Origin of the sequence: Flavobacterium sp. DG1-102-2, assembly GCF_033042555.1 — a bacterium.
In the GTDB taxonomy this organism is placed as follows: domain Bacteria; phylum Bacteroidota; class Bacteroidia; order Flavobacteriales; family Flavobacteriaceae; genus Flavobacterium.
Map to the genome: position 1 here is coordinate 1 of NZ_JAWLIK010000015.1, position 57,671 is coordinate 57,671.

At 39.0% G+C, this 57,671-nt stretch carries 51 protein-coding genes and 4 tRNA genes (1 of these 55 running past the window's edge); 40 read left to right on the forward strand and 15 right to left on the reverse strand.

All coding sequences use genetic code 11. The features are described 5' to 3' along the window. Positions 1-90: 90 nt before the first annotated feature. Complete coding sequence (locus R1T16_RS17040; RefSeq protein ID WP_317502342.1) at positions 91-459, reverse strand: hypothetical protein; 369 nt, start codon at positions 457-459, stop codon at positions 91-93. A 212-nt stretch (positions 460-671) separates the two neighbouring features. Between R1T16_RS17040 and R1T16_RS17045 the strand changes: the two genes are divergently transcribed. The 5 genes from R1T16_RS17045 to R1T16_RS17065 all read left to right on the forward strand — a co-directional run bounded on the left by R1T16_RS17045 (position 672) and on the right by R1T16_RS17065 (position 4,857). Then, positions 672-1,043, forward strand: a complete 372-nt coding sequence (locus R1T16_RS17045) for a hypothetical protein (protein WP_317502343.1) — start codon at positions 672-674, stop codon at positions 1,041-1,043. A 111-nt stretch (positions 1,044-1,154) separates the two neighbouring features. Further along, a complete protein-coding gene (locus R1T16_RS17050; RefSeq protein WP_317502344.1) occupies positions 1,155-1,982 on the forward strand; it encodes an MbnP family protein in 828 nt (275 codons plus the stop codon). A gap of 34 nt (positions 1,983-2,016) precedes the next feature. Beyond that, complete coding sequence (locus R1T16_RS17055; RefSeq protein WP_317502345.1) at positions 2,017-3,042, forward strand: cytochrome-c peroxidase; 1,026 nt, start codon at positions 2,017-2,019, stop codon at positions 3,040-3,042. Positions 3,043-3,057: 15 nt separating this feature from the next. Then, a complete protein-coding gene (locus R1T16_RS17060) occupies positions 3,058-3,972 on the forward strand; it encodes a transporter (protein ID WP_317502346.1) in 915 nt (304 codons plus the stop codon). A 114-nt stretch (positions 3,973-4,086) separates the two neighbouring features. Beyond that, entirely contained in the window at positions 4,087-4,857 is a 771-nt protein-coding gene (locus R1T16_RS17065; protein WP_317502347.1) for a hypothetical protein, read from the forward strand. A gap of 69 nt (positions 4,858-4,926) precedes the next feature. Here R1T16_RS17065 and lysS read toward each other — a convergent pair whose 3' ends face one another. Then, a complete protein-coding gene (lysS, locus tag R1T16_RS17070) occupies positions 4,927-6,621 on the reverse strand; it encodes a lysine--tRNA ligase (RefSeq protein ID WP_317502348.1) in 1,695 nt (564 codons plus the stop codon). A 158-nt stretch (positions 6,622-6,779) separates the two neighbouring features. Between lysS and lipB the strand changes: the two genes are divergently transcribed. Beyond that, positions 6,780-7,505, forward strand: a complete 726-nt coding sequence (lipB, locus tag R1T16_RS17075) for a lipoyl(octanoyl) transferase LipB (protein ID WP_317502447.1) — start codon at positions 6,780-6,782, stop codon at positions 7,503-7,505. 6 nt (positions 7,506-7,511) lie between these two features. Here lipB and R1T16_RS17080 read toward each other — a convergent pair whose 3' ends face one another. Further along, positions 7,512-8,129 carry a ribonuclease HII gene (locus tag R1T16_RS17080; protein ID WP_317502349.1) on the reverse strand — a complete coding sequence of 206 codons (618 nt, stop codon included), beginning with the start codon at positions 8,127-8,129 and terminating at the stop codon, positions 7,512-7,514. Between the two features lie 223 nt (positions 8,130-8,352). Here R1T16_RS17080 and R1T16_RS17085 point away from each other — a divergent pair, with 223 nt between their 5' ends. The 29 genes from R1T16_RS17085 to R1T16_RS17225 all read left to right on the forward strand — a co-directional run bounded on the left by R1T16_RS17085 (position 8,353) and on the right by R1T16_RS17225 (position 40,366). Continuing rightward, positions 8,353-10,275, forward strand: coding sequence for a S8/S53 family peptidase (locus tag R1T16_RS17085; protein WP_317502350.1), 1,923 nt, complete (start codon positions 8,353-8,355; stop codon positions 10,273-10,275). Between the two features lie 261 nt (positions 10,276-10,536). Beyond that, positions 10,537-13,632, forward strand: a complete 3,096-nt coding sequence (locus R1T16_RS17090) for a SusC/RagA family TonB-linked outer membrane protein (protein ID WP_317502351.1) — start codon at positions 10,537-10,539, stop codon at positions 13,630-13,632. A 14-nt stretch (positions 13,633-13,646) separates the two neighbouring features. Beyond that, positions 13,647-15,164, forward strand: a complete 1,518-nt coding sequence (locus R1T16_RS17095; protein WP_317502352.1) for a RagB/SusD family nutrient uptake outer membrane protein — start codon at positions 13,647-13,649, stop codon at positions 15,162-15,164. Positions 15,165-15,177: 13 nt separating this feature from the next. Next, positions 15,178-16,062, forward strand: coding sequence for a Calx-beta domain-containing protein (locus R1T16_RS17100; RefSeq protein ID WP_317502353.1), 885 nt, complete (start codon positions 15,178-15,180; stop codon positions 16,060-16,062). 115 nt (positions 16,063-16,177) lie between these two features. Then, entirely contained in the window at positions 16,178-18,184 is a 2,007-nt protein-coding gene (locus tag R1T16_RS17105; protein ID WP_317502354.1) for a putative porin, read from the forward strand. 77 nt (positions 18,185-18,261) lie between these two features. Further along, on the forward strand, positions 18,262-19,623 hold the full coding sequence (locus tag R1T16_RS17110; protein WP_317502355.1) for a pyridoxal-phosphate dependent enzyme: 1,362 nt from the start codon (positions 18,262-18,264) through the stop codon (positions 19,621-19,623). A gap of 47 nt (positions 19,624-19,670) precedes the next feature. After that, positions 19,671-20,183 carry a 3'-5' exonuclease gene (locus R1T16_RS17115; protein WP_317502356.1) on the forward strand — a complete coding sequence of 171 codons (513 nt, stop codon included), beginning with the start codon at positions 19,671-19,673 and terminating at the stop codon, positions 20,181-20,183. A gap of 28 nt (positions 20,184-20,211) precedes the next feature. Further along, positions 20,212-21,480, forward strand: a complete 1,269-nt coding sequence (locus R1T16_RS17120) for a DUF2851 family protein (protein ID WP_317502357.1) — start codon at positions 20,212-20,214, stop codon at positions 21,478-21,480. Positions 21,481-21,539: 59 nt separating this feature from the next. Next, positions 21,540-21,767, forward strand: a complete 228-nt coding sequence (locus R1T16_RS17125; protein WP_317502358.1) for a PspC domain-containing protein — start codon at positions 21,540-21,542, stop codon at positions 21,765-21,767. Between the two features lie 15 nt (positions 21,768-21,782). Beyond that, on the forward strand, positions 21,783-22,676 hold the full coding sequence (locus R1T16_RS17130) for a ComEA family DNA-binding protein (RefSeq protein ID WP_317502359.1): 894 nt from the start codon (positions 21,783-21,785) through the stop codon (positions 22,674-22,676). Positions 22,677-22,690: 14 nt separating this feature from the next. Continuing rightward, positions 22,691-23,833 carry an acyl-CoA dehydrogenase family protein gene (locus R1T16_RS17135; RefSeq protein ID WP_317502360.1) on the forward strand — a complete coding sequence of 381 codons (1,143 nt, stop codon included), beginning with the start codon at positions 22,691-22,693 and terminating at the stop codon, positions 23,831-23,833. Between the two features lie 160 nt (positions 23,834-23,993). Next, complete coding sequence (locus R1T16_RS17140; protein ID WP_317502361.1) at positions 23,994-25,349, forward strand: alpha-amylase; 1,356 nt, start codon at positions 23,994-23,996, stop codon at positions 25,347-25,349. A 75-nt stretch (positions 25,350-25,424) separates the two neighbouring features. Beyond that, positions 25,425-25,619 carry a 30S ribosomal protein S21 gene (rpsU, locus tag R1T16_RS17145; RefSeq protein WP_317502362.1) on the forward strand — a complete coding sequence of 65 codons (195 nt, stop codon included), beginning with the start codon at positions 25,425-25,427 and terminating at the stop codon, positions 25,617-25,619. A 72-nt stretch (positions 25,620-25,691) separates the two neighbouring features. Beyond that, the gene (locus tag R1T16_RS17150) at positions 25,692-26,594 is read left to right on the forward strand and encodes a tyrosine-type recombinase/integrase (protein WP_317502363.1); all 903 of its coding nucleotides are present in this window, start codon (positions 25,692-25,694) and stop codon (positions 26,592-26,594) included. A 30-nt stretch (positions 26,595-26,624) separates the two neighbouring features. After that, positions 26,625-26,927 carry a ribosome hibernation-promoting factor, HPF/YfiA family gene (gene hpf, locus R1T16_RS17155; RefSeq protein WP_317502364.1) on the forward strand — a complete coding sequence of 101 codons (303 nt, stop codon included), beginning with the start codon at positions 26,625-26,627 and terminating at the stop codon, positions 26,925-26,927. A 92-nt stretch (positions 26,928-27,019) separates the two neighbouring features. Beyond that, positions 27,020-27,093 (forward strand) — tRNA-Thr (locus tag R1T16_RS17160). A 128-nt stretch (positions 27,094-27,221) separates the two neighbouring features. Continuing rightward, positions 27,222-27,302: transfer RNA gene (locus tag R1T16_RS17165), tRNA-Tyr, on the forward strand. 26 nt (positions 27,303-27,328) lie between these two features. Further along, positions 27,329-27,400, forward strand: a tRNA-Thr gene (locus R1T16_RS17170). 55 nt (positions 27,401-27,455) lie between these two features. Continuing rightward, positions 27,456-28,640 carry an elongation factor Tu gene (gene tuf, locus R1T16_RS17175; protein WP_057669967.1) on the forward strand — a complete coding sequence of 395 codons (1,185 nt, stop codon included), beginning with the start codon at positions 27,456-27,458 and terminating at the stop codon, positions 28,638-28,640. 58 nt (positions 28,641-28,698) lie between these two features. Next, positions 28,699-28,769: transfer RNA gene (locus tag R1T16_RS17180), tRNA-Trp, on the forward strand. A gap of 16 nt (positions 28,770-28,785) precedes the next feature. Beyond that, positions 28,786-28,983, forward strand: a complete 198-nt coding sequence (gene secE, locus R1T16_RS17185) for a preprotein translocase subunit SecE (RefSeq protein WP_317502365.1) — start codon at positions 28,786-28,788, stop codon at positions 28,981-28,983. Between the two features lie 10 nt (positions 28,984-28,993). Next, positions 28,994-29,545, forward strand: coding sequence for a transcription termination/antitermination protein NusG (gene nusG / locus R1T16_RS17190; RefSeq protein ID WP_317502366.1), 552 nt, complete (start codon positions 28,994-28,996; stop codon positions 29,543-29,545). Positions 29,546-29,614: 69 nt separating this feature from the next. Further along, positions 29,615-30,052 (forward strand): 50S ribosomal protein L11, encoded by a 438-nt coding sequence (gene rplK, locus R1T16_RS17195; RefSeq protein ID WP_317502367.1) that lies wholly within the window; start codon positions 29,615-29,617, stop codon positions 30,050-30,052. An 18-nt stretch (positions 30,053-30,070) separates the two neighbouring features. After that, complete coding sequence (gene rplA / locus R1T16_RS17200; protein ID WP_317502368.1) at positions 30,071-30,760, forward strand: 50S ribosomal protein L1; 690 nt, start codon at positions 30,071-30,073, stop codon at positions 30,758-30,760. 22 nt (positions 30,761-30,782) lie between these two features. Beyond that, complete coding sequence (rplJ, locus tag R1T16_RS17205; protein ID WP_317502369.1) at positions 30,783-31,298, forward strand: 50S ribosomal protein L10; 516 nt, start codon at positions 30,783-30,785, stop codon at positions 31,296-31,298. Positions 31,299-31,365: 67 nt separating this feature from the next. Continuing rightward, positions 31,366-31,740: a 50S ribosomal protein L7/L12 gene (gene rplL, locus R1T16_RS17210; protein WP_317502370.1), complete on the forward strand. Its 375-nt coding sequence runs from the start codon at positions 31,366-31,368 to the stop codon at positions 31,738-31,740. 128 nt (positions 31,741-31,868) lie between these two features. Continuing rightward, a complete protein-coding gene (gene rpoB, locus R1T16_RS17215; RefSeq protein WP_317502371.1) occupies positions 31,869-35,681 on the forward strand; it encodes a DNA-directed RNA polymerase subunit beta in 3,813 nt (1,270 codons plus the stop codon). A 70-nt stretch (positions 35,682-35,751) separates the two neighbouring features. After that, positions 35,752-40,050, forward strand: coding sequence for a DNA-directed RNA polymerase subunit beta' (gene rpoC, locus R1T16_RS17220; protein ID WP_317502372.1), 4,299 nt, complete (start codon positions 35,752-35,754; stop codon positions 40,048-40,050). 4 nt (positions 40,051-40,054) lie between these two features. Continuing rightward, positions 40,055-40,366, forward strand: coding sequence for a DUF3467 domain-containing protein (locus R1T16_RS17225; RefSeq protein ID WP_317502373.1), 312 nt, complete (start codon positions 40,055-40,057; stop codon positions 40,364-40,366). Positions 40,367-40,546: 180 nt separating this feature from the next. Here R1T16_RS17225 and R1T16_RS17230 read toward each other — a convergent pair whose 3' ends face one another. Next, positions 40,547-41,092 carry a DUF4276 family protein gene (locus R1T16_RS17230; RefSeq protein WP_317502374.1) on the reverse strand — a complete coding sequence of 182 codons (546 nt, stop codon included), beginning with the start codon at positions 41,090-41,092 and terminating at the stop codon, positions 40,547-40,549. Then, entirely contained in the window at positions 41,085-42,437 is a 1,353-nt protein-coding gene (locus R1T16_RS17235; RefSeq protein WP_317502375.1) for an ATP-binding protein, read from the reverse strand. Before R1T16_RS17235 ends, R1T16_RS17230 begins: the two co-directional genes overlap by 8 nt. 194 nt (positions 42,438-42,631) lie before the next feature. On the opposite strand from R1T16_RS17235, the gene mutL reads away from it, so the two are divergent. Genes mutL through R1T16_RS17255 form a run of 4 tightly spaced genes read left to right on the forward strand, consistent with a single transcriptional unit; the run spans position 42,632 to position 47,335 of the window. Then, positions 42,632-44,548 (forward strand): DNA mismatch repair endonuclease MutL, encoded by a 1,917-nt coding sequence (gene mutL / locus R1T16_RS17240; protein ID WP_317502376.1) that lies wholly within the window; start codon positions 42,632-42,634, stop codon positions 44,546-44,548. Then, a complete protein-coding gene (locus R1T16_RS17245; RefSeq protein ID WP_317502377.1) occupies positions 44,545-45,366 on the forward strand; it encodes a rhomboid family intramembrane serine protease in 822 nt (273 codons plus the stop codon). The genes mutL and R1T16_RS17245 overlap by 4 nt, the downstream gene beginning before the upstream one ends. Positions 45,367-45,370: 4 nt before the next feature. Then, positions 45,371-46,270, forward strand: a complete 900-nt coding sequence (locus R1T16_RS17250) for a rhomboid family intramembrane serine protease (RefSeq protein ID WP_317502378.1) — start codon at positions 45,371-45,373, stop codon at positions 46,268-46,270. Between the two features lie 30 nt (positions 46,271-46,300). Beyond that, positions 46,301-47,335, forward strand: coding sequence for an endonuclease/exonuclease/phosphatase family protein (locus R1T16_RS17255; protein WP_317502379.1), 1,035 nt, complete (start codon positions 46,301-46,303; stop codon positions 47,333-47,335). Here the strand turns inward: R1T16_RS17255 and R1T16_RS17260 are convergent, their stop codons facing one another. The 9 genes from R1T16_RS17260 to R1T16_RS17300 form a co-directional block, all read right to left on the reverse strand. Continuing rightward, positions 47,336-47,950, reverse strand: coding sequence for a WbqC family protein (locus R1T16_RS17260; protein ID WP_317502380.1), 615 nt, complete (start codon positions 47,948-47,950; stop codon positions 47,336-47,338). It lies immediately after the preceding gene. A 13-nt stretch (positions 47,951-47,963) separates the two neighbouring features. Continuing rightward, positions 47,964-48,335, reverse strand: a complete 372-nt coding sequence (locus R1T16_RS17265; RefSeq protein ID WP_317502381.1) for a four helix bundle protein — start codon at positions 48,333-48,335, stop codon at positions 47,964-47,966. Between the two features lie 38 nt (positions 48,336-48,373). Further along, positions 48,374-50,065: a signal peptidase I gene (gene lepB / locus R1T16_RS17270; protein ID WP_317502382.1), complete on the reverse strand. Its 1,692-nt coding sequence runs from the start codon at positions 50,063-50,065 to the stop codon at positions 48,374-48,376. 46 nt (positions 50,066-50,111) lie between these two features. Further along, positions 50,112-50,810: a 4-hydroxy-tetrahydrodipicolinate reductase gene (gene dapB, locus R1T16_RS17275; RefSeq protein ID WP_317502383.1), complete on the reverse strand. Its 699-nt coding sequence runs from the start codon at positions 50,808-50,810 to the stop codon at positions 50,112-50,114. Between the two features lie 3 nt (positions 50,811-50,813). Next, positions 50,814-51,386, reverse strand: coding sequence for a DUF5683 domain-containing protein (locus R1T16_RS17280; protein WP_317502384.1), 573 nt, complete (start codon positions 51,384-51,386; stop codon positions 50,814-50,816). Beyond that, positions 51,386-52,285, reverse strand: coding sequence for a ParB/RepB/Spo0J family partition protein (locus tag R1T16_RS17285; protein WP_317502385.1), 900 nt, complete (start codon positions 52,283-52,285; stop codon positions 51,386-51,388). The genes R1T16_RS17280 and R1T16_RS17285 overlap by 1 nt, the downstream gene beginning before the upstream one ends. A 4-nt stretch (positions 52,286-52,289) precedes the next feature. Beyond that, a complete protein-coding gene (locus R1T16_RS17290; RefSeq protein ID WP_317502386.1) occupies positions 52,290-53,066 on the reverse strand; it encodes an AAA family ATPase in 777 nt (258 codons plus the stop codon). Between the two features lie 135 nt (positions 53,067-53,201). Continuing rightward, positions 53,202-54,989: a T9SS type A sorting domain-containing protein gene (locus tag R1T16_RS17295; RefSeq protein ID WP_317502387.1), complete on the reverse strand. Its 1,788-nt coding sequence runs from the start codon at positions 54,987-54,989 to the stop codon at positions 53,202-53,204. Positions 54,990-55,258: 269 nt separating this feature from the next. Beyond that, complete coding sequence (locus R1T16_RS17300) at positions 55,259-56,140, reverse strand: SDR family oxidoreductase (RefSeq protein WP_317502388.1); 882 nt, start codon at positions 56,138-56,140, stop codon at positions 55,259-55,261. A gap of 416 nt (positions 56,141-56,556) precedes the next feature. Between R1T16_RS17300 and R1T16_RS17305 the strand changes: the two genes are divergently transcribed. Next, entirely contained in the window at positions 56,557-57,165 is a 609-nt protein-coding gene (locus tag R1T16_RS17305) for a response regulator transcription factor (RefSeq protein ID WP_317502389.1), read from the forward strand. Positions 57,166-57,167: 2 nt separating this feature from the next. Here R1T16_RS17305 and R1T16_RS17310 read toward each other — a convergent pair whose 3' ends face one another. Continuing rightward, positions 57,168-57,671, reverse strand: the 3' portion of a protein-coding gene (locus R1T16_RS17310) for a HAMP domain-containing sensor histidine kinase (RefSeq protein ID WP_317502390.1). It continues 2,166 nt past the right edge of the window; 504 of the gene's 2,670 nt are visible here — the last part of the coding sequence; its start codon lies off the right edge, out of view; its stop codon occupies positions 57,168-57,170.

A 57,671-nucleotide genomic window follows, 5' to 3' on the forward strand; every position in this document is an offset into this window, starting at 1 on the left:
AGACATCTTGAAAATGCCTGAACTTTTACCAAATTTGTATAATCAAAAATAGTCAACCTATTTTAGGACTAGTCATTTGTTCTAATTAAATTAGATCGTTAGAAGTGTCTGCATTAATTGCGTATTGCCTTCCACTTTAGATAATTGATCTGGTGTAAGTGTAGATTTGAAAGAAGCTTCAATGCTTTGTTTAGCGATAGACTTACGCTGGTCGCTTAGGTTTTGAGCGTGAAGATTGTGTTTTTCAGCAAAGATTGACTGAAGTTTTACTTTCTGTTCTGATGTAAGTTTTACAAATTCAGATAAAGTAGCGACGTCTTTAGTCGCAGCTTCGTTAAAACCAGTTTTGGCTTTAGCGTATTCTGCCTGTTTAGCTGTTTTTTCAGCCGATTTTTGTTGTGCATTTGCCGTCGCACCAAACGCAAGCAACATTACAAAAAGAGTAATTATTTTCTTCATGATTTAAAATTTGTAAGTTTAGTGTTTATGTTTAATTTTCTCAAATCTAATTAATTTGAGTATTAACTCAAAACTTTACACAAAAAAAATATCTTCTGTTATGATTTTTGTCTTTTCATCTCATTTTTTTCAATAGCCTGATTTGTTTCCCGTTGCATAAAAATGTTTAAGGGTTATTTTTTTTAACGGGAATCGGTACTTACATTTGCCTCGTGAAAAAAGGTATATTCATAATCGTAATATTCATGTTGGTAAAGCCGGTGCTCCCGGTTTTAGATTACATTGTTAATTATGATTATATCGTTAATGAATTATGCGTTAACAAAGCAAAACCTCAAATGCACTGCAATGGTAAGTGTCACCTTATGAAGGAACTTGCAAAAGCGGCAGAACAGCAAAAGCAGGATTCTGAGAGGAAATCACTTCAGCATGATGCAGAAGTTTTAATTTGCGAGGCATTTTATTCATTCAGTTTTTCACGACCGGCTACATTTCCAGTAGTGAAAAACGAAACCATTTACAACAACCTGTATACGCACAGCGATACGGTTTCAATTTTTCATCCTCCTCTCTATATTTCTTAAAGTTAGTACTATGTTATGCATTAAAACTGCATGATAGGGCATTTTGTGTCCAAAATTATCCGGAAACCCTTGTCTCCGGCAATATAAACGTATACTTTAAAAAATAAATCAATGAAATTTCAATCTAAATATTTTGCAGCTGTACTTTCAGCGGCCACACTTTTTGTATCATGTAGTAATGACGATGAAAGCACTAGGCCTGTAGATGGTACAACCGGAAACGCCGAGTTGTATTTTGACAATGGTGTTGCAGGCGATGCCTTGGTATTGGGCACATCTTATACTAATTCTAATGGAGAGACACTTACTATAAACAAACTTAATTACATTGTGAGTAATATCGTTTTTATAAAAGAAGACGGTTCGGAATTTACATATCCTAAAAACGAAAGTTATTTTGTAATTAGTGAGGCAGACGGCCGAAAAACGGTAGATCTTCATAACATTCCGGCTGGAGATTATAAAAAAGTGAGGTTTGGTATTGGCGTAGACCAGGAACGATACCTTCAGGGAGAGACAGCCCAGCAAAGCTTTTGGGATCTTGCTTCACAGTACGAAATGGTATGGACATGGAGTACCGGGTATAAGTTCATCCTTTTTGAAGGAACATTTACAGCTCCAGGAGTAGATGGCTCAAAAGAATTTCAGGTACATCAGGGAAGCAACACCGCTACAGATAATTACAGAGAGGTTACCCTTAACCTGCCGACGACGGCACGTATAAGGCAGGGCGATAAGCCAAGTATACACCTTAAAACTAACGTGAATGTGCTGCTGGATGGCGATACAAAAATAAGGCTAAAGGATAACCTGAACCCGGCAGGAACATCGAGCGCTATAATGGGAGGGCAGAATCTTATAGATATTGCCAATAACTCTCTTAAGATGTTTGAGGTAGACCATGTTCATAACGGAGCTGGCGGAGAACATGATGAATAAATTTATGTGTCTTTTTGGAAAAAGTGTTCTGTTTATGATGCTATCGCTCGGCCTTTTATCATGCAGCGATGATAATAATGATTATACCTATGTAGATAAGCGAATGAACTTTACAGTTCCTTCAAACTTTCCCGCAGCGGTGCAGAATATTGAACTCAACTATCCTACAGAAAGAGGCTTTGAGCTTGGCCGTAAATTATTTTATGACGGAAGGCTCTCTTCCGATGGCACCATATCCTGCTCATTTTGCCATGAGCAGGGGTATGCATTTACACATCACGGACACGACTTAAGCCACGGTATCAATGACCGGATAGGTATAAGGAATGCTCCCGCGATACAAAATCTGGCTTTTTTAAACGAGTATTTCTACGACGGGGCATCAAACAATATGGAGATGCTCTCCATTGTGCCTATACACAACCCTGTTGAAATGGCAGAAACAATGGAAGGAATCACGGCAAAACTTAGTAAAGATGCTGTTTATGTAAAGCTATTTAAAGAAGCGTTTGAAGATGGAAAGGTTTCGACCGGAAATACACTGAAAGCGCTTGGGCAATTCATGACCATGATGGTATCGGCAAATTCAAGATACGATAAGTATGTGCGTAATGAACAGGGAGGTGCAATGACCGCTCAGGAGTTGCAGGGAATGCAGGTCTTTTCGCAAAAATGTGCGTCATGCCATAAAACGGATTTGTTTACAGACAGTGCCTTCAGGAATAATGGGCTGCCGCCAAATCCTAACCTTGATGATAAGGGCAGGGAAGTGGTTACCGGTTTTCCTGCAGACCGTTATAAGTTTAAAGTACCAAGCCTGCGTAATGCTGCGTTAACCGCTCCTTATATGCATGATGGCCGTTTTGGCAGTTTGGAATCAGTGCTGAATTTTTACTCTTCAGGCGTTAAAGATTCGGCTACGCTCGATCCAATACTGAATCAAAACGGGGTATTAGGGTTGTCGCTTTCAGAAGATGAAAAGTCAGCTGTGATTGCTTTTATCAAGACGCTTACCGATGACGATTTTATTAAAAATCCATTATTCTATTACAAGACTTAAAAAATGAAAAAATATATGATAGTGCTATTAATGGCCTGCAAGTTTAGTTTTGCAGGTACGCCACCACCTAACTTTAAAAAGATGCTTTACGACTGCGATGCCTGCGGATGTTCTGCAAGTGGAGGGGGTATGGGTTTTAGTTCCATGCTTAATAAGAATTTCGTTGGGTTAAGGTATGTTAACCAGAGTTATACCAGCCGTGACGGTATTTTTAATAACTCACCGTGGATCGACGAAAATTTTAATACTGTACAGGTGTGGGCAAGAATTCCAGTGTTTAAGAATTTCCAGGTTTCTGCGCAGCTGCCTTATCATTTTCATAACAGGCAATTGTCTACAGGTGAACAGACCATTGATGGGCTCGGCGATATAACAGTGCTGGGCATGTATACCGTATACCAGACAATGACTGACAGTACACTGTTTGTACATACACTTCAACTTGGTGGTGGTGTAAAAGCGCCTACCGGTAAATATGATGCCGACAATAAAGGAACGGTTAATCCGAGCTTTCAAGTGGGTACAGGAAGCTGGGATTACCTGCTGGCAGCAGAATATGTTATCAGGCATAAAGATCTTGGACTGAATGCAACGGTAAATTATATCTATAAAACCGAAAACGAGGATCATTACAGGTTTGGTAACCAGTTCAATTATTCAGGTACATTATTCTATGTTTTTGAAGGTTCAAAATTCACTTTTGTACCCCAGGCGGGGTTAGCAGGAGAAGTATATGCAACCAATAAACAGTTTGATGAAGATGTCCCTGACACCAAAGGTGATGTCCTTTTTGGAAAGGTAGGTCTTGAGGCCGGTACAGGTAGATTTTCGGTAGGGGTAAATGGGATGTTGCCAATAGCTCAAAACCTTACAGGAGGCAGGGTTGAAGCCAACTACAGATGGTCTGTAAACCTGAATTACAGCCTGTAAGGCGATGAATATTAGTTTTTTTGTAGTTCAGATAATTTATGTTTGAATGAAATTTTGCGTATTTTTGCACACTCCTAAAACGACACAGATTAGAGCGCGCGGATAGGTGAAATTATGAGGGTAATTACAAAAATATCTGTTGGAAAACATAAGACTACAATTGTTAAAGAAATAGTAGGTACCAACAGGACAGAAGAAGAGAAGCGTTTTATTTATACGGATCGTGAAGTGAATGTGAAAAAAAGCATACTTCACAACGCCGAGAAAATATTTCTTTATACTCTTCTTCTGCTTCTTGTTGTGCATCTTATACGTCAGGATGCGTTACAGGCTTTTGGTGTTGGTACTTTAAGCAGCTATTCAATAATAGATGAAACGCAGACTGTATTACTTATTGTAAGCAGTATTATATCGCTTAAATACAGTTTATCGGGAAGGTCAGATGGCTTTCAGAGTATTTTCAATATCCTTTTCGGAATTTCCTGTTATCTGCTATTGTTAGAACAGGGAGTTTGGTTCAGGGAAAAGACCGATTATCTTTTGTATTACTGTATCGGTATTGGTATTGTTTCTTTTACCGCAATAAGATGTTATAAGCATAGGAAATCGCTATGGAGGGATTTTAAGATATACTATAAAACGCAAAGTTATGCGTTGGTATGTTTTGCCCTTATACTGATACTGCTTTTGCCGGGACTGTTTAGCGACGATGTATTTATGCAGGTTCAGGTAAATGATGTGTGTATAAGCCTTAGCGAAAAAATAACATTATACATGCAGCTGTTGGGTAACGTTTTTTTATTGTTTGCTATAGTAGAAATGGCATTGAAGGTGAAAAAACGAAGTATGGCAGACGAAATCTTCAATAGCCACATATCAGAATAGCCAGAATAGCGGATATATGAAAAAAGGCTGCCACTGGCAGCCTTTTGTGTTTTTATGTAAGCGGATGAATTATCCTTTAAATTCTACGGTTTTAGTTTCGCCTTCAAGCGTAACTTTTACAAGTCCGTGTTTTGCAAGTCCTTTCATTGCAGCATCCCACTTTTTACCGCTTAGACCTGCTTGGGTTTTAAGTGCATCAAGGGCAAGAAGGCCGCTTGCCTTAACTATTTCAGCAATTGCTTTTTCGTCTTCGGTAAGTTCAACCTGTTTCTTCTCAGGTCTCATTTGCGGGAAGAATAATACTTCCTGTATAGACGGGTTGTTTGTCAGGAACATAATTAGCCTGTCCATACCTATACCTAATCCTGATGTAGGTGGCATACCATATTCAAGCGCTCTAAGGAAATCATTGTCAATAAACTGGGCGGCTTCTACATCTCCTCTTTCAGAAAGTTTAAGCTGTGCTTCAAAACGCTCTCTCTGGTCAATAGGGTCGTTAAGTTCAGAATATGCATTAGCAATTTCTTTACCGCAAACCATAAGTTCAAAACGCTCTGTAAGTTCAGGGTTATCGCGGTGCTCTTTACAAAGCGGACTCATCTCTTTTGGATAATCGGTAATAAATGTAGGCTGTATAAAGTTACCTTCACATTTTTCACCAAAGATTTCATCAATAAGCTTGCCTTTACCCATAGTATCGTCAACTGCGATGCCCATGCCTTTAGCAGCCTCATATATTTCTTCTTCCGTTTTACCGGTAATGTCAAAACCTGTAAATTGTTTAATAGCATCAGTCATGGTTACACGTGCATAAGGCGCTTTAAAGTCAACTTTATGCTCGCCAAAAGTAGCCTCTGTAGTACCATTAACCTCTGTAGCACAATGCTCAAGCAGGTTTTCTGTAAATTCCATCATCCAGTTGTAGTCTTTATAAGCTACATATATTTCCATTGCGGTAAACTCAGGATTGTGCGTCCTGTCCATGCCTTCATTGCGGAAGTTTTTAGAAAATTCATAGACACCGTCAAAACCGCCTACAATAAGCCTTTTAAGGTAAAGCTCGTTAGCGATCCTCATATAAAGCGGAATATCAAGACTGTTATGGTGTGTAATGAATGGCCTTGCTGCTGCACCACCCGGAATAGGCTGTAGTACAGGAGTTTCAACTTCAAAATAACCTTTGTCATTAAAGAAGTTACGCATTGCATTAAATAGTTTTGTCCTTTTAACGAATACTTCCTTTACCTGCGGATTAACAACAAGATCAACATAACGCTGGCGGTAACGAAGCTCAGGGTCACTAAAGCTGTCAAATACTTTTCCGTCAGCATCTGTTTTAGGCATTGGCAGCGGGCGAAGTGTTTTGCTTAGCAGTGTAAGTTCCTGAACGCGGATAGATTTTTCGCCTACCTGTGTAGTAAAAAGTTCTCCTTTTGCACCTACAAAATCACCAAGGTCAATAAGTTTTTTGAATACTTCATTATAAAGTGTTTTGTCTTCACCCGGACATATTTCATCGCGGTTAATATACACCTGTACACGTCCTTCGCTGTCCTGGATTTCGGCAAAAGCTGCTTTACCCTGAACGCGGATTGACATTAAACGCCCTGCAACGACAACCTTCTTGCCTTCAGAGAAATCGTTCTTTACCTGTTTAGACGTAGTGTCTACAGGGTAAAGGTTTGCGGGATAAGGATTGATGCCGAGATTTCTCAGCGCATCCAGTTTTTCTCTACGAATAATTTCTTGTTCTGAAAGCTGCATGATTTATAATGTTTTTAAGCCCGCAAAGATAATCATTATTAACAAATAATCAATCGGCGTTTCGTAACGCTTTCTGTTATAATTGTTATGTATCGTTAAGTGTAAACCCTATCGATAAGTTTTGTAAATTTGTGTAACGATTTTTAGCGTTAATGAAGATGAATAAAAAAGTGCAGTTTACAGACCTTGGGATTAAAGACTATAAAGAAACCTGGGAATTTCAGGAAACACTGTTTCAGGAAATTGTTGATATAAAAATAAGGAACAGAAGAGAAGAGCTTTCATTAGAAACGCCTAACCATTTACTGTTTGTTGAGCATCCTCACGTATATACATTAGGCAAAAGCGGCGATATAGAGAACCTTCTTATTAATGAAAAACAGCTTGAAGCCAAAGGGGCAACTTTTTATAAGATAAACAGGGGAGGGGATATAACTTATCACGGCCCGGGCCAGTTAGTAGGATATCCGGTAATTGACCTTGAAAACTTTTTTACAGATATACATAAGTACCTCCGTTTTCTTGAAGAAGTAATTATTCTTACCATGGCCGATTATGGCCTTCGTGGTACAAGGAGCGAAGGAGAAACCGGTGTATGGCTGGATGCGGGAACGCCCTTTGCGCGTAAAATATGTGCAATGGGTGTGCGTGCCTCACGATGGGTAACAATGCACGGTTTTGCATTTAATGTAAATGCAAACCTTGGATACTTTGATAATATAATTCCCTGCGGCATAAAAGGTAAGGCAGTGGCGACACTAAATGCCGAGCTTGGTGTTGAAAAGGTTGACGAAGAAGAAGTAAAGCAAAAAGTACTTAAATATTTTGCGCAGCTTTTTGGGGCCGAAATTGTGCAGCAGAAAAAAGAAGCGTTACACCTATAATATATGCTACCCAATATAATCTAAACCAAAATCCATTTCAAGCTGTTCCGGCAGTAACCTAAATGTTTTGCGGTGGTATTTGGTAATGCCGTATTTTCGTATTGCTTCACGGTGCTCCATCGTAGGGTAGCCTTTATTTTTCTTCCAGTTGTACATTGGGTATTCTTCATGTATCATGTTCATGTAATCATCCCGGTGCGTTTTGGCAAGAATAGATGCGGCGGCTATGCTAAGATATTTGCTGTCGCCTTTAACGATGCAGCTATGCGGGATATCGTTTACCGGCTTAAAGCGGTTACCATCTACTATGATATATTCAGGAACGGGGTTTAAATTTAAAATGCATTGCTGCATGGCTTTTATAGATGCATTTAAAATATTTATCTCGTCGATAACTTCAGGCTCGATATTTGTAACGTGATAACAAATTGCTTTTTCCTGAATTATGGGGCGTAGCTTCTCCCTTGTTTTTTCGGAGAGTTGTTTTGAATCGTTTAAGAGATCATGGGTAAAATCATGAGGCAAGATAACTGCAGCTGCAGTTACCGGTCCCGCAAGGCAGCCTCTTCCGGCTTCGTCTGTTCCGGTTTCGACAAGTAATCCTGAATAATTGATTAAAAGCATAAAACTAAAGAAAGATTATAATCGTAAATATATAGAATCTCAAAAGTATAATGTATGTGCTTAATTATAAAGCTTTTTTAAGAATTTGTAAATTTAACACAATTGAGAGAGGTGTTGATATAGAATAATTTATATTTTTGCTTTTCTTTTTTTTAACAAAAAATTAGAATACCAAAAAAATTTGCTTTGTTAACTACTATTAAATTAAATTAAAAAAACAGTTATGAAAAAAAATACTGTGAAGCTTTTTATCCTTGCAGCAATGTTAGGAGGGAGCTTGTGTGCCAGCGCACAGTCAAAATTTGCTAAAGCTCCTGTAACCGAAAATCAGGCTAGAAGCCTTAAAGAACTATCGGCGGAGTTTACTGCTAAATATGAGGCTGACTATGCTGAAGCCGTTAAGTTTGCTGAGGCAAATAACTTGCCGTTGATTATAAAAGGAGAAAATGGAAGTATTTCCCGTCTTACTAAAATTAAAGACGGTATACCTTTTTATACAGGTACGTATAATGTTGGTTCTGCACTTACATCAAGAACTAACGCTCTTCAGGTAGGAGGATCATTAGGATTGAACTTAACAGGTGAATATGAGAACGGCGACGTTATGCTTGTAGGTATTTGGGATGGCGGATATCCCTTGCCAACGCATGCCGACCTTATCGGTAGAACAAGTAATGGTGATACAAGTGGTAATGTAGCTTATCACCCTACTCATGTTACCGGTACCGTGATAGGTAATGGTAATAGCGCATCGACTTCGAAAGGTATGGCGACAAATGCAAATACCTTAAATTTTAATTTTGATTCTGATGCCGGAGAAATGGCTGGTTTTGCTGCCGGTGGTTATATACTGTCAAATCATTCTTACGGAACAAATCAGGCTTTGTTTCCTGAATCTTACCTACAGCTTTACAGGGGAACTTATGATGATACAGCAAGGCAGGTGGACCGCTTAATGTTTGATGCTCCTTATTATCAACCTGTTTTTGCTGCAGGTAATGATGGGGATGGTACTTACGACAGGCTAACAGATAGCTCTCTGTCTAAAAACGGAATCGCTGTAGCTGCTATAGCTCAGGTTGATAGTTATGTTGATGCATCTAGTGTTCATGCCGCTGATTTTACAAGTTACGGTCCTTCTAATGATAATAGGATAAAACCGGATATATCTTCAAAGGGCCTTGCGGTATATTCGTGTTCAAACACGGGAAATACAGCCCACGCATTTGAGCAGGGTACATCTATGGCTGCTCCTGGTATCACAGGAAGTTTAACACTGCTTCAGCAATATTATTCACTTCTTCATGAAACGGAGGATGGAATTAAACATTTTATGAGATCTGCTACTGTCAGGGCGCTTGTAGCCCATTGCGCAGACGAGGCTGGTGATGCTCCGGGCCCGGATCCAAAATTTGGATGGGGTCTTATGAACGCTAAACGCTTTGCAGAAATTCTTGCAGCAGATAAACAAAATACTAGTGCAAAAATACAAGAGCTTGTTTTAATGCCTGGAACTACCTATACTTATCAGGTAAATGCATCAGGTACTGAGCCGCTTATCGCTACCCTTTCGTGGACTGATCCTGCAGCTGTTGCCGGAGCTAACGGTTCTGCGGCTGTTGTTCAGATTAATAACCTTGATATTACTGTGACTAATGCTTCAGGTACACATTACCCTTGGAGGTTGTCTAACGATGGGTCTTACATCGCTGTAAATGATGGGCCAAATAATGTAGATAATATTGAAAAAGTAGAAGTGCCAAACGCTTCGGGTATTTACACTATAACTATTTCTCATAAAAAAACAACATTGGTTAACCCTGGATTAGGTGCGGTTCCATCTCAGGAGTACTCACTGGTTGTGTCGGGTATCACAAGCGCGCCTGCCGGACTTGAAGATGTTAAAAATAAAATGTTTAGTGTTTGGCCAAATCCTGCAAGTAACATAGTTAATATCTCTTTTGCAGATAATTTAGAAAAAGGGGCGTCAGCTGCTTTTTATGATGTTCAGGGAAGACTTGTAAAGTCTGCTCAATTAACAGGTGTGGAAAATACGGTAGATGTTCAGGACTTAGCTAAAGGCCTTTACATGGTTTCTATAACAAACGGTGGTAAGACAGAAGTGGAAAAAATTATAATTAAATAATTTTTCTCTAAATTTTATACATAAACGACGCAACCTTTTAAATGTTGCTGCATCTAATTAAGAAACGTTAACAATTTTGTTGACGTTTCTTTTTAATTTAAAAAAAGATGCGCTATGTTGTCAATTATTATCAATATGTTGTGGATTTTGCATTTACGTTAAAAAAAAATGAAAATTTAGCGTTGCTGTGCAATGTTAAAAGTTTGTTATATTAAAATAAATTAATAGATTTGCAACTTAACTAACTCAAATTAATTAAATATGAAATCAAAGTTTACTTGGATTTTTACGCTACTATTGGCGTTTTTTATTCAGTTTTCCTTTGCGCAGGAGAGAACCATTTCTGGTATCGTTACAGATAGCCAGGGTCTTCCGATACCAGGTGTAAACGTGGTAGTGGAGGGTTCTACGCAAAGTGCACAAACTGATCTTGATGGTAAGTATTCCATCCTTGCTACAAAAGGGCAAAAATTAGTATTCACATCTGTGGGTATGGCTCCGCAAACAATTACTGTGGGTGCTTCTAATGTTATCTCTGTTAAGCTTGGCGACGATCCAAGGATCTTAGAAGATGTGGTTGTTCAGGGTTATAGAAATGCAACCAGAGCTACATCAAACATTGCCAGTACTACGATTTCTTCAAAAACAATTGAAGGAAGACCGAATGCTAACTTTATTCAGACGCTTCAGGGACAGGTTCCTGGTTTGAATATCTCTACGGGTTCTGGTCAGCCAGGTGCATCAAGTACTGTAATCTTAAGGGGTCTTGGTTCTATCAATGGTAATATCGAGCCTCTATATGTTATAGACGGTGTGCCATTGAATGCTGATAACTTTAAATCGCTTAACCCAAATGATATCGAGTCGTTATCTGTGCTTAAAGATGCAGGTGCTACTTCTATCTATGGTAACAGGGGTGCTAATGGTGTTATCATCGTAAAAACAAAAAGAGGTAGTTATAATGCTCCTTTAAATGTTAAGTATATTGGGACAACAAGTTTTACCCAAATGCAAAACAACAAGTATAACGTGATGAATTCTCAGCAATTACTTACTCTTGAAAGAGGTGTAGGTAGAGGTTATGGTTCTAACGGGGGTGTTAATGGCGCTCCAATGACAGATGAGCAAATCGCTGCTTATGATATCAATACAAACTGGAGAGATCAATTCTTTAGAACTGGTGTTGGTCAAAATCACGTTTTAAGTTTAACAAGCGGTAGCGAGAATCTTTCTTCGTTTACTTCGTTTGGTTACTACGATCAGGAAGGTATCGTTAGAGGTACAGATCTTAAGAGATTTAACTTTAGGAACAACTTAACAGGTAAATCTAGCAACAACAAATTCAACTATAGTACTTCGTTAACTTTCAACTATTCTCAAAACCACCAGGCTGCGAGTGTAGGTACAGGTTCTGTTAACTACAACCCTATTGCTCTTGCTAACTCTGGTGCTCCTTATATCAGCCCGTCTTGGTATAACGGAAGCGGTCAGGATCTTGTTGACTGGTATGTAAGAGGTACAAGGCCAGATGGTGTAGGTTATACTAATGGTCAGGGTACTCTTGGACTTGCTCCACTTATCCTTTTAAATAGACTTGATACAGGTGCTATACAAACAGATGAGCTTAAAGCTATTGCTAACGTTCAGGGTAGTTATAAGCTTACTGATGATCTTACTTTAGGTACTTCTGCTGGTGTAGATTATACAGATAATGTAGGTCTTGATTATGAGGGTCCTAACTCTTGGACAAGATTATTGTTTGAAAAAGAAAACAGAGGCTGGCAGTATGTTGGTTCTCAAAGCGAAAGCTATGTAAGACAGTTTAACTTCAATTTAAATACAAGTCTTAATTATAGAAAAGTTTTTGCAGAAAAACACACTCTTGACGCTTCTGTGTTTACAGAATATTACAAAGCTCACCAAAAAACTTTCAGCAATACTCAAAACGGTTTAGATCCTAAAGTTTGGGAACCAGGTAATGGTGCAGGATATGTTCCTTTTGACCCGGCTACTCCTACACAGTATGTTCCTGAAGTTGCTTCTGGAAAAGCTACAGCAGGTCTATTCTCTTACTTCGGTTCTGCAGATTATGACTATGATCAAAGATTTGGTTTATCTGGAAGTATCCGTAGGGATGCGTCATACAGGTTTGCTGATTCTAACAAATGGGGTACTTTCTGGTCTGTTTCTGGAAGATGGAACATTGATAAAGAAAAATTCATGCAAGGTGCCGGATTTGATATGCTTAAATTAAGAGCGTCTTATGGTACTACAGGTAACCAGAACATCTTAGGCCAGAGTATCTTCTCTGCACCAAACTTTACAAGAACATTATTTGCTTCTGTTAGGGGTTACCAAAATCAGCTTACTTATATAGTAGGTCAAATTGCAAATCCTGATCTTAAATGGGAAACTATTGAGCAGGCTAACATTGGTCTTGACTTTGAAATGTTAGACCACAGATTTAGAGGTACTTTTGATGTTTATCGTAAAACAACTAAAGATCTTTATCTATCTGCTCCTATTTCAGCTATCAACGGTCAGTACACTCTTGATGGAAATTACGGAGACTTAAGAAACAGTGGTGTTGAAGCCCTTTTATCTTATGATCTTGTAAGAAGTAATGACTTTAACCTTACTGTTACATTTAACGGTTCTTACAACAAAAATGAACTTACCTCTATTCCTGGTGAAGAGTTTGATAACGGTCTGACAGTTGATAGAGTAGGTGGTCAGCTTAATCAGTACTACCTTATAAAATATGCGGGTGTTAACCCTACAAACGGTAACCTTTTATTTTATACAAAAGATGGTCAGTTAACTGAAAATCCAAACACTGAGACTGACAGAAGGCTTACAGGTAAAACAGGTTTAACGCCTAAATATCAGGGTGGTTTTGGTTTCGAAGCTAACTATAAAGGTTTCTTCGTTACAACACAATTTAACTATGTTGCTGATATCTGGAGATTCGACTACGATTTAGAAGGACTTCAGGATCCAAGTGATATTGGTATTACTAATAAATCAACAGATTTATTAAATGCATGGACACCGGATAACAGAAATACAGATATTCCTTCTCTTGCTTTAACAAATAAAGGTATTGATGCAAGTTCTGACAGGTATCTTAAAGATGCTTCTTATGTAAGGCTAAGGTTTGCAAGTGTAGGTTACCAGGTTCCTCAGAAATTCTTAGAGAAAAGTCCGTTTACAGCTATTAGAGCTTTCGTTCAGGGTGAAAACTTGGTTACATGGTCTAAATGGAGAGGATGGGATGCAGAAAGTAGCAGGCTAGCTGACCAGTATCAGTATCCAACACCAAGAATTTATTCTGTTGGTCTTGAATTACAATTTTAATTAAACGAATCGTTATGAAAAAAATTAAGTTATTCTTATATATTGCTGCGGCTGCTATAATGACATCAGCGTGTGATGACGCGATTGATATCACTCAGCCAAGCGAACTTTTGCCGGAAGATACATTTGAAAATGTAGCAGACCTGCAAACAGGTATACTTGGAGTTTATGCTTCGGTTCCGGGTGAAGACATTATTGTATTTACATCTTTATTTACCGACGAGGTTAAATTAGGTGTTTCAAACGGTGGACAGGGTACAGATGGTGAGCTTGCTTTCCTTTTGAACAATAACTCTGGTGATGCCGCTTCAATCTGGTTGTCAAATTATACTTTGATAAACCGTGCTAACCGTTTGTTAGCTGGTGCTGCAGCAATTACTCCTGTAGTTGATGTAGAAGCTGGTGTTGATGAGACTTCGTCGTACAATCAGGTTATCGCTGAAGCAAAAACGTTTAGAGCTTATGCTCATTTCCAATTGCTTACTTTCTTTTCTCCTGATTTGAAAAATGATAGTGCTCTTGGAGTTATTGCTGTAGACTTTATACCTACAACAAATCAGAAATTGCCTAGAAATACAAATGGAGAGGTTTTTGCTCTTATCGAAAAAGATCTAAGCGAATCTGAAGCAGCTCTTCCAACAGGAAAGATTGGCGCTACAGGTTACCTTTGTAGGGACTTTATAACTGCATTAAGAGCTCGTATGGCAGTGTACAGAGGCAAACATGATGTTGCTGAGCCTTTAATCGATAACCTTGTTACAAGAAACTATACTTTAGCAGCTAAAGGTACTAACCTTAACCTGGGCTCAACTGCATCACTTACAGGTGCAGCGGGTAGTGCTTATGTTAAAATGTTTAGAGATGTTACAGGTGGTACTTCTGAGGTTATCTTCAAAGTAATACGTACTGTAGCTCCTACAGATGCAACGGGTAACTTCTATCAGGCTTGGTCTTCTGTTAATAGTACTACTACAGGTAGTGCATTCTTTGAAGTAGGTACAGCTTTATACGAAAAATTATCTCCTGAAGATATCAGACGTGCAGCGATTATCGATCCTACTGCTTTCCCTTCATTTAATGTTCGCCCTGTTGGAAAATATGGTGAGTCTAAAAGTGTACCATTATTAGGAGATATCAAAATTTTCAGAATGTCTGAAATGAGACTTCTTAAAGCAGAATGTCGTGCAAATGCGGGTGATTTTACTGGTGTGGCTACTCAAATCAATTTGGTGCGTGCTGCCCGTTTTGGCAATGCTAACAACAACATTAGTGTTCCTGCGTCTGCTCAGGAAGCTTGGGCTGCTATTCTTGATGAAAGAAGGCTTGAACTTGCTTTTGAAGGTTTCCGTTACATTGATATCAAACGTTTAGGACAGCTTGCTGGTAAAGGTATTGACAGAAATGCCAATGACTATGCTTTCAACAACGCGCTTATTCTTGAGTCAACTGACTACAGGTTTACTTTGCCAATTCCAAGAACTGAGCAGACTGCTAATCCAAACATTCAGCAGAATCCAGGTTATTCTAACTAATTAAAAAAATAATATGAAAAGATATATTCTAAAATTAGCATTACTTGCTTTGGGTACTAGCGCCCTTGTAAGCTGCGATGAGGATACTGTAACTTATGGTGGTCAGAATTTCGTAAGTTTTGACAGGGTTTCTACTTTAAGATACAATGCTTTCGAAAATATTGGAGTTTCTGAAATCCCTGTTAACCTGGCTTTTCCAAAGTCTAACGACGTTGTGGTAAACTTCGAAATTACAAATCCAACAGGTGTTGAAGGCGTTGATTTCATTGTTCTTACTCCTGGATCTATTACAATTCCTGCCGGTGAGACTACTGGTTACATTAGAATTCAGATCGTTGATAACGATATTCTAAATGATTCTAAATCAATGGATATCACCCTGACAGGTATAAACGATGCAAATGTAGCTTTAGGTTTATTAGATGCTAATTCTAAATACAAGAGATTCCTTATTGTAAACGATGACTGTACTACGAACTTCCTTCCATTTATTGCTCAGTACAATGTGCTTGATCAGGATGATATAGTTATTGGTACTGCGGAAGCTGATGTTAACGACAATGGTGACTGTAATGTTCTTCGTCTTACAGGTGTTCTTGAATCTACGTTTGCAAACGGCACTGACGAAGGTGTTTTTGTAGATGTGACTTTAGCACCGCAAGGAACTAACAAGAATAGCGGTACTATTTCAAGTGTACAGCAATTATATTGTGTAGAGTGTTATAATGATGGTGATACTAACAATACTTTAATTGTTGGTGTAGCAGGAACTTTCTCTAATGGTACTGTTACTAACCCTAATGGTGTTAAACAATTGAGTCTTAACACTACTATTTATACTGCTAGTTCTACTAGTGCTCTAACCTCTTCAAGTGTTAGGTTAAGAGCTATTAACTAATAATAATTAGTTTTTACATACATTAAGGGCTTTCTTCGGAAAGCCTTTTTTTTGCTTATTTTTTACGTTTCCCGATATATAAATTTAAGTACCTTTGCCCAAATCCTAAATCTAAATGCTTAGAAAGTATTTTCTTCTTTTTTTATGTGTATTTCCGCTGATGGTTTTTTCACAGGTAAATTCTAAGGCGAGGCCTAAGGGCAGACCCACGGCTAGTAACGCAGCGGGAAAATCTTCATCTGACGACGGTGGTAAAGAAGCTAAAACAGCGGCTGACACTATCGCTACAATAGACATGTATAAGATAATAACCTTCGACAGGGATACGACTTATGTGGATACAGCGTTGACATTGAAAAAAGAGTATGAGGTAAACTATCTTAGAAAAGATAATTTCGGGTTGTTGGCGCTTTCTAATGACGGGCAGGCTTATAACAAGTTAGATTTTGGACTGACTAAGTTTAATCCTTTTCCGGAGATGGGTTTCACGGCAAAACATTCTGCTTATATGGAGGTTGAGGATATCAACTACTATAATGTCGCTACTCCTTATACAGACTTAATGTACAGATCTGTAACAGAACAGGGGCAGATGCTTGACGCTTTTATAACTTTTAACACATCTGAAAATTTAAACTTTGCCGTTGGATATAAAGGGCTTCGGTCTTTAGGACGTTATATTAACCAGCTTTCCAGTAACGGGAATTTTAGGTTTATAACAAGCTACAACACTACTGATAGGCGTTATATGTTACGGGCGCATTTTACAGGACAGGATTTTACCAATCAGGAAAACGGTGGTATTACCAGGACAAATATTCCATTTTTTGAAAGTGGTCAGGCGCCATATACGCAACGTGAACGACTTGATGTTTATTTGAAAGATGCACAGTCGGTACTTAAAGGGAACCGTTATTTTATAGATCACACTTTCAGGCTTAATAAAGATAATCCTAATAGCCTGGTTTTTCATCATCAGTTTAATTTCGAAAATAAATTTTTTGAATATACATCTACTACACCCAATATTAGATACGGCGAAGCATATACGGCTTCAGTGAATAATAAAACACGTTATAACAGGATGTATAACAAAGTAGGTGCTGCTTACTTTAATGAGACTATTGGAACCGTAGAGTTTTATCTTGAAGATTTTAAATACAACTACTTTTACAGGACTATAATTTTAAATTCCAGCGGTGAGATAGGTACCCCAAATTCAATTAGCGACAGGATTGATACGTATGGCGCAAAATATAGTTATCAAAAAAATAAATGGAAAGGGAGCGTTTTGTTTTCAAATTCAATAACGAGTCAGTCTCTAGCAAACATAGATGCTTCCGCAAGATATGCTTTCGATGAGAAAAATGTTGTTTCAGGGCGTTATCAGAATATGAACAAACTTCCCAATCACAATTTTAACTTATATCAAAGTGACTATAAAGAGTATAACTGGCCTACGGGAACAGGGACTGCTGACTTTAAAACGGGCTTCAATAACGAAAAGATAAATAATTTTGAGTTTGAAGCGAAGACACAATGGCTTACCGCCTCGCTTCAGTACACCGTGTTAAATGATTACCTTTATTTTTACAGAACGAATACAGATACCGCTGTAAGGGATACAGAAATAAATTCAGTTTATGTAAAGCCAGCCCAGGATGGTAATACAATTAATTATCTGTCTCTTAAAGTGAGCAGGGAATTTAAATTTGGAAAATTTGCATTAGACAATACTTTCCTGTATCAAAACGTTCAGCAAACCGGGCATATCCTGAACGTGCCAAATTTTGTAACAAGAAATACTATTTACTATAGTGACCGTGTCTTTAAAAAGGCGTTGATGTTTCAAACGGGTATTACATTCCAGTACTTTACAAAGTATTATGCTAATGAATACAACCCGGTTATAGGCGAATTTTATATCCAGCAGGATAAGAAGATTGGAAATTATCCTGTTATAGATTTTTTCCTTAATGCTAAAATACAGGAATTCAGGCTGTTCTTGAAAGCAGAACATTTTAATTCTAGTTTTACGGGTTACAACTATTATACAACACCTACACAGCCTTATAAAGATTTTATAATCCGTTTCGGAATAATCTGGGATTTCTTCTCTTAACTTTTTTAATTATAGAATTGCAACAACAATATTTACCTTTGCAGCAATCTGCTATTTAAGGAGTAAAAAATATAAAAATGAAATACGCAAAAAATATACTTGAAACCATAGGCAATACGCCGATGGTAAAACTTAATAAACTTACAAAGGATATTGATGCTCTTGTTTTGGCAAAAGTGGAAACATTCAATCCCGGTAACTCTGTAAAAGACAGGATGGCCGTAAAGATGATTGAAGATGCAGAAGCCGACGGAAGATTAAAGCCGGGAGGAACTATCATTGAAGGAACCTCTGGTAATACAGGTATGGGACTTGCTCTTGGTGCAATAGTTAAAGGGTACAAATTGATTTGTGTTATTTCAGATAAGCAGTCTAAAGAAAAAATGGATATCCTTCGTGCCGTAGGCGCTAAGGTTGTAGTTTGCCCCACCGATGTGGAACCTACTGATCCGCGTTCCTATTATTCTGTTTCTAAGCGTCTGGCTGAAGAAACACCAAATTCCTGGTATGTCAACCAATATGATAATATGTCTAACACAGCTGCGCATTACGAGCAGACAGGCCCTGAAATCTGGGAACAGACAGAAGGGAAGATTACTCACTTTGTTGTGGGCGTAGGAACAGGTGGAACAATTTCCGGGGTTGCAAAATTCCTTAAGGAGAAAAATCCAAATATTAAGATTTGGGGAATAGATACGTATGGATCTGTATTTAAAAAATACCACGAAACAGGCGTGTTTGATGAGAACGAAATATACTCTTACATTACTGAAGGTATCGGAGAAGATATATTACCTAAGAATGTTGATTTCTCTCTTATAAACGGTTTCACAAAAGTAACTGATAAAGATGCTGCTGTATACACAAGAAGGCTTGCTCTTGAAGAAGGTATTTTTGTGGGTAACTCTGCAGGAGCTGCAATTAAAGGTTTATTACAGCTTAAAGACGAGTTTAAACCGGATGATGTAGTTGTGGTTCTTTTCCATGATAGCGGAAGCCGTTATGTAGGTAAGATGTTTAATGACGACTGGATGCGTGAGCGTGGTTTCCTTGATGAGGAGATAACCAAGGCAGAAGACCTTATTAAAGATCATGCATATAAGCCCCTTGTAGTAGTACGTACCGAAGAACTTGTTTCTCATGCTATTGAGCGCCTTCGTAAATATAAGATATCCCAAATCCCTGTGATTGATACAAACGGATTTGTAGGTTCTATTGACGAGACAGATCTTTTCAGGAGTTATGTTGAAGATAAAGATATTGCGGACAAGCCTATCCGTGAGATTATGGGCGCGGCTTATCCTGTGGTTAAAGCAAATACCTCTATTGAAGAGATTTCAAAGCTTATAAATAAAGATAATCAGGCTGTGCTTGTTGACCTCGGTGACGGAAGGCACCACATTATAACCAAACACGATATTATCAGCTCAATAAAATAACATGTAAGCCCTCTGTAACAAAGAGGGCTTTTTTATATCTTTCGATTATGAATTTTACCGCCATAGATTTTGAGACAGCAACCGGTTATGCGCATAGTGCCTGTGCTATTGGCCTTGTTACGGTTGAAAATGGCATAATCACAGATGAATACCACACGCTTATCCGTCCCCCGGAAAATGAATACTGGTTCAGAAACATTATGGTGCACGGCATTAAGCCGGTTGAAACTATGAACCTGCCTGCTTTTGATGATCTGTTTCCTGAAATAAGGAAAAGGATTTTAGGTAGGAAACTCGTGGCCCATAATGAAGCTTTTGACCGAAGTGTGCTGACCAAGACAATGAAATACTATGGCATGTACTATGATGAACTTGAGCTGGCAGACCAATGGGAGTGCACGTTAAAAATATACCGAAAAAAAGGTTATAAGCCCGCCAACCTTAAAGCTTGCAGCGAACGGCATGGCATCCAGCTGAACCACCACGAGGCATTGTCGGATGCACGTGCCTGCGCAAAATTATACCTTCTTCATGACGGGCAGGTAAAATTGAGTATGTAAAATATTTTTTTTATGTATTTTCGTATCAATGAAAGAAGATTTTCTCCACTATGTATGGCAGTTTAAAAAGTTTGATGTACTGAATGTGAAGACAGTGCAGGGGCAGGATATGTTTATACTCAATACAGGGCAGTATTTGCAGGTGGCCGGCCCCGATTTTTTTAATGCTCAAATTACTATAGGCGGGCAGAAATGGGCTGGAAATGTAGAGATCCATCTAAAATCATCTGACTGGTATATTCATAATCATGAGAGAGATGCGGCTTACGACAGTGTGATACTTCATGTGGTGTGGGAGCACGATACGGAAGTATTCCGTCAGGATAATACCGAGATTCCTGTTTTAGAATTAAAGCACTACGTTTCTAAAGATATCCTTGGGAGTTATAATGCCCTGGTAGCTGCCAAATCCTGGATTTTCTGTGAGAAGGAAATAAGCGGTATAGATCGCTTTGTTTTTGAAAACTGGAAAGAGCGTTTGTTTTTTGAACGTCTTGAGCGTAAGTCGCAGCCAATACTCAATCTGGCGAAAGCGGCCGGCTACGATTGGGAAGCTGTACTGTTCGACTTCATTGCAAAGAATTTTGGCCTCAATACTAATGGAGAAATATTCTACGCGATTGCACAGTCGCTGCCGTTTTCGGTAGTGCGTCGTGAGAGCTTTGAATATGAAAATCTAGAAGCTCTATTTTTTGGCAGGGCCGGATTGTTAGAGGCTGATCATGAAGATTTATATTTTAAGGACTTAAAGCGACGATACGATTATATATGCCATAAATACCGCATTGAACTGGTTTATATTGATCCGCTACAGTTCTTTAAGCACAGGCCCGATAATTTCCCTACAATACGGCTTGCCCAGTTAGCACAATTATACCATAAGCATCAAAACCTGTTTTCGAAGATAACAGAGGCGGCTTCTATCGAAGATATTTATACTTTATTCGATGCCGCAGTACCTGAATATTGGCAGATGCATTATACCTTTGATAAAGAAAGTGCTAAAAAGCGTAAATCGCTTACGCATTCATTTATAGATCTTATTGTAATGAATACGATTGTTCCTTTCAAGTTTGCTTACGGCAGGCACATCGGAAAAGAAAATACTGAGTCGCTGGTTGAGATGCTTAAGAATATTACCCCGGAGAAAAACGCGATAATGGACAAGTTTAAATTCTTTAAAGCGGAAATAAATTCGGCATATGATACCCAATCGCTGCTGCAGCTAAAAAATGAATACTGTGCTCATAAACGCTGCCTGCAATGTGCAGTGGGGCTGGAATTGCTAAAAAAATAGCATCAGCAATACAATCTGTTTAAGAAACCACTACATTTGAAAACTGAATACTACAAATTATGTCTTTTGTAACCAACATACGCCACTTTTTTGAAAAACACGGATTTGAGGTTTCCCAGCGCCTGGCAGACAGGATTGGGATGCGCGCTACAAATGTTAGGCTGTTTTTTATTTACATATCTTTTGTAACGGTTGGGTTGTGGTTTGGCGTCTATCTTACCCTTGCTTTCTGGCTGCGACTTAAAGACATGGTCTATACCAAAAGGAGTTCTGTTTTTGATCTGTAAAGGTTTTGTATCAATATGAAGCCGTTAAAGTTTTTCTATCGTTTTTCAAAAGGCCAGCAAAAAGGCATTATAGCTCTGTTTCTCTTTATTGTTTTATTTCAGGCAGCATATTTTATTGCCGCGAGTATAGATTTTAGGTCGGAAAAAACTAGATCTGAAGAAGATAAGCAATGGCTTTCGCTCCAATCGCAGATTGATGCGCTTAAGGCGAAAAAGCACTCAAGCCGCGATACTATTTATCCGTTTAATCCAAATTACTTATCTGATTATAAAGGATACCTACTTGGTATGTCATTGAAGGAACTTGACAGATTAAGTGCTTACCGTAAGGAAGGCAAGTATATTAACTCTGCGGATGATTTTAAAAAGGTGACGGGTGTGCATGATACGCTGCTTTTAAAACTCACTCCCTATTTTAAATTTTCAGGAAAATCATATTCAAAATCTTATAAAGATACTGATGAAAAGCCGGTGTTCAAAAAGTTTAGAGCTGAGGCCGACCATAATATAAGATTGACAGATATTAATCAGGCATTAGAAGAAGACCTCGTTAAAGTGTACGGTGTCGGCCCCTACTATGCAAAAACTATTTTGCGTAGGCGCTCTGCACTTGGCGCTTTTGTAAGTATGGCACAGATGGACGACTTTACAGATATTTCTGCCGAAGCCAGAGATGAGCTTAAAAAGAGATTTACTATTGGCAATAGTGATGATATCCAGAAAATCAATATTAATACTGCATCTTTACTGCAACTGTCTCGTTTTCCATATTTTACTAAAGATATAGCCCGAAGCATAATTACCGAACGAAGTATGAATGGAAAATTGCTGAAAATTAACGATTTGTTAAAAATATCTGGTTTTCCTGTTGATAAAGAAAAAATAATTGCCTTATATTTGGAATTCTAAAAAAAATAAGCAAAATGAATTTCGATTATAATGAAACGCAGGACATGATCGCCCAATCGATCAGGGATTTCGCAGAACAGCACATCCGTCCGAATATTATGGAATGGGACGAGACACAACACTTTCCGGTAGATCTTTTCAAGAAATTAGGAGAAATGGGTTATATGGGTGTATTGGTTCCTGAAGAATTAGGTGGATCGGGACTTGGTTACCACGAATACATTACAGTAGTTGAAGAGATATCTAAAGTAGATCCGTCTATCGGGCTTTCTGTTGCGGCTCACAATTCACTTTGTACAAATCACATACTTACTTTTGGTAACGAAGAACAAAAGAAAAAATGGATACCTAAACTGGCTACAGCAGAACATATTGGTGCCTGGGGACTTACAGAACACAATACAGGTTCTGATGCAGGAGGTATGAATACTACTGCAGTCAAAGACGGCGACCATTGGGTTGTTAATGGTGCTAAAAACTTCATTACCCATGCTAAATCTGGTGACGTAGCTGTTGTTATTGTAAGGACCGGAGAAAAAGGTGATTCTAAAGGAATGACTGCTTTTGTTTTTGAAAAAGGAATGCAGGGCTTTACCAGCGGCAAAAAAGAAAATAAACTGGGTATGCGTGCCAGCGAAACTGCAGAACTTATTTTTGACAATTGCCGTATTCCTGATGCTAACCGCCTTGGTGAAGTAGGGGATGGTTTTATGCAGGCAATGAAAATACTTGACGGAGGCCGTATTTCTATTGGGGCATTGTCTTTAGGTATTGCTAAAGGCGCTTATGAAGCCGCCCTTAAATATTCTAAAGAGCGCCACCAGTTTGGCCAGCCTATAAGTAACTTCCAAAGTATAGCTTTTAAGCTAGCTGATATGGCAACTGAGATTGAGGCTTCAGAGCTATTACTTCATAAAGCAGCTTACCTTAAAAACAATGGCAAGAAAATGACTGTTGCCGGCGCTATGGGTAAAATGTATTCTTCTGAGGTGTGTGTAAGGGTTTCTAACGAAGCTGTACAGATTCACGGAGGTTATGGTTATACTAAAGATTATCCGGTAGAGAAATTCTACAGGGATTCTAAACTGTGTACTATTGGAGAGGGAACTACTGAAATCCAAAAACTTGTTATTTCACGTAATTTGTTGAAAGACTAATAGTTGAAAAATAAATATTGCTAAAAGGGTTTCTGTTTTCAGAGACCCTTTTTTCGTCTTATTTATCAACACTATAACGTTGTAGTTTTGTTTTTGATGTCGGGTTAGTAAAATATTATGTTCATTTTTATAAATTAGGTAGTAACCAAACCTTTTAATTATGAAATACATATTTACAATTGCGGCTTCTGCAATACTTCTGTGGGGCTGCTCAAATGATGCTGATGTGTCAAAAGAAGATACAAATTTTACTGCTGTGCCTGGCAGGGCTGTACAAAGCAAAGCAGCAGGTTCTAAAGTTATGATGCAGGCATTTTATTGGGATGTGCCTTCGGGCGGAACATGGTGGAATACCGTAGAGGCAAAAGTGCCTTCGTGGTCGGCTGCGGGTATAGATGCTATTTGGCTGCCACCGGCTACAAAAGCACAAAACGGGGGATTCTCCATGGGGTACGATCCTTTTGACTATTATGATTTTGGCAGCTATAACCAGATGGGAAGTGTGGAGACGCGCTTTGGGTCTCTTGCAGAAATACAATCCCTTATTACCACAGCCCACAGTAATAATCTCGACGTCATTGCAGATATTGTAGTTAATCATAACAGTGGTGGTGCTTCTCAGGCTAATCCTTATACAGGCGGCAATACATGGACGGCTTTTAATCCTGCTTCAGGATTATTTTTACGTTCCTACAACGACTTTCATCCTAATAACCTTCATGCATCAGATGCAGGTTCTTTTGGAGGATTTCCAGATCTGTGCCATGATAAAGCTTATGTTCAGGACTGGCTTTATAATAATTCCAATTCCATTGCAAAATATTATAAGAACGTAATGCATTTTGACGGCTGGCGTTTTGATTTTGTAAAAGGGTTTGAGCCGTGGGTCGTAAAGAATTTTAAAAATGCCGTAGGCGGATTTACAGTAGGGGAGTACTGGGATGGCAACGCAGCTACGCTTGAAGGCTGGTCTAATGCTGCTGAGGCCAGCGCTTTTGATTTTGCCTGCTATTATAAAATGCGCGATGCATTTGGAAATAATGACCTGACGCAGCTAAACGGCGATATGCTCTTAAAGCGGAATGCCTACAGGGCGGTTACTTTTGTAGCCAACCATGATACAGATGAAATTTACAATAATAAGCTTTTGGCGTATGTCTATATTTTGACACATGAAGGATATCCGTGCATTTTCTACAGGGATTACGAAGAATGGTTAGATAAGAATAAGTTAAACAATCTTATCTGGATACATAATAATAAGGCCTCAGGCAATACGACATATCTTTATGCCGACAACGATGAATATGTTGCCCGAAGAAATGGAAATCCCGGGCTGATCGTGTATATAAACAACAGCGATTTGTGGCAGGAGCGATGGGTAGATACAAACTGGACAAGCACAACGATTAAGGACTACACGGGCAATTCGTCATGGGAGCCTGTTACGCAGGCGGATACATGGGTTAAGGTACAAGCACCGCCTCATGGGTATACTGTTTGGTCTGTGAAATAAAAAAGGCACAATTCGTTTGGCAGGTATAAAAAAAAGATATAAGTTTGCACCCTTAACGAGAGGAGGTGTTATATTATGTTGATTATACCAATTAAAGACGGAGAAAATATTGATAGAGCGCTTAAGCGTTACAAACGTAAATTTGATAAGACTGGTGTTGTACGTCAGCTAAGAAGTCGTCAGGCTTTCATCAAACCTTCTGTTGTAAAAAGAGCTCAAGTACAAAAAGCAGCTTATGTTCAGGGATTAAGAGAATCTATGGAGAATTAATTAGTCTTACGAACTAAAATATATTACCGTTAGCAGAAAAGTTTCAATAACTTTGCTGTTAACGGTTTTTTTATGGTTGATTCTAAACTTGCATACGCTGATTACCTTATAAAGGAAAAGAACTATTCCCTGCTTACGCTTCGCGCCTATACCGATGATGTTGCTGCTTTTGAGCAGTTTCTAAAAGAAAGGGATGAGGGAGCTGTGCTGGAAGAGGTTAACTACAGTCAGATACGAAGCTGGATTGTAGCTATGGTTGAGGCCGGTATCTCAAACAAATCAGTTAACAGGAAAATTTCATCTTTAAAATCATTCTACAAATTTTTGCTTCGTTCAAAGCAGATCATAACCAATCCGCTGCTAAAGCACAAATCTTTAAAAACCGAAAAAAAGGTCCAGGTGCCTTTTTCTGAACAGGAGCTCAATGATGTTATTGCAGATCTTGATCACCCTGAAGATTTTGAGGGTATACGCAACAGGTTAATCATTGAGCTTTTTTATACCACAGGTATACGTCGCGCAGAACTTATTAGTTTAAGGGTTACTAGTTTTGATCAGGGAAATAATACTTTAAAGGTAGTGGGTAAGCGTAATAAGGAGCGAATACTGCCGCTTCTTGAGTGTACTGCCGGTCTACTTGGTAAATATCTTTTAGAAAGAGGAAAACTGCAGCTTATTGCAAGTCCTGAAGTGTTAATGTTGAATATTCGTGGCAATAAAGTAAGTGAATCGTTTGTTTATAGATTAATAAATAGTTACTTTAGTGTTGTCTCCGGTAAGGTAAAAAAGAGTCCGCACGTGCTTCGGCATACATTTGCGACACATTTGCTTAACAATGGGGCTGATTTAAATTCAGTAAAGGAGTTACTGGGTCATGCGAGTTTATCTTCCACACAGATTTATACCCACAGCAGTCTTGCTGAGCTTAAGAAAGTGTATGGTGATTCTCATCCGCGCAGCCGTGGTAATTCCTAAAAATGTTTAACGAATAAAAAGTTTGAGATTATGAAGGTAAATGTTCATGCAGTCAACTTTAATGTTGACAGGAAACTGGTAGGCTATGTTCAGGACAGGTTGAATAGGCTTGAAAAGTATTATGACAAAGTTGTAAATTCTGATGTTTATTTTAAACTGGATAATACGAGTGAGAAGCAAAATAAGGTTGCGGAGATAAAAGTTATAGTTCCTGGAGACGAATTTATAGTCAAAAAGCAGTGTAAAACATTTGAGGAGGCGGTTGAGTTGGCGGCTGATTCTATGGAGCGTTTACTTATGAAGAGAAAACAAAAAGTCAGAGCACGATCATAAAGAGAAAAAAAAGTTGAAAAATGTTTTGATTAAAAAATAAATTCTATACATTTGCAGTCCGTTAGAAATAGCGGACTTTTTTATTGTAAGTTGCCGGTGTAGCTCAGCTGGCTAGAGCAGCTGATTTGTAATCAGCAGGTCGTGGGTTCGAGTCCCTCTATCGGCTCAAAATAAAGGGTTTTTATTGTTTTTGATTAAGTAAGATCTGATTCGGTTGAAGATGAGGGTGTTGTCTTGAAAAAGAGTGGTAGTTGTCCTTGTGTTTTTTGAAAAAGCAACTGAAAATTAAGGTTAGGGGAGATACTCAAGCGGCCAACGAGGACGGACTGTAAATCCGTTGGGAAACCTTCGAAGGTTCGAATCCTTCTCTCCCCACAAAAAAAAGCGCGAGCTTAATGTCTGCCGGTGTAGCTCAGGGGTAGAGTGCTTCCTTGGTAAGGAAGAGGTCACGGGTTCAATTCCCGTCATTGGCTCTAGTTTAGAAGAATTTGAACACTAATTATATAACTAAGATTAAATTATTAAATCATGGCAAAGGAAACTTTTGATAGGTCAAAGCCGCACCTTAACATAGGTACAATCGGACACGTTGACCACGGTAAAACAACTTTGACTGCTGCTATTACTAAAGTATTATCAGATGCAGGTTTTTCTGAAGCGAAATCATTTGATCAAATTGATAACGCTCCTGAAGAAAAAGAAAGAGGTATTACAATTAATACTTCTCACGTAGAGTATGCTACAGCTAACCGTCACTACGCTCACGTTGACTGTCCAGGTCACGCGGATTACGTGAAAAACATGGTTACTGGTGCTGCTCAGATGGATGGTGCTATCCTTGTAGTTGCTGCAACAGATGGTCCAATGCCACAAACTCGTGAGCACATCCTTCTAGGTCGCCAGGTAGGTGTTCCAAGAATGGTTGTATTCATGAACAAAGTAGATATGGTTGATGATGCTGAGCTTCTTGAGCTAGTTGAAATGGAAATCAGAGATCTATTGTCTTTCTATCAGTATGATGGTGATAATGGACCAGTTATCCAAGGTTCTGCTCTTGGTGCACTTAACGGTGAGCCTCAGTGGGTTGATACAGTTCTTGCTCTTATGGAAGCTGTTGATACATGGATCGAAATGCCGGTACGTGATGTTGAAAAACCATTCCTTATGCCTGTTGAAGACGTATTTACAATTACTGGTCGTGGAACTGTTGCTACAGGTCGTATCGAAACTGGTGTTGCTAATACAGGTGATGCAGTTGAAATCATTGGTATGGGTGCTGAAAAGCTTACTTCTACAATCACTGGTGTTGAGATGTTCCGTAAAATCCTTGATAGAGGTGAAGCTGGAGATAACGTAGGTTTACTTCTACGTGGTATCGATAAAGCTGATATCAAAAGAGGTATGGTTATCATTAAGCCAGGATCTGTTAAGCCACACGCGCATTTCAATGCAGAGGTTTATATCCTTAAAAAAGAAGAAGGTGGACGTCACACTCCATTCCATAATAACTACCGTCCACAGTTCTATGTAAGAACTACAGATGTAACAGGTACTATCACTCTTCCAGCTGGTGTAGAGATGGTAATGCCAGGAGATAACCTTACTATCGAGGTAACGCTTCTTAGCCCAATCGCTCTAAGTGTAGGTCTACGTTTCGCTATCCGTGAAGGTGGTCGTACAGTAGGTGCAGGTCAGGTAACTGAGATCCTATAGTAGTTTACTAAATATTATAAAACAGTCCGGAACTCCGGTTTCGGACTGTTTTTAACAAACGGGCGTAGTTCAAGGGTAGAATAGCGGTCTCCAAAACCGTTGATGGGGGTTCGAATCCCTCCGCCCGTGCAAAAAACGAAATACAATGGCAAACGTTACTAATTACATATCAGAAGCATTTACTGAGTTAAAAACAAATGTAACATGGCCGGAATGGGCAGAGATACAGCGCCTAACTATTATTGTTGCTGTGTTTTCGGTATTATTTGCCTTGGTTACTTTTGGTATTGATAAGGGCTTTGAGGTTCTTGTAGCAAATGTATATAAGTTTCTAAAAAATTAATTTTATTGCAATGACTGATAACAATGTCAAAAAGTGGTATGTGGTTAGAGCGGTAAGCGGTCAGGAAAATAAAGTTAAAAACTACATAGAAACAGAAATCAATAGACTAGGGATGGCTGATTACATCTCTCAGGTTCTTGTGCCTACTGAAAAGGTGGTTCAGGTGCGTGACGGAAAAAAGATCAGTAAAGACAGAGTTTATTTTCCTGGTTATGTAATGGTTGAAGCTAACTTAACCGGAGAGATACCACATATTATTAAATCTATTACCGGTGTTATCGGTTTTCTGGGTGAGACTAAAGGCGGTGATGCTGTTCCTTTACGTCTTTCTGAAGTTAACAGGATGCTGGGTAAAGTAGATGAATTGTCTGTTAAGACTGATAACGTTTCTATACCATTTACTGTAGGTGAAACGATTAAAGTTATTGATGGGCCTTTTAACGGTTTTAACGGTACAGTTGAAAAAGTTAATGAAGAAAAGCGTAAGCTTGAAGTTATGGTGAAAATCTTTGGAAGAAAGACGCCGCTTGAACTTAGCTTCATGCAAGTTGAAAAAGTATAATTTTTGTTACACTTATTATAAATCACATCATTCGCTTCCAATGAAGATGTGCTAAATTTTTTTAAAGAAATGGCTAAAGAAATTAGTAAAGTAGTTAAACTACAAGTTAAGGGAGGTGCTGCGAACCCGTCGCCACCGGTTGGACCTGCTTTGGGGGCTGCTGGAGTTAACATCATGGAGTTCTGTAAGCAGTTTAATGCCAGGACTCAGGATAAACCAGGCAAAGTTTTACCAGTACAGATTACTGTGTATAAAGACAAGTCTTTCGAGTTTGTTGTTAAAACGCCACCGGCTGCTATCCAATTATTGGACGCTGCTAAACTTAAAGGAGGTTCTGGTGAGCCTAACCGAAAAAAAGTAGCTAGCGTTACCTGGGATCAAATCAGGGCTATTGCTGAAGACAAAATGGCTGACTTAAATGCTTTCACTATTGAGAAAGCTATGAGTATGATTGCCGGAACAGCGAGGTCTATGGGTATAACAGTATCAGGAACAGCTCCTTTTTAATCTAAAGAAAAAGAAGAAATGGCAAAATTGACAAAAAAACAAAAAGAGGCTGCTTCAAAAATTGAGAAGAACAAGCTGTATTCATTGAAAGATGCTTCTGCATTAATCAAAACAGTTGCTACTGCAAAATTTGATGAGTCTGTTGATATCGCAGTACGTCTGGGTGTAGATCCAAGAAAAGCGAATCAAATGGTAAGGGGTGTTGTAACACTTCCTCATGGTACAGGTAAAGATGTAAGAGTTCTTGCTCTTGTTACTCCTGATAAAGAAGCTGAAGCTAAAGCTGCAGGTGCAGACTTCGTAGGTTTAGATGATTACCTTCAGAAAATTAAAGACGGATGGACAGATGTTGATGTTATCATCACTATGCCTGCAGTTATGGGTAAATTAGGTCCTTTAGGTAGAATCTTAGGTCCACGCGGACTTATGCCAAACCCTAAAACAGGAACTGTTACTATGGAAGTAGGTAAAGCTGTTACTGAAGTTAAAGCTGGTAAAATTGACTTTAAAGTTGATAAAACCGGTATCGTTCACGCAGGAATCGGAAGAATCTCTTTTGATGCTGACAAGATAACTGAGAACGCTCACGAGATCATTCAAACATTAATCAAATTGAAACCAACTGCAGCTAAAGGTACATACATTAAGAGTATCCATATCTCTTCTACTATGAGCCCTGCTATCGCTTTAGATCCTAAAGCAGTATAATTGGTAGTTAAAAAGTTTTATTATGACCAAAGAAGAAAAATCAAGAGTTATTGAAGAACTAACTGCACAGTTGGCTGGTACAAACGTTGTTTATGTAGCAGATATTTCAGGACTTAATGCAGAAAATACTTCAAACTTAAGAAGAGCGTGCTTTAAAGCAGGTATAAAACTTGAAGTTGTTAAGAATACCCTGCTTGAAAAAGCAATGGCTAGCCTTGATAACAACTATGGTGAATTACCATCTATCCTTAAAGGAAGCACTTCTATAATGATCGCAGAGAACGGAAACGCTCCTGCTAAGATCATCAAAGAATTCCGTAAGAAATCTGATAAACCAGTTCTTAAAGGTGCTTACATCCATGAGGCTGTATTCATCGGTGACAACCAGCTTGACACCCTTGTAGCACTTAAATCTAAAGAAGAGGTTGTTGGAGAGATCATCGGTCTTCTTCAGTCTCCTGCTAAAAATGTTATTTCTGCTCTTAAATCGGGTGGTAATACTATCGCAGGACTTGTTAAAACATTATCTGAGAAATAATCAGGTAATCCGCGCAGAACGCACTTTATAAATTATATATTACAAACTATTTAAAACGATAGAAAAAATGGCAGATTTGAAACAATTCGCAGAACAACTAGTTAACCTAACTGTTAAAGAAGTTAACGAACTAGCTACAATATTAAAAGATGAGTATGGAATTGAGCCTGCTGCTGCTGCAGTAGTTGCTGGTCCTGCTGCTGGTGGAGATGCTCCAGTTGCTGAAGAGCAATCAGAGTTTACAGTAGTTCTTAAAGATGCTGGTGCTTCTAAATTAGGTGTTGTTAAAGCTGTAAAAGAACTTACAGGTTTAGGACTTAAAGAAGCTAAAGATCTTGTAGATGCTGCTCCTGCTAACGTAAAAGAAGGTATCTCTAAAGAAGAGGCTGAAGGTCTTAAGAAAGCTTTAGAAGAAGCTGGAGCTGTTGTTGAGCTTAAATAAGCTTACATAAGTTACAAAACCCAGGTTTAGGCCTTGAGAAGTACTCTCAAAGGCCTAAACCATTTTTCGTATAATAACATTTTATACGTTTTTTTACTAAATTATTTTAATCAAAATTTTGTCCATTGATGATAACAAATCAGACTGAAAGATTAAATTTTGCCTCAACAAAAAACATCCCTGATTACCCGGACTTCCTTGACATTCAGGTAAAATCTTTTAAAGATTTTTTCCAGCTTGAAACCAAATCAGATGAAAGAGGCAACGAAGGTCTTTATAACACCTTCATGGAAAACTTTCCGATTACTGATACAAGAAATCAGTTTGTATTGGAGTTCCTTGATTACTTTGTAGATCCGCCACGTTATACAATTGAAGAATGTATAGACAGGGGGCTTACATACAGCGTGCCTTTAAAAGCTAGGCTAAAGCTATATTGTACTGACCCTGAGCATGAAGATTTTGAAACAATTGTACAGGATGTTTACCTGGGTACTATCCCATACATGACACCAAGCGGTACCTTTGTTATCAATGGTGCAGAGCGTGTTGTTGTATCACAGCTTCACAGGTCTCCCGGAGTTTTCTTTGGCCAGTCATTCCACGCAAACGGAACAAAATTATACTCTGCAAGGGTAATTCCTTTCAAAGGTTCATGGATAGAATTCGCGACTGACATTAACAGTGTCATGTATGCTTATATTGACAGGAAGAAAAAATTACCTGTTACTACATTATTCAGGGCTATTGGTTTTGAAAGGGATAAAGATATCCTTGAAATATTTGACCTTGCTGAAGAAATCAAGGTTTCAAAAACAGGTCTTAAAAAGTATATCGGTAGAAGGCTTGCTGCACGTGTATTGAATACTTGGCACGAAGATTTCGTGGATGAGGATACAGGTGAGGTGGTTTCTATTGAGCGTAACGAAATTATATTAGATCGTGATACTATCATCGACAAAGATAATGTTGAGGAAATCATTGACTCTAATGTAAAGACGATACTGCTTCATAAAGATGATAATAATCAGGCAGATTATGCTATCATCCACAATACTTTACAGAAAGACCCAACTAATTCAGAAAAAGAAGCTGTAGAGCATATTTACCGTCAGCTGCGTAACGCAGAACCACCTGATGAGGAAACAGCTCGTGGCATTATAGATAAATTGTTCTTCTCTGACCAACGTTATAACTTAGGTGAAGTAGGTCGTTACAGAATGAACAAAAAACTTAATCTTGATATTCCGATGGATAAGCAGGTGCTTACCAAAGAGGATATCATTACGATAGTTAAGTACCTTATTGAGCTTATCAACTCTAAAGCGGAGATTGACGATATTGACCACTTATCTAACCGTCGTGTACGTACAGTAGGTGAACAGCTTTCGGCTCAATTTGGTGTTGGTTTGGCTCGTATGGCCAGAACCATCAGGGAGCGTATGAACGTTAGGGATAACGAGGTGTTTACACCTATCGACCTTATCAATGCTAAAACATTGTCGTCGGTAATCAACTCTTTCTTTGGTACTAACCAGCTTTCTCAGTTCATGGACCAAACGAATCCACTTGCAGAGATTACCCACAAAAGGAGGTTATCGGCACTTGGACCAGGTGGTTTATCAAGGGAAAGAGCAGGATTTGAGGTGCGAGATGTTCACTATACACATTATGGTCGTCTTTGTCCTATTGAAACTCCTGAGGGTCCAAACATTGGTCTTATTTCGTCTCTTGGTGTATACGCTAAGGTTAACGGAATGGGATTCATCGAGACTCCTTACCGTAAGGTTACTGACGGTGTGGTGGATCTTGTGTCTGAGCCAAAATACTTAAGCGCTGAAGAAGAAGAAGGTAAAATGATCGCTCAGGCGAACATTGAAATGGATGCTGCTGGTAAAATTACTGCAGATAAGGTTATTGCACGTGAGGAAGGTGACTTCCCGGTTGTAGACCCAACTGTTGTTCATTATACAGACGTTGCTCCTAACCAGATCGCTTCTATCTCGGCTTCGCTGATTCCGTTCCTTGAGCATGATGATGCGAACCGTGCGCTGATGGGATCTAACATGATGCGCCAGGCGGTTCCTCTTTTACGTCCGGAAGCCCCAATTGTGGGTACAGGATTGGAGCGCCAGGTAGCTTCTGACTCAAGGGTACTTATCAATGCAGAAGGCAATGGTACTGTTGAGTATGTAGATGCTAACGAGATTACAATTAAATATGACAGAACTGACCGTGAAAGAAGCGTAAGCTTTGATCCGGATGAGAAAACATATCAGCTTATCAAGTTCAGGAAAACCAACCAAAGCACAAGCATTAACCTTAAGCCTATCGTAAGAAAAGGTGACAGGGTAAAACTGGGCCAGGTTCTTTGTGAAGGTTATGCTACACAAAACGGTGAACTTGCTCTTGGGCGTAACCTTAAAGTGGCGTTCATGCCTTGGAAAGGTTACAACTTTGAGGATGCGATCGTTATTTCTGAAAAAGTAGTTCGTGACGATATCTTTACGTCTATTCACGTAGATGACTACTCTCTTGAGGTAAGGGACACTAAATTAGGTAACGAAGAGTTAACTAATGATATCCCTAACGTAAGTGAGGAAGCTACTAAAGATCTTGACGAAAACGGTATGATCAGGATTGGTGCCGAGGTTAAGCCTGGCGATATCCTTATCGGTAAGATTACTCCAAAAGGAGAGTCTGACCCAACACCGGAAGAGAAACTTCTTCGCGCTATCTTTGGAGACAAAGCCGGTGATGTGAAAGATGCTTCGCTAAAAGCTTCTCCGTCATTACATGGTGTTGTACTTGATAAAAAACTATTTGCGCGTGCCGTTAAAGATAAGCGTAAGCGTACAAAAGATAAAGACGATTTAGGAAAACTTGAAATGGATTTTGAAGTTAAGTTCACAGAGCTTAAAGACAGGTTGATTGACAAGTTATTCAATGTTGTTAATGGAAAAACTTCTCAGGGAGTTATGAATGATCTGGGTGAGGAAGTATTACCGAAAGGTAAGAAATACACTCAGAAAATGCTTTATGCTGTTGAAGATTTCGCTCACTTAACAAAAGGGCAGTGGACTACGGATGACGAAACCAATGCAATGGTTAACGACCTTATCCACAACTACAAGATTAAGCTGAATGACCTTCAGGGTGCTTTAAGAAGAGAGAAATTCACAATTACTGTGGGTGACGAACTTCCGTCAGGTATCTTAAAACTTGCAAAAGTTTACATCGCTAAGAAACGTAAGCTTAAAGTAGGTGATAAGATGGCGGGACGTCACGGTAACAAAGGTATTGTGGCTAAGATTGTACGTCACGAAGATATGCCGTTCCTTGAGGATGGTACTCCGGTTGATATCGTTCTTAACCCGCTGGGTGTACCATCTCGTATGAACATTGGTCAGATCTATGAAACGGTTCTTGGATGGGCAGGTATGAATTTAGGAAAGAAATTTGCTACTCCTATTTTTGACGGTGCTTCTCTTGACCAGATCAACGAGCTTACTGATGAAGCAGGTATTCCAAGATTTGGACATACTTACCTTTATGATGGAGGAACAGGAGAACGTTTCCACCAGCCGGCTACAGTAGGTGTTATTTATATGCTTAAACTGGGGCACATGGTTGATGACAAGATGCACGCACGTTCTATCGGTCCATACTCGCTTATCACGCAGCAGCCTCTTGGAGGTAAAGCGCAATTTGGTGGTCAGCGTTTTGGAGAGATGGAGGTTTGGGCTCTTGAAGCTTATGGTGCATCAAGTACCCTAAGGGAGATACTGACTGTTAAATCGGATGACGTTATTGGTAGAGCTAAAACTTACGAAGCTATCGTTAAGGGTGAAACTATGCCGGAACCAGGATTACCTGAATCGTTCAATGTATTGATGCATGAGCTTAAGGGTCTTGGACTTGACATCAGATTAGAAGAATAAATTTCTATGGGAATGGTACTCTGTGCCATTCCCTTCTATACTTTTTTAATAAATTGATAGATTACATATCATGACGAGATTAAAAGATAAAAATACCATTAAAAGATTTAACCAGATTTCTATAGGCCTTGCTTCGCCAGAGTCTATACTGGCTGAATCAAGGGGTGAAGTTCTTAAGCCGGAAACTATTAACTACCGTACTCACAAACCAGAGAGAGACGGTCTTTTCTGCGAGCGTATCTTTGGTCCTGTAAAGGATTTTGAATGTGCTTGTGGTAAATATAAAAGGATTCGTTACAAAGGGATCGTTTGTGACAGATGTGGTGTTGAAGTTACCGAGAAGAAAGTACGCCGTGACAGGGTAGGGCACATCAACCTTGTAGTGCCTATTGCTCACATATGGTATTTCCGTTCGCTTCCTAACAAAATTGGTTATATACTTGGCCTTCCGTCTAAGAAATTAGACATGATCATATACTATGAAAGGTATGTGGTTATTCAGACAGGTATTGCTAAAGGACCCGATGGAGAAACCCTTAACAGACTTGATTTCCTTACTGAAGAAGAGTACCTGAACATTCTGGATACCCTTCCGATGGAAAACCAATACTTAGACGATACAGACCCTAATAAGTTTATCGCTAAGATGGGTGCAGAGTGTATCATGGACCTGCTTGCAAGGATTGACCTTAACGAGCTTTCGTACCAGTTACGCCACAGCGCTAATACAGAAACGTCTAAACAGCGTAAAACAGAAGCCCTTAAAAGGCTTCAGGTTGTAGAATCATTCCGTGAGTCTAACCTTAACAGGGAGAACCGCCCAGAGTGGATGATCCTTAAAGTTATACCTGTTATTCCGCCGGAGCTTCGCCCATTGGTGCCACTTGATGGTGGACGTTTTGCAACATCAGATTTAAATGACCTTTACCGCAGGGTAATTATCCGTAACAACCGTCTTAAGAGGTTAATGGAAATTAAAGCTCCTGAGGTGATCCTTCGTAACGAAAAACGTATGCTTCAGGAATCTGTTGACTCGTTATTTGATAATACAAGAAAGGCATCTGCTGTTAAAACAGAATCTAACAGGCCGCTTAAATCTCTTTCTGATTCATTAAAAGGTAAACAGGGACGTTTCCGTCAAAACCTTCTTGGTAAACGTGTTGACTATTCTGCACGTTCGGTAATTGTTGTTGGGCCTGAAATGAAACTTTTTGAGTGTGGTCTTCCTAAAGATATGGCTGCTGAGCTTTACAAACCATTTGTTATCAGGAAACTGATTGAGCGTGGAATCGTAAAAACAGTTAAGTCTGCTAAAAAGATAATCGACAAAAAAGAGCCTGTAGTTTGGGATATCCTTGAAAACGTAATTAAAGGACACCCGGTACTGCTTAACAGGGCCCCTACTCTTCACAGACTAGGTATACAGGCATTCCAGCCGAAACTTATTGAAGGAAAAGCAATCCAGCTTCACCCATTGGTATGTACGGCATTTAATGCGGATTTTGATGGTGACCAGATGGCGGTTCACTTACCGTTAGGGCCGGAGGCTATTCTTGAAGCACAGTTATTAATGCTTGCTTCTCACAATATCCTTAACCCTGCAAATGGTGCACCTATCACGGTACCTTCTCAGGACATGGTACTTGGTCTGTACTACATGACCAAAGAACGTCTTTCTACTCCGGAAAAGAAAATTTTAGGTGAAGGCCTTACTTTTTACTCGGCAGAAGAGGTACACATCGCATTAAACGAAGGAAGGCTTGAGCTTAATGCACGTGTTAGAATTCGTGCTAAAGATTTCAACGAAAACGGAGAACTTGTTTACAAGATCATCCAGACGACAGCAGGTAGGGTGTTATTCAACGAGGTAGTGCCGGAAGCGGCAGGATACATCAATGAGATCCTTACTAAAAAGTCGCTTAGGGATATTATTGGTGATATTTTAAGTGTTACTGATGTACCTACGACAGCTGCTTTCCTTGACAATATGAAAGACATGGGTTACAAATTCGCTTTCAAAGGTGGTTTGTCATTCAGTTTAGGTGATATCATCATCCCTCCAAGGAAGCAGGAGCTTATAGCTGATGCTAATGAGCAGGTAGATGCTATCTCTGTTAACTATAACATGGGTCTTATTACCAATAACGAGCGTTACAACCAGGTAATTGACGTATGGACTTCTACGAATGCATTGCTTACTGAGCTTGCCATGAAAAACATTAGAGAGGATCAGCAAGGATTCAACTCTGTGTACATGATGCTTGACTCTGGAGCGAGGGGTTCTAAAGAACAGATTCGTCAGCTTACAGGTATGCGTGGTCTTATGGCTAAGCCTAAAAAATCTACTGCCGGTGGTGGTGAGATTATCGAGAACCCGATCCTTTCTAACTTTAAAGAAGGTCTATCGATCCTTGAGTACTTCATTTCTACTCACGGTGCACGTAAAGGTCTTGCGGATACGGCCCTTAAAACGGCCGATGCCGGTTACCTTACAAGGAGGCTGCACGACGTTTCTCAGGACGTAATCGTAAACTCTGTTGACTGTGGTACGTTAAGGGGTATTGAAGTTTCGGCACTTAAGAAAAACGAAGAGATCGTTGAATCTCTTGGTGAACGTATCTTAGGCCGTGTTGCACTTCAGGATGTTATCAACCCACTTACAAGCGAAGTTCTTGTTCACGCAGGTGTTCAAATTACGGAAGCTGAAGTGAAAGCTATCAACGCAGCGCCAATCGAGAGAGTAGAAGTGCGTTCTCCATTGACTTGTGAAGCTACAAAAGGTATTTGTGCTAAGTGTTACGGTCGTAACCTTGCTACAGGTAAGATGACACAAAGAGGTGAGGCTGTAGGTGTAATTGCTGCACAGTCTATTGGTGAGCCTGGTACTCAGCTTACACTTCGTACATTCCACGTTGGTGGTGTTGCGGGTGGTATCTCTGAAGAATCAAGCATCGTTACTAAATTTAAAGGTAGACTTGAAATCGAAGACCTTAAGACGGTTAAAGGTGAAGATACTGACGGAAACGAAACAGATATCGTGGTATCTCGTTCTACAGAGTTGAAATTAGTTGACGAGAATACCGGAATACTTTTAAATACACACAATATTCCTTACGGTTCAAGCATCTACGTTAAAGACGGAGAAGTAGTTGACAAAGGAACTGTAATATGTAAATGGGACCCTTATAATGGGGTTATCATCTCTGAGTTTACGGGTAAAATTGCTTACGAAGATATTGAGCAGGGACAATCGTTCATGGTTGAAATCGATGAGCAGACCGGATTCCAGGAAAAAGTTATCTCTGAGGCAAGGAATAAGAAATTAATCCCAACCTTATTGATATATGGTAAAGACAATGAGCTTATCCGTTCTTACAACTTACCTGTTGGAGCCCACCTTATGGTTGACAACGGTGAGAAGATTAAAGCTGGTAAGATCCTTGTTAAAATACCAAGGCGTTCATCTAAAGCGGGCGATATCACCGGAGGTCTTCCAAGGATTACTGAGCTTCTTGAAGCGCGTAACCCTTCTAACCCTGCTGTGGTTTCTGAAATTGATGGAGTTGTTTCTTTCGGTAAGATCAAAAGGGGTAACCGTGAGATCGTGATCGAGTCTAAATTTGGTGAAATTAAAAAGTATCTTGTGAAACTTTCTAATCAGATCCTTGTTCAGGAAAATGACTACGTTAAAGCAGGTCTTCCGTTATCAGACGGTGCTATTACTCCTGAGGATATCCTTAGGATACAAGGCCCATCTGCTGTACAGCAGTACTTAGTGAACGAGATCCAGGAGGTTTACCGTCTTCAGGGTGTTAAGATCAATGACAAACACTTTGAGGTTGTAATCCGCCAGATGATGCGTAAAGTAAGAGTTCAGGATCCGGGTGATACCCTTTTCCTTGAAGATCAGCTTATACACACGTCTGACTTTATTGTGGAGAACGACAAACTATACGGAATGAAAGTTGTTGAAGACGCTGGTGACTCAGAAAACCTGAAAGCAGGTCAGATCGTGACACCACGTGATTTAAGGGATGAGAATTCATTACTTAAACGTAACGACCAAAACCTTGTTGTAGCAAGAGATGTAGTTCCTGCAACTGCTACACCGGTACTTCAGGGTATCACAAGGGCGTCGCTTCAAACTAAATCGTTCATTTCTGCGGCATCGTTCCAGGAAACCACAAAAGTACTTAACGAAGCAGCAGTAGCTGGTAAAGTTGACGGACTTGAAGGACTTAAAGAGAATGTAATCGTTGGTCACAGAATACCTGCAGGTACAGGTATGAGGGATTACGATAACACAATCGTAGGTTCTAAAGATGAATACAATGAGCTATTAACTCCTAAGGAGGAATATAACTACTAATACAATGAGCGATCAAAATAATCAACAGGGACAGATACAGATTGAACTGGATGAAAAAACAGCGGAGGGAACTTACAGTAACCTTGCTATCATCAACCATTCAGCCTCTGAGTTTGTTGTAGATTTCGTGAGCATTATGCCGGGTACGCCTAAGGCAAAAGTGAAGTCACGCATTGTATTAACGCCCCAGCATGCTAAAAGGCTGCTGAAGGCACTAGGGGAGAATATCCACCGCTTTGAAGCCACACACGGCCCGATAAGCGACACGGAGCAGCCCTCTATTCCTTTGAGTTTCGGTCCTGCGGGACAGGCTTAATAAATACAAAACCCACTCTTTCGAGTGGGTTTTTTTATGTTTTGTCGTGAGATGATAGTATCATATGATACTATCAGATTTAATTGTTTTGAGTTTCTGATCTATAGGACAGCCTTAATAAATACAAAACCCACTCAAAAGAGTGTTTTTTTTGATTTTTGATTAATTTTAATTATTTAGTTAGAAATTAAGGTAATCACAATTTATATTATTGCTTTTGTCCACAAATGCTTTAAAGCTGGGTGAATTTAAATACATTTCTTTTTGATTAGCTTTAACGAATAATTCTACTCCATCTGTAGTTTTGTGAAAAGATCCTAACTCCTTTTTTATAAGACTTGCTCCATTGCATCCATCGGTATTTGCTGGTTTTGGATTTACGCTGTTTAAAACATTCCAGTCAGCCACAATCCAATTTTCAAACATTCGGTCTGCAACATTAATTCTGATATCTTGATTGTTTAAGCCTTTTTTGTTTAATTCATTTTCTAATTGTAAACGTATCGTATCACAATCTTCTTGACGATTTTCTCTGTCAATTAGTATGATAATGGGATAATATTTATTGTTGAAAATTTTGATTAAACTATAAATTTTATTTGCTATTGCTGGTATAGTAACAGCTTTACCATTTAAATCTGTTCTACTCACGGGTCTACCAGGACAAATTTTTGATAGTACATTCTTCTCAGTGAAACCATCAACTATGAATGCAGGATTACTCATTTTGTAATGCGTTTGAAAAATAAAAATGCCCAAGTCCATACCCAGAATTCGAAATTTCTTCTTCTATAATTGAAATTTCTTTTATCCTTTTAGCTCTTGTGTTACCATCTTCTAAACTTATAAGAATTATTTCATTTGGTTGGGAATAATTAAGTAATGATTCACTATGGGTAGTCATAATAACAAATGATTCATCGTTTTTGTCTGTGATATGGTTTCTCATTATGCTTGCAATTTCAGCTTGCATCCAAGGGTGTAGAAAATTTTCAGGTTCTTCAATTGAAAATATTGTTTTTGAAGTTAAAATTGCTGTAATCAAAGCTAACCACTTAATTGTTCCATCAGACATTGCAGAGAGAGGCAATACAGCATCATATGAACCAGTTTTGATATAAATTTTCACCATTAACTTATTGTCAAAGGGATCATTTTTTACATCTAAATCTACTATTGTATTGTTTGCCAGTTTTAAATATGATATAATTTGTTTTAAAGTAGTTGGGTCAAAGGTTTTTTCTTCTTTTTCATAGAAATAAAAAAATCGTGGCCAAATATTTGTCTCTTTTGGTTTACCTTTTTTCATTGCATATAAAGTCGTTGCCAAGCCTGATCCATCTTTTTTAATTCCAGGTGGTGTAGAAGCATCTTCTTGATCTTTGACTTTTGTGGGAACTATATTAAAAGTTTCTCCCCCAATCAAATCAGATTGTATTAAAAGACTGTATTGTTCAATTATAGGGAAAAGACTTGTAATAATGTTTTTATATATTGGATTACTTCGCTTTAAACTATTAACTATAGTATCTTCGAAAGATTTTTCTTTGTCTTCTTCATAAAAATAACTCTCTCTAAATTTACTTTTATTGATAGAATTTAATGTTACATCTATAGTGTTGTCTACGTAAAAAATGTCAATATCAAAATCCCATTTCGATGGATATAGTTTGTCTTTTGGTGATGACCAAAATTTTGTTCCAGTTTTTAAGCGTATTGACTGATTCGAATAAAAAATATTATCCTTTTCAAAAGATGTAGTGATTTTAGCTCCATACTCGTATGTAACATATTTTTTGGTACTGATCTTTTTACTTCCAAAAATTTTAAAATCAATATTTTTATCATAATCTTCAAAACCAATTTTTTTAAAAATACTACCTGCTCCTCCAATACTACTTACCGCATATCCAATTTGATTAGAAGTTATTTTGGATAGGAATTCAAAAAATAAAATTATATTAGTTTTTCCACATCCATTTGGACCAACTAATATGTTTAAACCCTTATTTAAATTAAGTTCAAATTGTGATAGTGACTTAAATCCATTTACTTCAATTCTAGTGATCATAGCATTTTAGTTTAATAATTAAAATTGTTTTTTTTAATTATCTAGATGATATTGTAAACCTACAAAATATTTTCTTACAATTTTGTGTTTCTTACAAATTCTATTTTGTCAATAATTCCAAATCCCCTTCCTTTCCCCATCCACAATATTTGCTTAACTTTGAAGCTACTCAATAAAACATTTCCCTATTTCTTATGTCCAGTATTATTCAATTACTTCCTGACCACGTTGCCAACCAGATAGCTGCCGGAGAGGTAGTGCAAAGGCCGGCTTCCATCGTTAAGGAACTGCTTGAAAATGCTGTTGATGCCGGGGCTACAGAAATTAAACTCGTTGTTAAAGACGCGGGTAAGACTCTCGTTCAGGTAATAGACAACGGTAAGGGCATGAGCGTAACCGACTCGCGCCTTTGTTTTGAACGCCACGCTACATCTAAGATACGCCATGCCGAAGACCTATTCTCACTGCATACTAAAGGTTTTAGGGGAGAGGCACTGGCTTCTATAGCGGCTATTGCCCATGTGGAGCTTAAGACAAGGCAGGAACAGGACGAACTGGGTACCCACCTTGTTATTGAGGGGAGTAAATTCATTTCTCAGGAAGTGGCTGTACTGCCACGGGGGACTTCGTTTTCTATTAAAAATCTTTTTTTCAACATACCTGCAAGGCGTAACTTTCTTAAAAGCGATACGGTAGAATTCCGCCATATCGTAGATGAGTTTGAGCGCGTTGCTTTGGCGCATGCCAATATCGGATTTATATTATTCCATAACGGCAGCGAAATGTTCAATCTGCCGGGTTCTAACCAGCGCCAGCGCATTGTAAATGTCTTTGGCGGGCGCACTAACGAAAAGCTTGTTCCGGTATCGGAAAGTACAGAGATCGTTGATATAATGGGTTTCGTGGTTAAACCGGAGTTTGCCAAGAAAAACAGGGGAGAGCAATTCTTTTTTGTCAATGACCGTTTTATTAAGAGTGGTTACCTGCACCATGCAGTGATGGCAGCCTATGAAGGCCTGCTGAAAGACGGATGCCAGCCGGGTTATTTCCTGTACCTTACTGTTCCGCCAAACACGATAGATATCAATATCCATCCAACGAAAACCGAAATTAAGTTTGACGACGAGCATGCGCTTTATGCCATTCTTCGTTCGGCTATAAAACATAGTCTGGGACAGTTTAACGTAGCGCCGGTACTTGATTTTGACCGTGATGCCAATCTTGATACGCCCTACAATTACGAGAGTAAAGAAGCCGTTATGCCAGTAGTTCAGGTAGACCGAACCTATAATCCTTTTGCTGAAGAAGCGCCCTCGAGAGCTACTTCCGGGTCATCGGGTTCGGGAGGTTTTTCCTCAGGTGGTTTCTTTTCCGGTAGTTTTTCTTCATCATCCTCATTCAGAAAAGCAGAGAAAGCGCCTGTTTGGGAAAGTCTTTACACAGGACTGACCGAAGCCGCTCAGGATATTGAAACGGTTACCGAAATGAGCTTTGAATCGGATGAAGTTACCGGTTCGCTTTTTAACGATAATGATGTTGAACAGGCGGTTAAGAAAACCTACCAGATACATAAAAAATACATCGTAAGCCCTATAAAGTCGGGTCTTTTGATCATCGACCAAAAAAGGGCACACCAACGCATATTGTATGAACAGTTTCTTACCAGTATTACGGTGCATCATGCTGCCAGCCAGCAGCTGCTTTTTCCGTTAACACTGTATTTTAATAAAACTGAGCTTGATCTTGTTGAAGAAATGCGCGGTGCTTTAGAGAATACTGGCTTTGTTTTTGCTGAGTTCAATAATGACCATGTTGTGGTTTCCGGCCTTCCGGTGAATGTCGCTGAAAGTGAGGTTTCTATACTTTTAGAAGAGCTTATAAACGACCTGCAGCAGGAAGTTCCTGACAGTAGTTTCAGCCAGACTGACAGCATTGCAAAGTCTATGGCGCGAAGCCTGGCGATAAAAACCGGAATCGCACTGTCTGAAAAAGAACAGGAAAACATGGTTAACTCGCTCTTTGCCTGCAAAGAGCCCGGAATATCACCTTTTAATAAACCTACTTTCATTACGGTAAGTGTGGAAGACCTTGATAAACGTTTTGCTATATGATGCGTATCACCGAAACTGTTAAGCAGTTAATCATTATTAATGTTATATTTTTTATAGGCAGTTACCTGGTGGGCCCTGCTGCACAAACTTATCTCGTTGCACATTCTGTTTGTAATGATCAGTTTCATTATTGGCAACTTATAACGCGTATGTTTATGCATGCAGGCTTTTTGCACTTGCTATTTAATATGTTTGCCTTATTTTCTTTCGGTGGATTGCTGGAAGAAGTTTGGGGGCCAAGGAAATTTATATTCTTTTATTTGTCTTGTGGACTCGGTGCAGCGGCTATGCATTTAGGGATTAACTATTTGGAGATTAGTTACTACTTGAAAGATGCTGCAGACCTAAATTTAAGTTCGGATGCAATACATCAGATACTTAATGTTGATTTTTCTGATGGAGCTTATTTTAAAGGTGATCTTTTTCAAAAAGAAATTGTGCCTATAATAAGCAAAGAAGGCAAACTGCAATTGTTAAACAGTGAAAATTTTTCTGCCTTGTTTCAGGCGGCTATTGCAAACCATGAAACTGCAAGTGGTGCTTCGGGAGCAATTTATGGCATACTTGTGGCGTTTGCGTTCATAGTGCCTAATGCTGAACTTATGATGATGTTTGTTCCCATCCCGATAAAGGCTAAATATTTTGTTCCTGGAATATTAGCGTTGGATTTATTTTTAGGTGTAAAAGGTCAGTCAATATTCGGCGGGGCTACAACGGATAACGTAGGACATTTTGCCCACCTTGGCGGTGCTTTGATAGGATTCATCATGATGTGGTACTGGAAAAAGAACGAGTTTAACAATAATCGCTGGAATTAATACTATGGGTATTATTGACGATCTTAAGATGGAATACAGGATAGGCGGCATTACGCAACGGCTTATATATTGGAACATAGCATTGTTTATACCGGTATTGGCGTTTAGTATTTGTAAAATATTCCATGTAGATATTTCTGCGTTTGACTGGTCGGGTAATTTTTACACGGGCGACTGGTTTAGCCTTTCAAGCAATATTGCAGATCTGGCATGGAAACCCTGGTCTATAGTGCTGTATGCTTTCCTGCATTCAGGATTTTTCCATTTGCTGTTTAATATGCTTATGTTGTTTTTTGTAGGCAGGTTATTCTTAACTTATTTTACGCAAAAGCAGCTGTTAGGGGTTTATATTCTCTCGGCTATTTTTTCAGGGTTCGTTTATATACTAGGCTATTCATTTATTCCTGCCTTTACAGGACATATAGCAGGCCTTACGGGTGCTTCGGCTTCTGTAATGGCAATACTGTTTGCGGTTACTACATATTCTCCTCTTTATGAGGTACGTCTAATGCTGATAGGTTATGTAAAATTGTGGCATATAGCCGTGGTGTTTTTGGTACTTGACCTGATCAACATATCTATTGAAAATCCCGGAGGGCATTTGGCACATATTGCCGGGGCATTTTTTGGTTTTGTATATATTAAGTTATTGCAAAACGGTACAGATCTTAGTAAAGGCGTATCGGCAGTAATAGACTTTTTTGCTAATCTGTTTAAGCCAAAAAAGGCGACACCATTCAAAAAGGTGCATAGAAATCCTTCACCTACAGAAAAGGCCGCGACGAAGCCGCTAAAAGACATAACCCAAAAGCAGATTGACGATATACTGGATAAAATAAGCAAATCAGGATATGACAGCCTTACCAAAGAAGAAAAAGATTTTTTATTTAAAGTTGGAAAATAATTAAGTAGCTTTGGTTAGAAGCGTTACTACATGAAAAAACTGTCAGGATTCAACAAGATGATGTTTGTACTCAATATGGTTCTTACCGTACTGACATTCATTGCATATATTTTACCTTTCCTGGCACCAAATCTCTTTCCAATACTTTCTGTATTTACATTGGTAATGCCGCTGATGCTTATACTTAACTTCATGTTTTTCCTCTATTGGCTGCTGCAAACCAAAAGGCAGATGCTGCTTTCCGGACTTGTACTTTTACTAGGGATTACGTTTATAAGTAAGTGCTATAAATTCTCCTCTAAAGACCTGCCGGAGGATAAGGACGACTTTACACTCATGAGTTATAACGTAAGGATGTTTAATCTTTATGAGTGGCTTCCTGATACGGACATTCCTCAGAAAATAATGGAATTTGTAAAAGAACAAAATCCTGACATTGTATGTATTCAGGAGTATACAAAAAGAGGTAATGTAAAATTTAAAGGATACAGGCATAAATTTATCTTTGGGCGTGACGGAATTTCAGGCCAGGCGATATATTCTAAATTTCCTATTATTGATAGCGGACATATTGAATTTCCCGATAGCGGAAACAATGTTGTTTTTGCGGATATCAAAAAGGGGAGGGACACGCTGCGTGTGTATAGCATGCATTTGCAGTCAATAAAGATAAGCCCTGATATTCACGAAACTATTGACGAAGAGAAATCTAAGATTATATTCAGGAGGCTGAGTGCTGCATTTAAAAAACAGCAGTTACAGGCAGAACTAGTACAAAAGCATAAGAGCGAATGCAAATATCCTATGATCATTTGCGGCGATCTTAATAATAGTGCGTTTTCATACGTTTACCGAAGCGTAAAGGGTAAGATGAAAGATTCGTTTGAAGAGGCTGGAAATGGCTTTGGTAAATCGTACAACTACAAATATTACCCTGCAAGGATAGATTATATTTTTGCCGATAAAAATATTGATGTAAAGCAGTACACTACATTTGATACCTTTGAAAATTCAGATCATTTTCCTGTAATGACACGCCTTTGCTTTGAAAAGGAGGAGAAGTGATTATAGCTCCTGTTTTTTAAGGTATTCCATAGCATAGCGGCCTTCGTTAAATAAAAGATCTAGTATGCTCAGGTTATTCAGGAAATTATGTTTCTCTTCAAAGACCTGTGTGTAAGGTTCAAATTGGGCAGTATCTTTTTTCCCGTTAACAAGATAGCGGTAATCTTCAAGGCCTTCCTGTACATCGTGAAAATATTCAGCGGTCTTATCGTAATTGAAATCCATTCCAAGACAAGATGTAACAATTTCCATTGCCTGAAAATTGAGATCCATCATAAATTCGTGTTTTTTCTCAAACAGCGGCCTTATATCGTCTTCAAAATACTCGAAGAAGGGCGAAGTCCTGTACGCTGCTTCAAGCGATTTAAAATGCTGTTTACGCCAGTCAAAAGCCTGCTCTATCCTGGTGTCTTTAAACTTTTGCTGTGGTCTGGATCCGTGCTTAACAGGAATGTTTAAAAGCTGCAGTCCATTTGGGCTGTAAATGTACATCCTGTTACGATTGGTCTGCTTCTGGAAATTGTCTTCCACTTCAAAAGTTACCGTGTCGGATTTAGCTATTGCCACAAAATGGCTTATTGAAGGGAAATAAGTAGGGTGGATGAGGATGTTCATCAGGTCTATTCGATTATTTGGTTATTTGTTGAATTTGGTAGTTCCGTAGTGCATTAAGTTTTTTTGTAATGCTTTCCAGTTTTTTACGTAATTCTGTATAGATTTCTATTGAGATAAAACCAATTTCAAAAGCTATGATCAATTGGTTAATGATTTCTTCAGCAGAACCCAAAGCGATGGTTGTAAAGTGGGCTTTGTCTTTAAATGAATTTCTGGCAGAGCCTTCAGCAATATTGGAAGACACTAAAACTGATGCTCTTTTTAACTGACTGGTTAAACCAAATTTTTCAGAGTCTGGAAAAGAGAAAGTAATTTGATAAATCGTCTTTGCAAACTCTTTTGACTCAATCCAAACTTCGAGTTTCTCAAAAGAATAAGTATACATAACAATTTATCAAATTACCAAATCCTCAAATCAACAAATTAAACTGTTTCTTTAGCTTTCTTCTTTTTCCAAAAGTAACTTCCGGCAAACCAAAGTGCAAGCGCAACAAGGAAGAACTTAAAGTAAGAAACCGGTTCTCCGCTTCCGCCTACTGTTGTGAACAGTCGTTCCCAGCGTATTTTTTTTCCGATGTTTTTCCATGACTCATTTTGGTCAAGGCTCATCCATATGAATACCGGTTTACCCACTATGTGATCTTCAGGAACAAAGCCCCAGTAACGGCTGTCTTCCGACCTGTGGCGGTTATCGCCCATCATCCAGTAGTAATCCTGTTTAAATGTATATGATGTTGCTACTTGTCCGTTTATGCGGATTTCGCTGCCAATGACTTTAAGGTCATTCTTTTCGTACTCACCAATAATCTTTTTGTAGAAAGGCAGGTTTTCTGTCGTAAGGTGCACTGTTTGGCCTTCAGCAGGGATGGTAAAAGGCCCCATGTTATCCTGGTTCCAGTCTTTAGTGTATGGGAAAACACTCTTGGTAGGCTGGCGCTCAATAAAACGAACAACAGAATCTACACCTGTTGTATGGCGTATGTTTTCTGCCCCTTTAAGTGTAAGGTTAGCCTCAATTGTATTTAATAAAACTTCTTGTGCGGTAATGCCCATACCGGCAGTAACGTTTGCAGGTAGTCCGTTTTGATTAGCGATGAATGTAATAGTGGCATCGGCATTCTGGCTAGGGTATGCAGCCATAAATGGCCTTAATGCATCCAGTTGCTGCTGGCTCGTTACGTTGCTAAGTATGTAAGAACGGTTAAATTCAGTAGAACCGTTGTCTTTTAATATTTGTCCGCTAATACCATTTTTCGAATAGATAGTATGGTTGTATTGAGGTTTAGCCCTGTCTGACAGTTTTAGTTCTTTGCCGTTAATATAAACAAAGCCGTCTTTTATAGAGAATATATCTCCCGGCGTTGCTACACAGCGTTTCACGTAGTTTGATTTTTTGTCTACCGGTTTTCTAAGCCCAACAGCCGATCTGTCGAAGAACTTAGTTACAGTATCTGCCGGCCAGTTGAATACTACAATATCATTCTTCGCAACTTTTTCAAAGCCGGGAAACCTGAAATATGGCAGCTGAGGCCAGTTACTGTATGATTTCTTATTGATAAAAGGAATGGTATCGTGTACCATAGGCGCGGCGACTGTCGTCATTGGCGTACGCGCCCCGTAATTGAATTTACTAACGAAAAGAAAGTCACCTACCAAAAGGGTTTTCTCTAATGATGATGTAGGTATCGTAAATGGCTGTATTACATAGGTATGTACTATGGTTGCCACAACAATTGCAAAAAGAAGCGAACTTAGTGTACTGTCTTTTACTTCCCTTTCAGGGTCGTACTGGGCATTGCCTGTATAATTAATATAGTAAACATAAAAACCTAGTGTTACTATGCCAAGGATAGTATCTGTAGCAGATCTTTTTCCGAATACCTGAAGTGTTTGTACCCAAACTACAGGGAACATGATAAGGTTAACAATAGGAACAAATAACAGGATAGTCCACCAGCGTGGTTTTCTGATTATCTGCATCAGTACTATTGCATTATATACCGGTACTGCGGCTTCCCAAGGCTTGCGGCCTGCTTTTTCATATAGTTTCCAGGTTCCTAAAAAGTGTACAACCTGTACAGCAAGAAAAAATATAAACCATTGTAATAGTGTCATCTTTCGTATTTTTTTATAATAAGTATACTATTTGGTAAAAATGTTACTATAAACCAAGAACATCTTTCATGGTATAGATGCCTTTTTTACCGGCAAGCCATTCTGCAGCAACAACAGCGCCCAGTGCAAAGCCTTCGCGATTATGTGCTGTATGCTTAATTTCGATGGAATCAACCTCAGAATCATAGAATATGCTGTGCGTGCCCGGTATACTTTCTTCGCGTTTAGCATCTATGCGTATCTCGTCTTCTTTGGCATTTTCCAATGCCCAGCTGGAATAATCTGAGTTGTCTATGATGTCTTTTGCTAATGATATGGCTGTGCCACTAGGTGCATCAAGCTTTTGCAGGTGGTGGATTTCCTCCATAGAAACTTTGTACTGTTTCAGGTTGCTCATCATTTTAGCAAGATGGGCATTCAGTTCAAAGAAAATGTTTACGCCAAGGCTGAAATTAGATCCATAGATGAAGGCCCCTTCGCGGTCTTCACATAATTTTGCGATGTCATGGTACTTTTCCAGCCATCCCGTAGTTCCTGATACCACCGGAATATTGCTGTTAAGGCAGGCTGAAATATTACCTACAGCGGCATCGGGGATACTGAAATCTATGGCAGCATCGGCATTTTCAAGGCCGTCAAAAGAGTTGCCAGACCCTTTTCGTAGTACTATCTCATGGCCCCTCTCTAAAGCAACCCTTTCGATTACCTTTCCCATTCTTCCGTATCCTAATAAAGCGATTTTCATATTTTAAAATTGGTAACTAAATTTTAGCGCCATGTTATATTTGTAGTCAATGTCGTTTTGCTGTATGTTAGGGCGCAAAGAAAGATTTTCGTTAACGTTAAACTGCATCAGGTGCGCGTTTACATTGGCCTCTACTATTTGCGTTACATAAAATAAAGCAGTAAGCAGGGCCGAAAGGTCACGGTTCTTTTGATGAAATTTCTGTCCGCTTATAAGGCGCTGCTCGTCGAGGTCTGCGAGTAACCCTTTAGGAGTTCCTCCTGCTATTTTTACTTTGTATGCATCCCTGTATTCGTGATATTTTTTATTATTCCATGAATAGTAATATATACTTGCGCCCATAGCACCGTATACAAGAGGGAGCTTCCAGTATTTTTTATTATAGATCTGTCCGCCTCCGGGAAATATAGCCGAATAGAATGCGGCTTTAGCCGGGGCTAAAGGATTGGGCGGTGGATAATTAACAGGTAGTTTAGTGGTGTCTTTATCAATAACGAGTTCCTGTTCGTTTTGTGCCTTTGCACTCAACGAAAAGAGGAAAAATAGCGATATGAATATGATTGACAGCTTTTTCACTAGCCGTTTATAAGTTTGATTATCCTGTTGAAGTCTTCTTCTGAATGGAAAGGAATCGTGATTTTTCCTTTTCCTTTGCCGTCTACCTTAACATCTACTTTAGCGCCAAAAAAGTTTGTAAATGCTTTTTTTTGCGTGTCTTCTACATCAAAAGATGTTGCTTTTACGGTTTTCTCTACCGAAGGCTTAACGCCTTCGTGGTAGCTTTTTACCAAAGCTTCAGTCTCTCTTACAGAAAGGTTGCCGCTAACTATTTTTTGGTAGATATCAGCCTGTGCATCATGGTCTTCGATGTTGATGATGGCACGACCGTGTCCCATAGATATAAAACCATCGCGTATTCCTGTCTGGATGATTGGATCCAGCTTAAGAAGACGAAGGTAGTTTGCGATCGTAGAACGTTTTTTGCCTACACGGTCGCTCATCTGCTCCTGTGTAAGTTGTATTTCGTCTATAAGTCTCTGGTAAGAAAGAGCAATCTCGATAGGGTCAAGGTCATGGCGCTGAATATTTTCAACAAGTGCCATTACCAGCGACTCATTATCGTTTGCAATACGTATGTAAGCAGGTACCGTTTCAAGGCCTGCCAGTCTTGATGCACGCAAACGTCTTTCTCCTGATATAAGCTGATATTTATTAAAATCAAGCTTTCTTACGGTGATAGGCTGTATTACACCCAGTTCTTTTATGGATGTACTTAATTCCTTTAGGGCTTCCTCGTTAAAATTAGTCCTCGGCTGGAACGGGTTTATTTCTATGGCATCAAGTTCAAGCTCAATGATATTGCCTACAACTTTATCTGCATTTTGATCATCTACCGATTTGATATCGTTTTCAGGATCTTTTAGCAATGCCGATAAACCCCTGCCCAGTGCTTGTTTTTTAATTGCTTTTGTCATAAACCTACTCTTGTACTACTGTATTTTTCTTTATAATCTCTTCTGCGAGGTTAATATAGTTTGTTGCCCCTTTGCTTGTTGCGTCGTAGTTTATGATGCTTTCGCCAAAGCTTGGCGCCTCACTTAGCTTAACGTTACGCTGTATTACGGTGTCAAATACCATATCATGGAAGTGTTTTTGTACTTCCTCCACTACCTGATTAGACAGGCGAAGGCGTGAATCATACATCGTTAGCAGCAATCCTTCAATGTCAAGCTGCGGATTATGTATTTTTTGAACGCTCTTAATTGTATTTAAAAGTTTACCAAGCCCTTCAAGTGCAAAGTATTCACATTGAATAGGAATTACAACTGAGTCTGCCGCTGTAAGCGCATTAAGCGTTAAAAGACCTAAAGACGGAGCGCAGTCAATTAATATATAGTCATACTTTTCCTTAACGCTTTCAAGCGCCTGTTTAAGCATGTATTCCCTGTTCTCTTTATCTACAAGTTCTATCTCGATAGCTACAAGGTCAATGTGTGCAGGGATAACTTTTACGTTAGGAGCGCTGCATTCTATGGTTGCTTCATCGGGTGTATTGCTGTGTTCCAGGATTTGATAGGTGCCTATTTCTACGGTCTCTACATCAATGCCGAGACCTGAGCTTGCATTAGCCTGTGGGTCAGCATCAATCAATAATACTTTTTTTTCAAGTACACCAAGCGCTGCGGCAAGGTTTACCGAAGTTGTTGTTTTTCCTACGCCGCCTTTTTGGTTGGCTATGGCAATAATCTTACCCATTTATGTTTGTAAATTTTGAACCGTAAAAATACAATTATTTATGGTTTATGAAAACGGAATTTGTTAACAATAGACAAATAAAAAAGCCCTGCATTATTATGCAGGGCTTAAATAGTATTTGGATGGTTTCGATCCTTATTGGATTATCAGTTTTTTAGATTCTGAATAGTTTCCAGATTGTATCTTAACAATGTAAACACCTCCTGAAAGAGCAGAAAGGTTTAGGTTTTGAGAGCCTAAGCTTAGCTCGCCAGAAAATACATTAGCACCTGTAAGAGTGTAAACGTTTACAGTTCCTTTAGCCTCCAGGTTGTGGTTGATTGTAACGTTTTTGTCTGTAGATGGGTTAGGGAAGATGCTGAAAGTTGATTTGTTGAAATCGCCTGTACCAGCAGTTGCCTGCCATTTAACGTTATCAAGGAATGCAGCTACGTGAGCACCGTTTGCAGATACCTGAAATCCGATAAAGTTTCCGTTACCTGAAGTTACAGCTATATTAGGGTAAGTTGTCATCTCTGCAGTTAAAGTTATCGGCTCGCCTATAGCAGTAAATGTTGCAGCGTCAGCAGCATCTGTAAGTGTACCAACCTGTACAGTAACAATACCAGCAGCGCCTTGAGGGTTTAATCCTGCATCAAAAGATAACGTGTAGTTTTCGCCAATTGTTGTAAGCTCAGGAGTTACGATAGTTGCAGCTACATTTACAGCGGTAAAGCTGTAGAAAGAGATGTATTTGTCTTCGCTTCCTTCTGCGTTGTCAATACTTAAGAAAGGACCGCTGTTAGCAGCAATCGCAGACCAGCAGTTTTCAGGAAGATCTGTAAATTCGTTAAAGTTCTCATCAAGATCAGCAACCGCTGTACACTCTACAGCAGGAACTTCACTCCATATTACGTTGTCAATTGCAGTAGCATTGTGGTTTCCTGTACCGCTGATTCTGAATGCGATATATTTTTGAGTTGCAGCACCTGTTACAACGATATTAGCGTGTGTCTCAGAAGTTGCAGTTACAGCGATTGGATCTCCAAAAGCAGCAAAAGTTGTAAAATCATCCGCAACAGCAAGTGTACCTACCTGGATAGTTACATCTCCGGCAGGAACCTGTCCACCCATTGCAATCCTGTAAGTGTCGAAAGATAATTCATGATTTCCATCAAGTGTAGAAACTTCAGGAGATACAAGGTATCCAACAGCGTTAGGGACCATTCCGTTGTAGTAAACTGCATAAACATCATCAGCTGTTTGAGCAGTATAAATTAGTGGAGATCCAGCGTTAGCAGACCAGCAGTTTTGTGGGAAGGCACTTTGTTGTGCTACGGTAAAGTCGTTAAAATCTTCGTTGAATGTTGCAACTGCTGTACAGGCAGGGGCAGGAACTTCATTCCAAATTACGTTATCAATTGCAGTAGCATTGTGGTTTCCTGTACCGCTAATTCTAAATGCAATGAATTTTTGAGTAGCGTCTGCAGTTACTACGATATTCGCATGATTTGTAGAAGTTGCAGTTACAGCGATAGGATCTCCAAAAGCAACAAATGTTGTAAAATCTCCTGCAACAGCAAGTGTACCTACCTGGATAGTTACATCTCCGGCAGGAACCTGTCCGCCCATTGCGATTCTGTAAGTATCAAAAGATAACTGGTGGTTACCATCTATTGTAGAAAGCTCAGGGGTAACAAGGTATCCTGTAGCGTTAGGTACCATTCCGTTGTAGTAAACTGCATACACATCGTCTGCTGTTTGTGCAGTGTACATTAATGGGGAGCCGGAATTAGCTGTCCAGCATTGCTGCGGAAATGCATTTTGCTGAGCAACGGTGAAATCACTAAAGTTTTCATCCAGAGTAGCTACCGCCGCACATTCCTGAGCAATGGCAATAGAACCTACAAATAATGAAGCAACCAAAAGTAAATTTTTCTTCATGATATTTTATTTAGATTGATTAAGAATAAATTTTCGTGGCAAATATAAAAATTTATTTATACTAAGTCTAAATAATAAATTGAAAAATTAAATGATTATTGTTCTTGTTAAAAAAATAACAAAATAATTGAGAATTAAATATTTTTCAGGCACGAATGGTTGATAATAAAGTGTCCGAATGGTATTTTATAGTTGAATGTAAATGAAAATTCTGTTTTTTAAGAGTGTATAAACCCTCAAAAAACAGAATATATTGCAGTTGTTTAAATTTATTTGTTCTTTTTTGCTTTGATCATTTCCTCAAGCATGTCCCACATTTCTTCGGGTATAGCTTCGAGTAAATTAAATTGTCCGGCACCTTTAAGCCATTCTCCGCCATCTATCGTTATTACCTCTCCGTTTACATAGGCCGAAAAATCTGAAACAAGATAGGCTGCAATATTTGCAAGTTCCTGATGATCGCCCACACGTTTAAGCGGCACTTTTTGTGCCAGGTCAAATTTTTCTTTTAAATCGCCGGGCAGAAGTCTGTCCCATGCGCCTTTTGTAGGGAATGGCCCCGGAGCGATTGCATTTGTCCTGATACCGTATTTAGCCCATTCTACAGCAAGGCTTCGCGTCATTGCGAGAACCCCTGCTTTTGCAGTTGCGCTTGGCACCACATAAGCTGATCCTGTCCAGGCATAAGTAGTAACTATGTTAAGGATGGTAGATTTTTCCTGTTTGGTATCAATCCAGTGTTTTCCAAATGCCAGTGTACAGTTCTTGGAACCTTTTAGTACGATGTCTATTACCGTATCAAAAGCATTTGCCGAGAGCCTCTCTGTAGGGGAGATGAAGTTACCGGCAGCATTGTTAAGCAATACGTCGGCTTTCCCGTATTCATTAAGTACTGCCTGCAGCATATTTTCTACTTCTTCATAATGGCGCACATCGCACTGTACAGCAAGGCATTTTCCGCCGGTTTGTTCTTCAAGTTCTTTTGCTGTAGTTTTTAGCTTTTCAAGATCGCGCGATGTAATGGCTACCTTGGCGCCAAGTTCCATAAAATATTTTGTCATAGACTCGCCAAGGCCACTTCCGCCGCCGGTAACTACAATTACTTTATCCTGAAGCGCATTATCGCGAAGCATTTTATCTGTATAGGCCATAGTTATTTTTAAAGTTGTTTGGTTTGAATTATTAAAAGTAAGCAAAAGTATTTTTACTAAATGCATACATAGGAAAATATAACCGGTTTCAGGAAGTTAAAATGGTGGGAGATTAAGGCTTCCTTTGATGGAAGATGATACTGAAAATCTACTTTGCAGGAATAGTAATGCAATTTTGATTCTGAATAAATATGTTAAATACATAGTGGGACACTAAAAAATTCGAAATTTCATCAACTGATTTTAAATTTTTAACAAATATTTCACTAAAAGTTATGTGTTTGATTTTTAGTTTTTTAGATATTTTAATGGAGATATTTTCTTTCAGGATCGTGTTGTAGGATTATTTCACTACAATTGTTTCTTAATAAGTCTTTATCTTTAAGCTACCCAAAAAACCTAAAGAAATATTTTACATGACGATTTTAATAGCTGATGACCACAGTGTTGTAAGACAGGGTGTGTCCCTGATATTGCGCGATACTTTTGAAGATATATCAATAGATCATAGTGAAAACTTTTCTTCAACGTTAAAAATGCTGGAAACGAGGAGTTACGATATGCTTATGCTGGATATCAATCTCCCTGATGGTAATACAGTTAGCATGATTACTGAATGTAAGGCAATTGATCCTGAGGTCAAAATACTCATGTTCTCAGCATACGATGAAGATCAATATGCTTTACGTTATATACAGGCGGGTGCAAGTGGCTATCTTAATAAGCTGAGTTCTGAGGAAAAGATTATTGAGGCCGTAACTACTGTAATTAATGGAGGGATTTACTCTAAAAACGAGCTTAAAGGCAATTCAGCGGGATTTACCGTAAATCCTCTCGACGCCCTTTCTAACAGGGAACTTGAAATTGCGGCACTGTTAGTAAAAGGCGAGGGTAATCTTGAAATTGCCAACAAGCTGGATATTCGCATGTCTACTGTAAGTACTTACAAAAGCAGGATTTTTGAAAAACTAGGTGTAACTAATGTGGTTATGCTTGCTGAAAAATACAAACTCCATATAAGCTAATTTTACTGCATAAAGGTTATTGTTACAGATGTGCCGCTACCTCGCGAAGATTCTATGAGTAATGCTCCGTCCATTATTGCCAGAAGATTAATGATTATGTGAAGGCCAATACTATTTTGTTTTTCTGCTGTTAACGCTTTTGTAGACAAATCCTGGTAGTATTTAGCTTTTTCAGGATCCATTCCGTTCCCGTTATCTGTAATATTAATTTGTAGTTTTCCATTACTTAGTGACGCTTTTGTGGTTATTTTTCCGTCAAACGTATTTTTAACCGCATTGTCGATTAGGTTGTGGAGTATTATGGAAAGCAAATGCCTGTTTATACTTATCTTCAGGTTAGGATCTACACTATTTATAAGCATTGTTTTTTCTGCAGACGCAATATTCTTGAAAAACGCCAGTTTTTCCTGGGCTAACACATACAGGCTGTAAGGCTTTGGCTCGTCATTATTACTGTCTGTTTCCTTTGCGTATACTAAAAATTGGTCTACAAAATTGTAAAGCTG

Excerpts from the sequence above, each read along its gene's own strand:
- R1T16_RS17040 (WP_317502342.1), bottom strand. The coding sequence starts at position 459 with ATGAAGAAAATAATTACTCTTTTTGTAATGTTGCTTGCGTTTGGTGCG.
- R1T16_RS17050 (WP_317502344.1), top strand. The coding sequence starts at position 1,155 with ATGAAATTTCAATCTAAATATTTTGCAGCTGTACTTTCAGCGGCCACA.
- R1T16_RS17055 (WP_317502345.1), top strand. The coding sequence starts at position 2,017 with ATGATGCTATCGCTCGGCCTTTTATCATGCAGCGATGATAATAATGAT.
- R1T16_RS17060 (WP_317502346.1), top strand. The coding sequence starts at position 3,058 with ATGATAGTGCTATTAATGGCCTGCAAGTTTAGTTTTGCAGGTACGCCA.
- R1T16_RS17065 (WP_317502347.1), top strand. The coding sequence starts at position 4,087 with ATGAGGGTAATTACAAAAATATCTGTTGGAAAACATAAGACTACAATT.
- lysS (WP_317502348.1), bottom strand. The coding sequence starts at position 6,621 with ATGCAGCTTTCAGAACAAGAAATTATTCGTAGAGAAAAACTGGATGCG.
- lipB (WP_317502447.1), top strand. The coding sequence starts at position 6,780 with ATGAATAAAAAAGTGCAGTTTACAGACCTTGGGATTAAAGACTATAAA.
- R1T16_RS17080 (WP_317502349.1), bottom strand. The coding sequence starts at position 8,129 with ATGCTTTTAATCAATTATTCAGGATTACTTGTCGAAACCGGAACAGAC.
- R1T16_RS17085 (WP_317502350.1), top strand. The coding sequence starts at position 8,353 with ATGAAAAAAAATACTGTGAAGCTTTTTATCCTTGCAGCAATGTTAGGA.
- R1T16_RS17090 (WP_317502351.1), top strand. The coding sequence starts at position 10,537 with ATGAAATCAAAGTTTACTTGGATTTTTACGCTACTATTGGCGTTTTTT.
- R1T16_RS17095 (WP_317502352.1), top strand. The coding sequence starts at position 13,647 with ATGAAAAAAATTAAGTTATTCTTATATATTGCTGCGGCTGCTATAATG.
- R1T16_RS17100 (WP_317502353.1), top strand. The coding sequence starts at position 15,178 with ATGAAAAGATATATTCTAAAATTAGCATTACTTGCTTTGGGTACTAGC.
- R1T16_RS17105 (WP_317502354.1), top strand. The coding sequence starts at position 16,178 with ATGCTTAGAAAGTATTTTCTTCTTTTTTTATGTGTATTTCCGCTGATG.
- R1T16_RS17110 (WP_317502355.1), top strand. The coding sequence starts at position 18,262 with ATGAAATACGCAAAAAATATACTTGAAACCATAGGCAATACGCCGATG.
- R1T16_RS17115 (WP_317502356.1), top strand. The coding sequence starts at position 19,671 with ATGAATTTTACCGCCATAGATTTTGAGACAGCAACCGGTTATGCGCAT.
- R1T16_RS17120 (WP_317502357.1), top strand. The coding sequence starts at position 20,212 with ATGAAAGAAGATTTTCTCCACTATGTATGGCAGTTTAAAAAGTTTGAT.
- R1T16_RS17125 (WP_317502358.1), top strand. The coding sequence starts at position 21,540 with ATGTCTTTTGTAACCAACATACGCCACTTTTTTGAAAAACACGGATTT.
- R1T16_RS17130 (WP_317502359.1), top strand. The coding sequence starts at position 21,783 with ATGAAGCCGTTAAAGTTTTTCTATCGTTTTTCAAAAGGCCAGCAAAAA.
- R1T16_RS17135 (WP_317502360.1), top strand. The coding sequence starts at position 22,691 with ATGAATTTCGATTATAATGAAACGCAGGACATGATCGCCCAATCGATC.
- R1T16_RS17140 (WP_317502361.1), top strand. The coding sequence starts at position 23,994 with ATGAAATACATATTTACAATTGCGGCTTCTGCAATACTTCTGTGGGGC.
- rpsU (WP_317502362.1), top strand. The coding sequence starts at position 25,425 with ATGTTGATTATACCAATTAAAGACGGAGAAAATATTGATAGAGCGCTT.
- R1T16_RS17150 (WP_317502363.1), top strand. The coding sequence starts at position 25,692 with ATGGTTGATTCTAAACTTGCATACGCTGATTACCTTATAAAGGAAAAG.
- hpf (WP_317502364.1), top strand. The coding sequence starts at position 26,625 with ATGAAGGTAAATGTTCATGCAGTCAACTTTAATGTTGACAGGAAACTG.
- tuf (WP_057669967.1), top strand. The coding sequence starts at position 27,456 with ATGGCAAAGGAAACTTTTGATAGGTCAAAGCCGCACCTTAACATAGGT.
- secE (WP_317502365.1), top strand. The coding sequence starts at position 28,786 with ATGGCAAACGTTACTAATTACATATCAGAAGCATTTACTGAGTTAAAA.
- nusG (WP_317502366.1), top strand. The coding sequence starts at position 28,994 with ATGACTGATAACAATGTCAAAAAGTGGTATGTGGTTAGAGCGGTAAGC.
- rplK (WP_317502367.1), top strand. The coding sequence starts at position 29,615 with ATGGCTAAAGAAATTAGTAAAGTAGTTAAACTACAAGTTAAGGGAGGT.
- rplA (WP_317502368.1), top strand. The coding sequence starts at position 30,071 with ATGGCAAAATTGACAAAAAAACAAAAAGAGGCTGCTTCAAAAATTGAG.
- rplJ (WP_317502369.1), top strand. The coding sequence starts at position 30,783 with ATGACCAAAGAAGAAAAATCAAGAGTTATTGAAGAACTAACTGCACAG.
- rplL (WP_317502370.1), top strand. The coding sequence starts at position 31,366 with ATGGCAGATTTGAAACAATTCGCAGAACAACTAGTTAACCTAACTGTT.
- rpoB (WP_317502371.1), top strand. The coding sequence starts at position 31,869 with ATGATAACAAATCAGACTGAAAGATTAAATTTTGCCTCAACAAAAAAC.
- rpoC (WP_317502372.1), top strand. The coding sequence starts at position 35,752 with ATGACGAGATTAAAAGATAAAAATACCATTAAAAGATTTAACCAGATT.
- R1T16_RS17225 (WP_317502373.1), top strand. The coding sequence starts at position 40,055 with ATGAGCGATCAAAATAATCAACAGGGACAGATACAGATTGAACTGGAT.
- R1T16_RS17230 (WP_317502374.1), bottom strand. The coding sequence starts at position 41,092 with ATGAGTAATCCTGCATTCATAGTTGATGGTTTCACTGAGAAGAATGTA.
- R1T16_RS17235 (WP_317502375.1), bottom strand. The coding sequence starts at position 42,437 with ATGATCACTAGAATTGAAGTAAATGGATTTAAGTCACTATCACAATTT.
- mutL (WP_317502376.1), top strand. The coding sequence starts at position 42,632 with ATGTCCAGTATTATTCAATTACTTCCTGACCACGTTGCCAACCAGATA.
- R1T16_RS17245 (WP_317502377.1), top strand. The coding sequence starts at position 44,545 with ATGATGCGTATCACCGAAACTGTTAAGCAGTTAATCATTATTAATGTT.
- R1T16_RS17250 (WP_317502378.1), top strand. The coding sequence starts at position 45,371 with ATGGGTATTATTGACGATCTTAAGATGGAATACAGGATAGGCGGCATT.
- R1T16_RS17255 (WP_317502379.1), top strand. The coding sequence starts at position 46,301 with ATGAAAAAACTGTCAGGATTCAACAAGATGATGTTTGTACTCAATATG.
- R1T16_RS17260 (WP_317502380.1), bottom strand. The coding sequence starts at position 47,950 with ATGAACATCCTCATCCACCCTACTTATTTCCCTTCAATAAGCCATTTT.
- R1T16_RS17265 (WP_317502381.1), bottom strand. The coding sequence starts at position 48,335 with ATGTATACTTATTCTTTTGAGAAACTCGAAGTTTGGATTGAGTCAAAA.
- lepB (WP_317502382.1), bottom strand. The coding sequence starts at position 50,065 with ATGACACTATTACAATGGTTTATATTTTTTCTTGCTGTACAGGTTGTA.
- dapB (WP_317502383.1), bottom strand. The coding sequence starts at position 50,810 with ATGAAAATCGCTTTATTAGGATACGGAAGAATGGGAAAGGTAATCGAA.
- R1T16_RS17285 (WP_317502385.1), bottom strand. The coding sequence starts at position 52,285 with ATGACAAAAGCAATTAAAAAACAAGCACTGGGCAGGGGTTTATCGGCA.
- R1T16_RS17290 (WP_317502386.1), bottom strand. The coding sequence starts at position 53,066 with ATGGGTAAGATTATTGCCATAGCCAACCAAAAAGGCGGCGTAGGAAAA.
- R1T16_RS17295 (WP_317502387.1), bottom strand. The coding sequence starts at position 54,989 with ATGAAGAAAAATTTACTTTTGGTTGCTTCATTATTTGTAGGTTCTATT.
- R1T16_RS17300 (WP_317502388.1), bottom strand. The coding sequence starts at position 56,140 with ATGGCCTATACAGATAAAATGCTTCGCGATAATGCGCTTCAGGATAAA.
- R1T16_RS17305 (WP_317502389.1), top strand. The coding sequence starts at position 56,557 with ATGACGATTTTAATAGCTGATGACCACAGTGTTGTAAGACAGGGTGTG.